We start from the raw sequence: 56834 nt of genomic DNA, 5'->3' as shown, positions 1-56834 counted from the left end.
TCATCGGTGCGGCTCTCGTCATCGTCTTCATGCTTTTGACCTATGGCCTTCTCGGGGTCATCGCCAACATCGCCCTCGTCGTCAATGTGATCCTCATATTGGCAGTGCTCACGCTTTTTGGCGCGCCGCTGACGCTCGCGGGTGTCGCCGGTATTGTGCTTACCATCGGAATGGCCGTCGATTCCAACGTGCTCATCTATGAACGCATTCGCGAGGACAGGCGCGCTGGCTTTTCCGTGATCCAGGCTATCGATTCCGGATTTTCACGGGCGCTCGCAACGATCGTCGATGCCAACGTCACGACGCTGATTGCAGCACTCGTGCTTTTCATTCTGGGTTCCGGTCCGGTGCACGGTTTCGCGCTGACCGTGACGATCGGTATCGTCACGACACTATTCACGACCTTCACGCTGACACGCTGGCTGGTATCCGTGTGGGTTCAATGGGCGCGTCCGAAGGAAGTACCCGGCGCACTCCTGAAGCTCGTTCCAAATGATACGAAAATCCCGTTCATGAAGCTGCGTTTTCTGACGCTTGGCTTTTCGGCGCTGTCGAGCATTGCAGCGATCGTGCTTTTCGCCATTGTCGGCATGAACTTCGGTATCGATTTCAAGGGCGGCACGATGGTCGAGATTCAATCGCATGAGGGTGCGATCGATCTCGACGATGTCTATAGCCGGCTGGAGGATCTGAACATTGGTGACATCAAGATCGAACCGTTCAAATCGGATGATCGCGCCCTGATTACCGTGGGCAGCCAGGGTGAGGGCGAGGATGCCGAACAAACCGTCGGTGTGAAGATCCGGGGTGAATTGCAGGATGATTTTGATTTCCGCCGTATCGACGTTATCGGGCCGTCCGTATCGAGCGAACTGTCCCACGCCGGAATGCTCGCAGTCGGGCTCTCATTGGCGGTGATCTTCGTCTATGTGTGGCTGCGCTTCGAATGGCATTTCGCACTTGGCGCCATTCTCGCAACAATCCACGACGTATTGCTGCTGCTCGGTATGTTCATCATCTTCCAGATGGAGTTCAACCTCTGGAGCATCGCCGCTTTGCTCGCGATAGTCGGGTACTCGCTCAACGATACGGTCGTTATCTACGACCGCGTGCGCGAAAATTTGCGACGATACGGCAACAGCATGTCGCTGTCGGCGCTTCTCGACGCGTCTATCAACCAGACCCTGTCGCGCACGATTCTGACATCACTTGCAACGTTTCTGGCGTTGGTCGTTCTCTATCTCTATGGTGGAGATGACGTGAAATCATTCTCCCTGGTCCTCGGTGTCGGCATCATCGTTGCAACATACTCGTCGATCTTCGTTGCCGGCCCCTTGCTGATGCTGTTTGGCCTCAAGGGGAGGGATGTTGCGGACAACCGACCGTCGGCGGTTTCCGGGCAGAGTGGAGCATAATTAATTGGTCAAGGGCATCGAAATTCGGGATGCGCACTTTCCTGGGCGTGCACCCATCGATGCCTATGGCAATGGCGGTTTTCGCTTCGCGGACATGTCGCATCGCGGCTCCATACTCTGTCTCCCGTCCGGCATTCATGGCTGGGAGCCGAAAGCCCTGCCACTCCTGACGATCGCCGACTTCTCGCTTGTGTTCGAGCAAGCCGACGATATCGAGATATTGCTGGTGGGTATGGGGACCGACTTGCGGCGGCTGCCGCAGGAACTGCGCGAGGAATTGCGCAAGCACCGCATATCATCCGATCCGATGAGCACGGGCGCGGCAGTGCGGACCTACAATGTCCTGTTGGCGGAAGATCGCGCAGTGGCCGCTGCATTGATTGCAGTGGATTAATCCAACGCGCGCCTATATCTCACGCCTATGAACGCCAATGAAACCCACTGCCTGCAATTGTTGCGCGCCGCCGATCCGGACCGCTACCTTTCCGTGCTCTATGCACCGGAAGACAAACGCGGGGCGTTGGCAGCGCTCTTTGCCTTCAACACTGAAATTGCCCGCATTCGTGATCTGATCCATGACCCATTGCCGGGTGAAATCCGGTTGCAATGGTGGCGCGATCTGATCAATGGAACGGAGCTTGGTGAAGCGTCGGGAAATCCCGTCGCCGCTGCGCTTTTAGGTACGATCAAAACCTATGATCTGCCGCGCGCTGCTTTTGACAATTATTGCGAGGCGCGCATATTCGACCTCTACAATGACCCGATGCCAAGCCGCAACGATCTGGAGGGGTATTGCGGAGAGACAGCTTCGGCGCTCATCCAACTCGCCTCCTTGATCCTCGATGCCGCCAAGGCCCCTGAACACGCCGACGTGGCTGGCCATGCCGGTGTCGCGCAGGCGATCACCGGTCTGCTGCGCCTGTTGCCGCTGCATCGCCGCCGCGGCCAGATCTATATCCCGGCCGATATTCTGGCGGCCGTCGGCTGCAGCGGGACGGTGTTGCTGGACGGCTCCGACCAATTAGCGGTCAAGCGTGCGATCGATGCGATGATCGCGCTCACCGGGGATCATTTCGCTAAATTCGAAAACGCTGTGAAGACGTTGCCGGCGACACTTCGCCCGGCCTATCTGCCAGCCGCGCTTACTCCGCTCTATCTGAAGAAGCTGAAAGCCAGCGGCTCGAATGCCGCCACGGAAATCGCCGATATCTCGCCGCTTCGCCGCCAATGGGCGATGTTCAGAGCCTCTACGCGCTAGACCTATTCCGCAGCTTCAGCGACAGCCGGAAGGCCGAGCCATGCCCGGCAATCAGCCAGCGCACGCGCGCTCATGGCACGCTTCTTGGCATTCGACTTCTCCTTGCCGCGCAGACGCTTGCCTTCAATCTTCGGCGCCTCCATTGGCGGAAACAGGCCATAATTGACATTCATCGGCTGGAATGAGCGCTTGCCCGGTTCTTCATCGGTCACCAGATGGCCGCCAGTGATATGGCCGAGGAGCGCGCCGAAAGCCGTCGTCAAGGGCGGAGGCGTATAGGCTTGGCCCAGCCTTTCCGCTGCGGCAAACCGGCCAGCGAGCAGACCGATGGCGGCGGATTCGACATAGCCCTCACACCCGGTGATCTGGCCGGCAAAACGCAAGCCCGGCCGGGTTTTAAGCTGCAGGGTCGGATCGAGCAGAAGTGGCGAATTCAGATATGTGTTGCGGTGCAGCCCGCCAAGCCGTGCGAATTCAGCGTTCTCCAGCCCCGGGATCATTCTGAAGATGTCGGTCTGGGCGCCATATTTCAACTTGGTCTGGAAACCGACCATGTTGTAAAGCGTCCCGAGTGCGTTGTCCTGGCGCAGTTGAACCACTGCATAGGCTTTGACGGTGGGATTGTGCGCATTGGTCAGGCCCATCGGCTTCATGGGGCCATGGCGCAGTGTTTCCGGCCCGCGCTCGGCCATTACCTCAATCGGCAGGCAGCCGTCGAAATATGGCGTGCCTTCCCATTCCTTGAACTCGGTCTTGTCGCCTGTGACAAGCGCTTGAATGAACGCTTCGTACTGCTCCTTGCTCATCGGGCAGTTGATGTAGTCCTTGCCATTGCCGCCCGGTCCAACCTTGTCATAGCGAGACTGGAACCAGCAGATATCCATATCGATGGAATCGAAATGCACGATCGGTGCAATAGCGTCGAAAAAGGCGAGGGCGTCGGCGCCGGTTTCGTCGCCGATCGCCTCGGCAAGCGATGGCGCTGTAAGCGGGCCGGTGGCGATGATGACCTTGTCCCAGTCGGCCGGCGGCAGGCCGGTGATTTCCTCGCGTTCGATCGTAATCAGCGGATGCGCTTCAATGCGGGCGGTGACGGCCTCGGCAAAGCCGTCACGATCGACAGCGAGCGCACTGCCGGCCGGCACCTGGTTCGCATCGGCAGAAGCCATGATCAGCGAATTGGCGAGACGCATCTCCGCATGCAATACACCGACGGCATTGGTTTCGGCGTCATCGGAGCGGAAAGAATTGGAACAGACGAGCTCGGCCAGATCTTGCGTCTTGTGCGCATCCGTGCCGCGGACCGGCCGCATCTCGTGCAGGATTACGGGAATACCCGCCTCGGCAAGCTGCCATGATGCTTCGGAACCGGCGAGACCGCCGCCAACGATATGAACTGGTTTGTGTGACATGCGCTTCCAATAGACTTTTTGGCGCCGCGCTTCAATGCAAAAGCCGCCGCAACTTAACTGAGCGGCGGCGCTCATAATCGGGATGGATCAGGCGCTGGCTTGGTCGAGTTCCGCCACGTCGCCGCTGTCGAGCTTCAGTGCTGCGGCCCGGATGAGGCTTTCCAGCTGTTCGAGGGAGGTGGCGCTGGCAATCGGTGCCGTGACGCCCTTGCGCTGGATGATCCACGCGATCGCAACTTCGGCCTGCTTGGCATTGTGCTTGGCCGATACCTTGTCCAGCGCAGCGAGAATGCGGTAACCGCGAGGGTTGAGATACTGCTTGATGCCGTCGCCTCGCTGGCTTTTACCCAAGTCCGCTTCGCTGCGGTATTTGCCAGAAAGGAAACCCTTGGCGAGCGCGAAATACGTGATGACGCCTATGTTCTCGGAAATGCAAAGGTCGCGCAGCTTGCCTTCGAACTCGCTACGATCGTAGAGGTTATAGCCGGGCTGCAGCACATTATAGCGCGGCAGGTCTTTTGTTTCCGAGACATCGATCGCGGCCCGAAGCTGGTCCGCATCAAGATTGGAAGCGCCGATTGATTTGATCTTTCCCTCTCTCAGCAGCTTCTGGTAGGCGCCGAGTGTTTCCTCGTAGGGTGTATCGGGATCTGGCCAGTGCGACAGGTAAAGATCGATTGCGTCGATCTGCAACCGCTTCAGCGATGCCTCCACTGCCTTGGCAATGTAAGCGGCGGAAAGATCTTTCTTGCCTTGACCCATGTCGGAGCCGACTTTGGTAATGATGACGACCTTGTCGCGGGCATCGCGGGATTTGATCCATTCCCCGATGATCGTTTCGGATTCGCCGCCTTCATGTCCGGGCACCCAGCGAGAATAGCCATCCGCCGTGTCGACCGCGTTGAAACCGGCATCGACAAAACGGTCAAGCAGATCGAAGGAGGTCTTTTTGTCGGCAGTCCAGCCGAAGACGTTGCCGCCCAAAACCAATGGCGCAATGGACAGGCCCTTGCGGCCAAGACGACGTTTTTCCATATTCTTACTCCGGGAGATCCAAGCTTGGATGGAGACTCTAGGCCTGATTGCGGCACTTTTCCACCCTGATGGAAATCACTATCGGGCGAGGAGCGCCGAACCACAAGTCAGGCCTTGCGGGTCTTTGACTTGTTCAACGCAATTGCTGCACGGATGAGCGTCTTGAATGCGTCTTCATCGATGTCTTCCGCCTCATGCAAATCAATGGCGCGTCTGGTGTTGCCTTCAAGGCTGGAGTTGAACAGCCCGGAAGAATCGTCAAGCGAAGCACCCTTGGCGAAAGTTAGCTTCACCACGCTCTTATAGGTCTCGCCGGTGCAGATTATGCCATCATGGGACCAGACTGGAACGCCTCGCCACTTCCATTCCTCGACAACCTCAGGGTCGGCTTGCTTGATCAGGGCGCGGACATGGGAGAGTGTCTTCCCCCGCCAATCGCTAAGCTCCTTGATTCTTGCATCGATCAGCTGAGACGGAGAGTGCCCGCCTTCTCCGTCCTTCAAGTCGTTCTTCTTCATCGGTATCGCCTCCCTTTGGTGGTATCTTGCATGTAGCAGCGGCTTTCTGCTCACATTTTTTCGCCGGGCAGTTTGCTGGCCTGCCTCACCCAAGTGACGAACTGGGCCTCATCGAGCTGGCCTTCATAAATATCGAGATACCGCACTTCCTTATGCTTGGACTCGCCGGGCGGGACAGGCGTGAGCGACGTGCCCCGAAAGAAGGTGACCTTGACGTACTTCGTGAAGCAGTGAAGGCTGAGGAACCAGGTGTTCTCGTCCAATCCATAGAACGGCGAGTTCCATTTGACCGCCTTGTGCACACCGGGCACTGTGCGCACGATGAGCGCGTCGAGGCGGCGACCGACGTCGCTTTTCCAGCCGGGCATGGCGGCGATATAGGCCTGCACCGGGGCATCGCCGTAGCCCTTTGCGATCTGGGGATTGCCGCCCGCGAGGAGGACCGGCTGCGTGGGAGCCGCGGGACGCTTGCTTTTGGCAAGCGAGGAAGAATTTTCGCTCTCTCTTGTTTTCATGTTGATTCCTCCGCTTTTATTACGGCAACCATAAACAGCGAATCCTGTAGGTTTCAACAATAAGTCCCGTTACAGTCGTCCCATGCGTATAATGGTCCCGTGTCTGAGCCTGTTTCTGTTCGCTGCGTTGTACGGGCATGCCGGGGCGCAAAGTTTCCGCGTCTGCAACGGTTATGGCTGTACCTTTCAAACGCCGGTGACATTGACGCCGGCAGATCGCTCACGAATAGCTTCCATCATGGCGGGAGGACGCGCTTCGCCTACGGCCGAACGCGCTGCGGTTCGCCGGGCGGTGCAAATATTTGAGCAGCGTAGCGTCGCCGTTATCGGTGTCGTCGACCGACCAAAGATGGACTTCGGCAAGGGTCGCGAGAGAGGTCAGATGGATTGTGTCGATGAGTCGACCAATACGGACCATTTTCTCCGCTACCTGCAGGGCGCCGGGCTATTGCACCATCACCGCGTTGCAAGGAGAGATTCGCGCGGGAGTTTCATCGACGGTCGCTACCCGCATTTTACCGCCGTTCTCAAAGATGATTCGGGAACGTCCTGGGCCGTCGACTCCTGGTATGAACCGGGAGGCGGACTGCCTGACGTGATGCTTTTGTCGGAATGGCACCGCCGGGGATATGGCGGGCAGAGATAGACAGCAGGGAGTTCCAGAAACAACAACACCCACCGCGGGAGGAGGTGCGGTGGGTGTCGTTTTGTAAAGACCAGCCGGGAGGAGGAGTGCCGGTCTTCGATCGCTGGAACTTTGGGAGGAGGATAAAGCCCGGCGATATGCTTGTATTCGATTAGCGTACTGCAGACTTCTTGGCGACGAACGGGATGTCCGAACGGGCAATGCCCAGATCGCTGAGTTCGCGGGTCGACAGACGGTTCAGCTCGGAAACCGTGTCACGATAACGGCGCCAGTTGCTGTAAGAGCGGATAAGGTTCATTTCATTTCACCACTTCGGTTTTTTTGTTTGGTTGATCACTCTTGATCGTTGAGTGGAAGATAGTGGATGACGTCCCGAAGTTGCAGAGCCAAGTTTGCAGATCAGCTATGCAATTGCTGCATTGCACCATTAACGGCCATTAATTGTTGCGGCGCACCAAAGGCGTTTTTGAGTTTAATTTGTGCAACGCCGTGCAATTGCGTTTTCGTAGTCAGTCGCGCTACCTTCACTTGAGAAGACTCAAGGGAGCATCCGTGGCACTCACCATTGGATTGAGGAAACATATTGCGCGCTGGCAGCGGGACGGGGTGATCGATGAGATCGTTGCCGAACGGCTTCGCAAAGACCTCGACGATCATCGCTCCGGCTTTGGCCTTGGAGGTATCCTGGCGGTGCTTGGTGCGGTCCTTCTCGGTGCGGCGATTATCTCGCTCGTCGCGGCCAATTGGGAGGCGATGCCCCGGTTGTTTCGCGTTGGCCTGATCATATCGGTGCTTTGGCTCGGTTATGTTGGCGGTGCGTGGCGGGATGGTCTCGGCGACAGGCGCTTCGGTCAGGCGCTGTATCTGATCGCCGCGATCACGTTTGGCGCCGGAATTGCGCTGATTGGCCAAATGTACCACCTGTCGGGCGATGTAGCGGATGCCGTGCTCCTCTGGATCGCCGGCACGATGGTTGCGGCATTGTTCCTGCGCTCGCCAGTGCTTGTCTCGGCGGGCGTCGCCATTACAGGTCTTTATCTGTTCTCTTCGCTCGATCGGACCGTTGGCGAGCCTTTCAGCTATGTCTGGCTGGTGCCGGTCCTGCTTTTTATCAGTGCAGGGCTAATCTGGTACACGAAGGGCAGGGCCGCAAAGCATCTCATCGCCCTGTTGCTTATCACCTACGTGCTTGTCGTCCGAATTGATCTCGGCGAAGTCGCGGTTTTGTGGGTCGCGGGCCTGATCGGCGCGATTTGCTTTACGATGGACGCCGTGCGTCCCGGCCTCCTGGACCGGATGACCGGTTGGACAGAGCCGTTGGGCGCCTATGGCTTCTTCATGGTGCTTGTAGCGCTGTTGTTCTTCCAGTTCGATATCGCCGGCAATGACTATGCCGATGAAGCGATTCCCAATCAGGTCCTGATCGGATTTGCGATCCTCGGCTGCTCGATTGCGGGTCTCGTGCTTTCGGGTCACCGTAATCTGGCGGTGCGGTGGATTGCCTACACGGTCTTCTCACTGGAAGTTCTCTATCTGGCTTTCGAGACTATCGGCACGATGATCGGCACCGCGAGCTTCTTCCTGAGCGCCGGTGTGCTGGTTCTGCTTCTCGCTGCCTTTGTTATCCGCATGGAGCGACGGCTCCAGAAAAGGAATTCAAAAAGGCAGACAACGCCATGACAATAAAGATCAATCGTCTCCTTTGGCTTGGTGCTGCAGTGGCGCTCCTGCAGTCCGGTGTGCTCTATGCCATGGTCCAGCAGCACGTTTCGATTCTGCGCGATGGCACCGACATCACATTGCAAAGCGAACCCGTCGATCCGCACGATTTTTTGCGCGGCGACTACGTCACGCTTCGCTATGCCATCTCCAATATCGAGGCGGGCAGGATCAGCGGGACAGTTCCCGCAACCGACGGACCTGCCGATGTCTATGTGACTGTGAAAGAAGGCGATGGCGGTGTGTGGACGTTCGCTGGCGCCTCATGGCAGGCGCGCAAGGACGTGCCGTCTGGCGAAGTGCAGCTGCGTGGCCGCACGTCCCGCTTTGCCAATGCGGCGGCTTATAGCCCTCTGCGCATCACCTATGGCATCGAGCGCTATTATGTGCCGGAAGGTCAGGGACGGGTGATCGAAGCTCAACAGCAGGAACGAAAGATCGAGGCGGTCATCGCCGTATCCAGCGCGGGGGACGCGCAGATCCGCGCATTGAAGGACAATGGCACAGTGCTGTACGAAGAGCCGATTTACTGAGTTCGGCAACTGGGCGTTGCCAAAATATATTCTGCCGGAAGCCGGGCTTTTTCCTTTGACCCTTGGAAAGAGGATGATATAGGGACCGGCGCTTGGGGCTCCTGCTTCATCTGCGGATATGGCGAAATTGGTAGACGCACCAGATTTAGGTTCTGGCGGGAGACCGTGGGGGTTCGAGTCCCTCTATCCGCACCACAATTTCCATAAGCTATTTTTTTACATAATTCGATCCGCCCCAGCGACGCCAGTCTTCTGGCGGGGAGAGCCGGCACGGTGCGTGCGCTCGCCTCTACAGTTGTGCATGAAATCGAGAAATCGACTTTGGCGCCGTTGCTCCATGACAGTGCAGACGAGCACAGGCAGAAAAGCATGTGTTTGAGAACAGTCCTGAGATTGCCCGCATCAGGCACGTGCTTAATACAACATTGGTACGACAGAGTGGTATGCACGGTGGATTGTCAGCAGATAAAAGATCAGCGCAAGATTGCAAATAACGGCTTGCCAGAACGGAATTCTTCAAAATTTGTGGTGTGCGTCGAAACAAACTTATGTTTCTCATTCAAAGGACGTGGCCGAACTGATGTGGGCGCTTGAATAGCCAGATCGTGGAAGGGGATGTGACGTGGATTCTGATCGGATAGACAAGCTGATCGCAGCGGTGCCCGCCGCCTTGGCGCTTCGCGCCGGGCTGGACCTTGGCATCTTTACTCGGCTCGGTGGCAGCGCCGCGACTGCTGGCACGCTTGGGGCCGCACTCAAAATCGAGCCCGACCGTCTGTCGCGGCTCCTATACGCGCTCGCCAGCATCGGCCTCCTCGAAGTCAAGGACGGTGAATTTCGCAACGGAGCCGAGGCCGCGACCTTCCTCGACGCGTCCAGGCCGACCTATCGTGGCGGCGACCACGCGCTCCTGCGCGAGCTCTGGGGGGCCGACCTACTTACCGCAGAGTCGCTGCGACAGAACCGGCCGGCTGCGTTGCACGACTTTGCCGAAGCGGGTCCAGAGGCCGCGGTGGCCTTCAGCCGCATGCTCGCACCGGGCGGGGTGATTTTCGGCCGACATCTGGCTCAAGAGATGGATCTTTCGGCGATCGGTTCGGTGATTGATATCGGCGGAGGCGCGGGTACCATTCTCGTCGGACTTCGCGAGGGGCGGCCGCAGATTGCGGCGACGCTGATGGAACTCCCAACGGTCGCAGCCGTCGCGCCGGCTATCCTGTCGGAATACGGTGCCGACGACGTGGTTGTCGAAGAGGGAGACATAACTGTCGCACCATCGATCGGTCGGCACGATCTGGCCATCCTGAAGGCTGTGGTCCAGGTCTTGCCGCCGGACCAAGCGCGTCGTTCGATCCTGAACGCCGCGCGTTGCCTTGCACCAGGGGGCGAGATCGCAATTGCGGGGTGGGGCGTCGTCGATGATGACCGCCTCGGCCCGCCTGAGGGTGTCTTTTTGAATCTGACATTCTTGAACCTCTATCGCCACGGCGAATCATATACTGAAGGTCAGTATCGCGCGTGGATGACGGAGGCTGGATTCCGGGACATCTCCAGGTCTCGCCTGATGGGCGGCTGTACGTTGTTTCGCGCGCGCCTCACGGGCTAAGCGTGGCCGAATCGCATAGGCTGACACGCTGACCGCAGGCTACCCATGCAGGCCTGCAGGTATTGCGACGAGACGCCACTAAACGGGTGCGCTGTCTGTTTATGTGATTGCTCCCACAATGGCATAATGTCTCGCTTAGAACCGCACGTTCACCAAACGCCCGCAGCAGCCGTGTGTAAAATTTGGATATGCATGCGCAGCCTGTACGTCGCTATTCGAACAGCTCACGATTGTCCGATTCGATCTGTGGCAGATCATTCAGAATGCCGTTCAGATGCGTTCTCATGGCGTCGGCCGCAGCATCGGCGTTTCGGGCATCGATGGCGGTGACGATCTTCTCGTGCTGCTCGATAAGGTTTTCCATAGACGCCGGGTTGCGAAGCTGCAGGTTGCAAACCCGATCCATATGCGACTTGATGTCTGAAATCGCGTTCCAGGCGAGACCGCAGCCCGCGCCTTCTGCGATAGCCATGTGAAACTGCTCGTCGTCCCGGCGAAAAGCGTTGTGATCGTGGTCGTTCACTGCTCCTCGCTGACGCTCGAGGATGCTGTCGATCTTTCGCCGCGTCCACGTATCGAAACTTTCGCTGGCCCGCCTGACAACGGCAACCTCGATCGCCTCGCGTACGAAGCGGGCCTCCATCATCTGGCGCCCCGAGATGCGGACCACGACGGTTCCGCGATTGGGGCGGATCTCGACGAGCTTGGATTTTCCCAGGGCGATCAGCGCCTCGCGGACCGGCTGGCGGGAAACGCCGAGACGAGACGCGATCTCCTGCTCGGACAGGCGTGAACCGGGCGCGAGATCGAGGCGAATGATCGCCTCGCGCAAATCCCGTTCGACCTGCGCGGCGGTCGTTTCCCCGGTCTCGAACTTCAATGTCTCAAGGTCCATGCTTTCGCCACCGTCATCTCGTTGACATCTGTTTTCGACCACCATACAGTACCATACAATTCGTTCGGTGTGAACAAGCAGAACCCGGCATGAGCCAACGCACCGAATATGTCGTCCTCACGTGACCCCTCTATCAAACGCCAAGAGGCCAATGCTGTGACAATTTCCATAAATGTGCGCCAAGCCGTTGGTCCGGAAGACGCTGCCAAACGCGACACCCAAGGCCTGCGCAAGGACTTTCTCATCGAGGGGCTTTTTGCGAAAGGTGAGATCAATCTCACCTACAGCCATCTCGACCGGATGATTGTCGGCGGTATCGTCCCGGTCGGAAAGGACCTCGTCATCGACCAGGTCAAGGAAACGGGAACCAGCCAGTTCCTTGAACGCCGCGAGGCCGCCATTCTGAACATCGGCGGTAAGGGTACTATCATTGTCGGCGGCGTCGACTATCCGCTCGACTTCCAGGATGCGCTCTATGTCGGTCTGGGTCAGGGGACATTGTGGTTCCGCAGCGACGACCCGGCAAATCCCGCCGAATTCTATCTGCTGAGCGCTCCGGCACACCGCGCCTGTCCAACCGTGCTGATCAAGCTCGACATGGCCAGGAAGGTGCGCATGGGCTCGGCTGAGGAAGCCAATGCCCGAACGATCAACCAATATGTGCATCCGGATGTCTGTGAAAGCTGCCAGCTTCTGGTCGGTCTGACGACATTCGAGCCCGGTTCCGTCTGGAACACCATGCCCGCTCATGTGCATGACCGACGCATGGAAGTCTATCTCTACTTCGGCATGGAAGCGGCGACTCGTGTCTTCCATTTTATGGGCGAACCGCATGAAACGCGCCATCTCGTGCTGAAAAACCATGATGCGGTGCTGTCGCCGGGGTGGTCCATTCACTCCGGTGCCGGCACCGGGCGATACTCGTTCATCTGGGCGATGGCCGGCGACAATATGAGCTTCACCGATATGGACAAGGTCCCGATGGAAAGCCTCAGATGAACCCGTTCGATCTTTCGGGCCGGTGCGCCATCGTCACCGGTGCCAACACGGGCATCGGCCAGGCGATTGCAGTGGGTCTCGCAGGTGCGGGCGCCGACATCATCGGCGTCGGACGCTCGCCGATGGAAGAAACCGCAGCCCTCGTTACAGCAGGCGGCCGGTCGTTTCATGCTCTTCTCGCCGATCTCTCCAGGATGGACGAGGTGCGCACTATCGTCGAGCGAGCAACAGCCATTCGAAAGCGCCCGGATATTCTGGTCAATAATGCCGGGATCATCCGCCGGGCCGATACGATCGATTTTACCGAGGAGGACTGGGATGCCGTGATGGACACCAATCTGAAATCGGTGTTCTTTCTCTGCCAGTCATTCGCCAGGGCGGCGATGGCGGAGAAGAGGCCTGCCAAGATCATCAACATCGCCTCGCTCCTGTCGTTCCAAGGCGGGATTCGTGTTGCATCCTACACGGCGGCAAAGAGCGGCCTTGCAGGCTTGACGCGGCTAATGGCAAACGAATGGGCAGTCCATGGTGTCAACGTCAACGCCATTGCCCCCGGCTATGTCGAGACCAACAACACCGCGGCGCTGCGGGCGGATGCCGCACGCAATGCCGATATCCTGAAACGCATTCCGGCCGGACGCTGGGCGCAGGCGGATGATATGGCTGGAGCTGCTGTCTTCCTTGCATCCCGCGCGTCGGACTATGTGCATGGTACGGTCCTTCCCGTCGACGGCGGATGGCTGGCGCGATAAGAAGGAGATATCGATGTCTGGTCACTACACATTGCCTAACGGCCTTTCCTGGACGGAAACCTCGCCCGGCACTCGCCGCGCCGTTCTTTCGCATCGCCCGGAAATGATGCTCGTCGCCTTCAGCTTCGACAAAGGCGCGATCGGCGCGCTCCATTCCCATCCACATACCCAGGTGAGCTATGTGGCCAAGGGTGCCTTCGAGGTGACCGTCGATGGCGTGACCACGACGCTGCCTACCGGCAGCAGCTTCATCGTCGCCCCTAATCTCATTCACGGCGTTGTGGCGCTTCAGGACGGTTTGCTGATCGATACGTTCACGCCGAGACGGGACGATTTTCTGTAGGCGTCCGAACGGCTTCTTGACTTACTGGTCCGCCGGCGCCCTCGGCGACGGATGTTAGTGGGCATGGTTCACATGGGACCAGTTTCCTGATGCGATCGGGCTTTTCCCGTCAAAAATGGCAACCGGGGTTGTGTCGGGCCCCAATTGCAATGTAGTTTGCCGCCTTGGTATAGCCTTGCTTTTCATGGGGAGCATTCAGAACAGATTTATGCCTGACTATGGTTACCAGGCAAATTAAATAGAGGATTCTCACAATGTCCAACGCAGTTTCAGATTCGTCCAATACTTCCAAAAGTCTCTCCAAGAGCCGGATTTTACTATTCGTTATTCCAATGGTATTCCTCGCTGCATGTGCGTCTTCCGAGAAGAAGTGGGTCCATAGCGAAGAGCCTGTCACACCCGCGAACAGGGATATGGCGGAATGCAAATACCAGGCTGCCGGTTCAACTGCGGCCCTTGCCACGGACAGTTCTGCCAGAAGCAAGGAACAGGCAAATCTTATCAGTGCATGCATGCAGGCAAAGGGTTACAAGCAATAGCACCCTAGGCTTTTGTGACCGTTGCCGGCCGATACTTCAGAAAAACGTCCCCGGCTTTTAGCGCCCTTGCTTCGACGAGGTTTAGCTTGAGCTTATCTGTCAGCTTTCTGAAAAGGGGTTTGCCATCGCCCAGTGCCTCCGGTTCTACAACGAGCTGATATTCGTCGATCAGATGGAGCCGCGCCAGATTTTGCGCTGTCCTCACGCCGCCATGGAACACAATGTTCTTGCCGGGCTGCCGCTTGAGCGCCGAAACGGTCTGCACCATGTCTTCATCATTCTTTACCAGCAGCACCTCGCTATGCTCCCAAGGCAGCCGCTCCTCGGTGTTCGAGATGACTGCCTTACGTGCGTCTGTTGCCCAGCGGGCATAGTTGCGGTAGCCGCTCGATAGATCGGGATATTTGGATTCCGCGGTCAGCCAATAGCCGAGCAGTTCGTCTGCCACGCGTCGCCCCAGCAGCAGTGTGTCGGAGCCGCCAGTCAGTTTGGGCACTACCGTATCCATAATGCCTTGATCATCGACCGTGCCATCATCCTCAGATGCACCATCGCTGCTGGCCGTGGGCTGCGAGTTCTTTTCAGCAGCAGCAATGTAGCCGTCCAGGGACATGTGCATGAACAAAATCAGCTCTCGCATTTTTCCTCCTACAGCGGGATCCATCCCCGCCTGTTGTCCCGCAAAGGACGCGTCGAGGCCTCCGATCCCGACATTCTTGAGAAAAAATTGATCAGTGGCCACCCAACACCAAGGTCTGGACGGGCAGCATCAGTGCCTGTATTCGAAGGATCATGGCATGCACGATCGCGACTGTGTCGACCATATGGAGGAACAACCATCTCCCCGTGCCGATATCCTTCGCGGCAAGCGCGTCGTGGTTATTGGTATAGGCGTTGGCGATGCAGCTGCTGCCCGGCGGAATTCCCGCCAGTTGCCCCGGATAAAGCGCCTCGAGAAAGACTGTGAGCGTGCCGGGCCGTGCAAGTTGCTGCACATCGATCAGCTGGTCCGTCGGCCGAAGCTGTCCCGCCGCGATCACATCCTGGACTTCGGTTACCACCATAGGAATGATTGTAAAGGGTTTGCCGATACATGTTGCCTCGGCAATCATGCCTTTTTTCATCACCTGCGCCTCGATCTGACCAAAGCCGGCGATCAGCGCGACGCGTCCAGCCTCCTGGGGAACGAGGATCCCGGCGGGGCGGATCATTGTGTTTACAACGTCGCCAGGCCGCAATGTAAACTGTTGGACCGTTCCGGCCACACCGGCCCGAACCACGGTTTTATCAAGCTCCACCTGTGCCTGCTTAAGCGCGGCTTCCGCACTTGCCTTCTGAGCGGGCAGGAGCGTTGAAAGTTTTGTCTCTATTGTCCGCTTGTTGGCGATAGCGGCGTCGAGCGCTCCCTTTCGGGTGTCGGCGGTGATTTGCAATCGCTCCACCTCCCGAACCGATACGTCGGCCCTGCGGCGCAAAAGCTCTTGCCTGGTGGCGAGTTCATCCAGAGCCTGCTGGTATGCACCTTGCGCCTGTTGAATGAGCCCATCGGCCCCCGCCAGTTCCGTTTGCGCCACCGCAGTTGCGGCAACAGCCTCATCGATTTGGCGTTGTGCCGTTTCGTGCGCGGCTTCCTGTTCCGAGCTGTCGAGCCGGAAGAGCGGCGCTCCGGCTTCGACCTTTGTATTGACCCCGACGAATACTTCGGCGACACGGCCCGTGGTTTCGGGAAGAATGGTGACTGTCCGGAATACCGCGGTGACGTTCGTCGTCGAAGGATGAAAATAAAAAATGACGGTAATCAACGCAACGGTCAGTAAAAGGCACGCGGTTATGCCCCAGCGCAGCTCATACCACACCGTATAGAGATTGATTTCCCGGCCGAGACGCTTTCCCTGTCCATAGCGGCGGAAGAGGTAGTCCGGAAAGACTGTGAGCAGTGAACACAGAAGGAGCTCAAACATGACTCAGATACCCCCGCCTGCGGTGTCTGATTTCGGCTCCGGTTCGGGCGGGGAGACCGGGGAGACTATTGCCTCATCCTCCCAGGTTTTAGCGCGCCCGGAGAGTTTCTCGAGCGACTGCGCAATTGAAACCATCGGCGAGGAGAAATCCGGAAAATCAATCAATGCCAGCAACAGGCCAGCGATCCAGAAGATATGGTTGTGGGTAAACAGGGAAATGAGCGCCAGGACGGCCACAATCTCCATTTGCACCTTTCTCCCCCGATGCGCCATTTGCTCCGGTAGGGCATGCAGTCGGAAATAAAAATTGCCGACAATGAGGATCATTGCCAACAGGAACACGACGACCCCATTGAACAGCCAGTCGGTTTGACCGGGAGCGGTGATAAAAATCGGCAGATGTTCGATCGCTGCCGGGTGTATTGTGTCGGCCATTTATCCCATTTCCCCAGTGCTTCATGGCACGCGGCCAATACTGTCCGTGCAAGCGCAGCATGCATGTTGATGAGTTTCGAAGAAAGTACGTAACAGTAACTAAGCGGGGAACAGCTGTTTCGCGGCGCGAGGCTCAAAGGGCCTCGCGCCTTTTTTGCTACTGGGCGGCGGGGGCTTCTTCCACTGCCACTTTACGTTTGCGGCCGAAAGACCGGAGTGCGACGTAGAACACCGGTGTCAAGAACAGGCCGAAGAACGTAACACCGAGCATGCCCGAAAACACCGCCGTACCGAGCGACTGGCGCATTTCGGCACCTGGTCCCTGCGCGATCATCAGCGGGACAACGCCGAAGATGAAGGCGAAGGCCGTCATCAGGATCGGACGCAGGCGCAGGCGGCTTGCCTCGATCGCAGCCTCGACCGGCGTAGCACCGTCCTCCTGGTGTTGTCGGGCGAATTCGACGATAAGAATTGCGTTCTTCGCCGCCAGACCAATCAGGACGACAAGCCCGATCTGCGTCAGGATATTGTTGTCCATACCTCGCAGGTGCACGCCGATGAGCGCCGCCAGCACGGCCAATGGAACGATCAGGATGATCGCCAGCGGCAGGACCCAGCTTTCATATTGGGCCGCGAGCGCAAGGAAGACGAAGACCACTGAAAGGCCGAATATCAGTATCGCCGTATTGCCTGTGCTTCTCTCCTGCAATGCAAGCTCGGTCCAGTTGAAGGTTGTGCCAGGCGGCAAGGTTTTCGCCGCAAGCTCTTCCATCTTGTCGAGCCCTGTGCCGGTAGAAACTCCGGGGGCAGAATTGCCCTGAAGCGGAACCGACACGTACATATTGTACCGCTGCACGAGCGACGGTCCGGTTGTATCTCTGATTTCGACAAGTGTACCCAACGGGACCAGCGCGCCGGTCGCCGAGCGAACTTTCAGCGCGAGAATGTCCGCCCGATCCACGCGGAATTGCTGATCGGCCTGCGCGCGCACCTGATAAACACGGCCGTAAGCGTTGAAATCGTTCACATAAGACGTACCCAGATTGATCGACAGCGCTTCAAAGATGTTCGGAATGGGCACGTTCAATGCCCGAGCCTTGTCACGGTCGATCTCAAGGAAATATTGCGGGCTTGAGGCAGAGAAGGTCGTATAGACGCCGGTAAGACCGGGTGTCTGGTTGGCTTCTCCCATCATCTGCTGGGCCAGACCGAGAACGCGGCGCATGTCGGAACTGTCGCGATCGAGGAGCTGCATCTTGAAACCACCGGCGTTGCCGACACCGCGGATGGATGGCGGCGGCACCGCGATGATGAAGGCTTCCTGAATGCTCTGCAGACTGCCATAGATCTGGCCAATGATCGACGTCGCCGACTGGCCATTCTTTATCCGCTCGTCAAACGGCTGGAACGGCGCGAAGACGACGCCGGCATTCGAAGCATTGGTGAAGGTCGCGCCACTGAAGCCGGCGAAGGCGACCGAGTTTCTGACGCCGGGAATGCCACGGATAATCTTCGAAGCCTCTTGGACAACCGCATCGGTGCGGGCGAGGGAGGCTCCGTCCGGCAGCTGGATAACGACGATGGCATAGCCCTGATCCATCTGGGGAATGAAGCCGCGCGGTACCAGGTTAGACATATACCATGTGGCTCCAAGCAGTCCGACGAACACGAGAAGCGAGGCGAGGAGGCCGATCGCCGATCCCACAAGGCGCCTTACGATCCAGGAATAGCCCGATGCCATTCTATCGAAGCCTCTGTTGAAGCCGTTGGCGAGGCCTCTCCCGAAACGCGCGAGCGGATTGTTGGAAACCGCGTGATCGTGTGGACGCAGGACAATTGCCGCCAGGGCGGGCGAAAGCGTCAGCGAGTTGAGAGCCGAGATCGCTGTCGCCGCAGAAATCGTCACGGCAAATTGCAGATAGAACTGGCCGGAAATGCCGGGGATGAAAGCTGTCGGCACGAATACTGCGATCAGCACCAGCGAGATGGCGACCACAGCGGTACCCACTTCATCCATGGTGGTATGGGCCGCCTGCTTTGGCGTCATGCCAGATGCCAGGTTACGCTCCACGTTTTCGACGACGACAATCGCATCATCGACGACGATACCGATGGCAAGAACGAGACCGAACAGGGTCAACATATTCAGCGAAAAGCCGAATGCCAGAAGAATGGCGAACGTGCCGATCAGCGATACCGGTATGGCAACGATAGGAATGATTGCGGTACGCCACGATTGCAGGAAGACGAGCACGACAAGCGCGACGAGAATCACGGCTTCGAAGATCGTAGTGTAAACATCGTTGATCGACTCAGCGATGAATTCAGTCGGATCATAGACGATGTCGTATTTGAGGCCTGGAGGAAAATCCTTGGCAAGCTCCTGCATCGTGGATTTGATGGTCGCCGCAGCTGCCAGCGCATTGGTGCCAGGCCGGCTGAAAATACCGAGCGCAACGGCGGGACTGCCATCAAGGTAGCTGTTGGTCACATAGTCTTTCGCACCAAGTTCAATGCGGGCTACGTCCTGCAACTGGACCAGGCGGCCATCCGCGCCAGTCTTGACGATCACATAGCGAAATTGCCGGGCATCCTCGAACCGGCCCTGCATCGTGACGGTGTATTGAAAGGCGTTCGTGCCAGCCGTTGGCGGGCCGCCGATTTCACCGCCATTGACCTGTACATTCTGGTCACGCAAGGCCTGCACCACATCGCCTGCCGTCATGCTATAGGCGGCCAGTTTCTGCGGATCGAGCCAGACGCGCATCGAATATTGACGCTCGCCGAAAATGGTGATGTCGCCGACGCCGTCGAGCCGCAACAGCACGTCACGGATGCGGGTGTTGGCATAGTTCGACGCGTAGAGCTGATCATAGCGGTTATCCGGCGAAAGCACATGCACGACCATCATCAGGTCGGGCGAGCTTTTCGTCGTGGTTATGCCGTTGCGCTGGACGTCTTCCGGCAGCTGAGGCACAGCAATGGCGACACGGTTCTGCACAAGAACCTGTGCCTTGTCGAGGTCGGTGCCGAGCTTGAAAGTGATGGTCAGCGACATCGAGCCGTCAGCTGTCGAATAGGATGACATGTAAAGCATGTCCTCGACGCCGTTGATCTGCTGCTCGATCGGGGTTGCCACGGTATTCGCGATGGTTTCCGCATCGGCTCCCGGGTAGGAGGTTCGCACCACGATAGTCGGCGGAGCTATTTCTGGATATTGGGCTACGGGGAGCTGTGTATAGGCAATGCTGCCGACAAGCAGCAGCACGATCGAAAGGACAGATGCAAAGATCGGCCGATCGATAAAGAAATGCGCAAATCTCATTGACTGGCCTCCGCCGTCTTCGCCTCTGGCGGAAGCTGGACGAGTTCGGGTTTAACCTTGCCGCCGGGGCGAACGCGCATCAACCCGTTTACGACGATTATTTCGTCGCCGGTCAGCCCCTCGCGAATGACGCGGTAGCCATAAAGCTTGGGACCCGGGCGAACCGGCTTGCTCGTGACAGTGCCGTCCTCGGCGACGACAAAGACGACGCGTTCGTTCTGGTCCGAGCCGACGGCTTCGTCAGGGACCAAAATCCCCTTATAGGTGTTCGAAGCGGCCACTTCGACGCGGCCGAAAAGCCCCGGCTGCAGGATGAAATTGGGATTGGCGAAGCGCGCGCGAACACGCATTGTTCCTGTCGCATCGTCCAGCCGGTTCTCAGCAAAGTCGAGTTTGCCTTTCACCGGCGGTTCATTGGAGTCTGTGAGTTTGACCGTGACGTCGAGGCCGCCGCCGCCTTCCTGTAAATTGCTTCCACGCTCGCGCGCCGTCCGTGCATAGTTGAGCAGGTTGCGCTCATCGACGTCGAAGTAGAAATCGATGGGATCAAGGGAGACGATGGTGGTCAGTATCGTGTCATTGGCGTTGACCAGATTGCCGACCGAAATCAGGCGGCGGTCGATGCGGCCGTCCTGTGGGGCGGTGATCTGCGTATAGTTGAGGTTGAGCTCAGCGCCGTCGACAGCCGCCTGCGCGCCAGCCACACTGGCTTGGCCGGCCAGGTAAGCGCGCCGCTGGTCGTCGAGCGTCGATACTGACAGCGTGCCGCTGCCGGTGAGCGATTCCGTGCGCTTGTACTGTGCCTCGGCGTAAGTCAGCGTTGTCTTGGCAACCTCTAGCGCCGATTTTGCCTGCGCGAGTGCGGTAACGTAAGGCCGCTGGTCAATTGTGAACAGCGGATCGCCTTTCTTTACCAATGCGCCATCGGTGAAGTGAACCGTATCGAGATATCCATCGATACGTGAACGGACCGCGACCTGATCGACGGCTTCAAATCGTCCGATAAACTCATCGCTGTCAACCACGTCGCGCACTACCGGCTTTGCAACCGTCACAGTCGGGGGAGGAGGTGGGGCCGCGGCTTCCTGGGCGAGGGCTACCGATGCCGACAAGGTAGCGGCGGTAAAACCAAATTTTAAGGCTGTAAACAACGCGCGTGACAAGGGATAGGCCTCCATGGCAATGAGACTTCCAGTGTGTGGTACGGGGAAAAATGCCAATCTGCTCAATCGATTGAAATGGCTCGAAGACAGGTTTCCGCGGACGATCAATCTAATATTGCAAGTCAGTTCACAGAGCTTCGATCTGATTTAAATACGACGACTTTCGGAAAAGGCGTGGTCATAATCCATCTGTTTCAAAACCCCGTGCGGGGAGATTTGCACAGTTCGATTTCGTTGTCACCCTGCAATCGCCGGTGGTAATGGACTGGTGACAAGCAATTTCATTCCCTGCAAAGGCTCTACCATTGATTTTTATACGTAAGGCAAGTAAAGGGAGCGACCAGTCGGTAAGGGTACTGTTTCTTCCGTAACTTTGTGCCGGATTGTGTGGTACAATCGATCCTACAAAACGAAGTTGAGTTAGAAATAAACCAATAGAATCAACGCGGATGGCAGAGCTTGGCTCACTCCATCCGAACCAGAAGCCACGACGGCATGAGTTTTTCTCCCGCAATTTGGCGAAAGAGCCGGTGACGGCGGGACGAATGTTAAAAAGTGAAGGTTTGGACATGCAGGTTACTGAAACGCTCAATGAAGGGCTGAAGCGCGAGATCAAGGTCGTTGTTCCGGCCAAGGATCTTGAAGCAAAGCTTTCCGAACGCCTACAAGGCGCCAGCGCAAAAGCGCGCATCAATGGTTTCCGTCCAGGCAAAGTGCCGATGGCGCACCTGCGCAAGATGTACGGCAAGTCATTCATGGCTGAAGTCGTCAATGAGATTTTGAGCGATTCTTCACGCACGATCCTTGCCGAACGCAATGAAAAGTCGGCTACCCAGCCTGAGGTCGTCATGACCGAAGACGAGAAGGAAGCGGATAAGGTATTGAGCGGCCAGGCCGATTTCGAATTCTCGTTGAACTATGAGGTTCTGCCGGCCATCGAGATCAAGGACACCTCCAAGATCAACGTCACGCGCGAAATCGTCGACGTCTCCGACGAGGAAGTCGAAGAGCAGGTCAAGCGCGTTGCGAGCTCTGCCCAGACGTTCGAAACGAAGAAGGGCAAAGCTGAAAGCGGCGACCGCATAACCATGGATTACCTCGGCAAGGTCGACGATGTCCCGTTCGATGGCGGTGCCGATAGCGATGCCACGCTTGTCCTCGGTTCCGGCCAGTTCATCCCGGGCTTCGAAGATCAGTTGATCGGCACCAAGGCCGGCGATGAAAAGCAGATCAAGGTCACGTTCCCGGCCGAATACCAGGCGGCCCATCTTGCAGGCAAGGATGCAACCTTCGACGTCACCGTCAAGGAAGTTGCCAAGCCGGGCGAGCTCGAAATCAATGACGAGACCGCCAAGAAGCTGGGCATCGAGAGTGCCGAGCGCCTGCGTCAGGTCATCCGGGAGCAGATCGAAAGCCAGTACGGCAAGTTCACTCGTCAAAAGGTGAAGCGCCAGATCCTTGACGCACTCGACAGCGAATATCAGTTCGAATCGCCAGAACGTCTGGTCAATGCCGAGTTCAACAACATCTGGGCGCAGATCGGCCATGACCTGCAGGAAGCCGGCAAGACCTTCGAAGACGAGGACACGACGGAAGAAGAGGCTCGCGACGAGTATCGCAAGCTGGCAGAACGCCGCGTTCGTCTCGGTCTCGTTCTTTCGGAAATCGGCAACAAGGCCGGTATCGAAGTGACCGAAGACGAGCTGCAGCGCGCGGTTTACGATCAGGTTCGCCAGTATCCCGGTCAGGAACAGCAGATCTACGAATTCTTCCGCAAGACCCCGGAAGCGGTCAACAATCTGCGCGCTCCGATCTTCGAGGAAAAGGTCGTCGATCACCTTTTGTCGAACATCAACGTCACCGACAAGAAGGTGACCAAGGAAGCGCTGATGGCCGATGACGAGGCTGACGCCAAGTCGGATGAAGCCAAGAAGCCCGCCAAGAAGGCGGCGCCGAAAAAGGCCGCGAAGAAGAAGACAGACGACGAGGCATAAGTCTCAACCAATGATCCAAAAAGGCCGCTTCAGCGGCCTTTTTCATATCCGGATAGCGCAGCGTTCATGCATGATACCCGCCTCTTCATTTGATTCCTGGATCGCACCATATGACCATTGACGCGTTTGCACCGTATCAAACTCTAGCCGATTGCCTGTTGCCCCACACCCTTGAAGCCTCAAGCGATGGCTCGCATGATTTTTCACACCTTTTGCGCGTGTGGAAAAACACCCAGGCCATTCAGGCTGCCGAAGGAGGCGACCAGGAAATATTGGTGGCAGCGACGCTCATGCACGACTGCGTTTCGGTCGAGAAAAACTCGCCACTGCGTGTGCAGGCTTCAAGACTTGCCGCGGAAAAAGCGTCCAGAGTGCTTGCTGATCTTGGCTGGTCCCCGTCGCAGGTGGCGGCTACAGCGCATGCGATTGAGGCGCATAGTTTTTCCGCCGGTATAAAGCCGACGACGCTGGAAGCGATGATCGTGCAGGACGCGGATAGACTGGATGCAATTGGGATGGTTGGCGTGGCGCGATGCTTTTATATTGCCGGCAGGATGAGTAGTGGTCTCTATGACCCGGATGATCCGCAGGCGCTTGATCGCGGTTTTGACGACAAGCGTTTCGCACTGGACCATTTCCAGACCAAGCTTTTCAAACTGGTGGCGGGCTTCAATACCGAAACCGGTGCAAAAATTGCGCAAGCGCGGCAGCAACGGCTCCGCCGGTTCTTTGACGAGTTTCTCGAAGAGATTTAAGCCTTCCATCCAAGCAAGAGCATCAAAGGCTCTAAGCCATCCTGCTCAGGCGGGATTTTGCATCATCATGGCCGCGTGCAACAGTTCGGCATTGTCCCTCGCCAAGACGCCCGAAGGCAGTAGCCTGCCGTCCTCAAGGCCAATGCGGCTGTCATAGCCGCGCGCCATTGCTTGCTTGAACATCGGCCATACACTTGCTTCATCGCCATGCAACAGAATTGGAAGCGTAAAATCGGCCCGCTGGAGAACGGATATAATGCCGGTTGCGGCAGAGAGACCTTCGTCAGCGTCCTGTTCATTGATCTCGATCAACACGCGCAGGCATTTTGCAGCGTCGGGCAGCTCGATAAAGCGTTCCGCGTCTTTCACGGACCACAGGCCGGCTTCGATGCCCATGCCTTTACCCAGGACGAGCGAGATCATTTCCGCTGCGTCCTCCTCAATGAGGTTGATGGAAACGTAATCCGGCAGTACGGTCCATTGCTCAATCGGCCTTTGCCGGGCCTTGCCGCCGGGCGGAATGCGCCAGTGGGTGGACAGTCCAACGGGAACACCGGGAACGCTGGTGCGGATTGCCAGAATTGCCTCTGCGACATCACCGGGCTCAAGGCTCTCGGCACCATTCGGACCGCGCGGGTGAATGTGAAGTTCTTGCGCGCCAGCAGCAACGCTTTGCGCCGCATCATGGGCGAGTTCTGCCGCGGTAAAGGGGACCGCAGCATGAAAGTCCCGGGTTCGTCCGCCGTTCAAACAGGCTTGCAGCATGATTTGCACTCCGATGAGATGTCAGCGGGACTTATCATAGCGGAATTCGCACTGACCGCACATTTTGATCGCGTTTGCGGTTGCATCAGAAAAGTTTGAGGCCTTTCAGGCTGGCATGGCCGTTCTTGCCGATAAATGATATGATCATGGACGACAATACCCATTTGTGCTCCGATATTGACGATCGTCCTCGTCATTTCGATATCGGCTTTTGAAGGGGTAGGGTCACCGGAAGGGTGGTTGTGCGCGAGGATGATGCCACTTGCAGCGAGTTGCAACGCCCGCGCAATGACCTCGCGCGGATAGACTGGCGTATGGTCCACCGTCCCGACCTGTTGCACTTCGTCGGCGATCAAAGCATTTTTCTTATCCAGAAACAGGATGCGAAATTGTTCCCGCGACTCATATGCCATCGCCGCAACGCAATAATCCATAACCTTGCTCCAGGAGCTCAACACCGTCTTTTCGCGAATGTCGCTGCGGATCACGCGATGGGTCAGTGCGGCAACGAGCTTGAGGTCGAAGGTTACCGCCGGACCGCACCCCTTCACTTCGCGCAAAAGATGTTCCGGGGCGCCAAGGACCTCTGCCAGTGATCCGAAGCGAGCCAGGAGCGCCTTGGCCAGAGGTTTCGTATCGCCTTGCTTGATCGAGCGGTACAGCAGTATTTCCAGCATCTCGTAGTCGGCAAATCCCGCATGCCCGACTTTTTGAAACCGCTGTCTTACCCGCTCGCGATGCCCATGATAATGTGGCAGTTCGCCTTCAGAATCGCTCTTCTGCTCCGCGTTGCGGACGACGCTATCAGTTGCAACGGCTGGTTGTTTGGGAGAGAGTTTTGCGGAGGGCTCGTTGAAGAAGAAAGTCTTTTCCGGCTTTTCTTCGCTCATTGAGCTATCATCCTATTCGAGTTTCAATCCCGGCGCGAACAGGCCGGCAGGAGACAGGGTGAAAACCTCGCAGCCACCCTTGGTGACACCGACCGTATGCTCATATTGCGCGGTGAGCGAACGATCGCGCGTAACAGCTGTCCAGCCATCGGCGAGCACTTTCACATGCGGACGGCCGAGATTGATCATCGGCTCGATGGTGAAGATCATGCCCTCGCGCAGTTCGACGCCTTCATTCGACGTGCCGTAATGCAGAATGTTCGGGGCGTCGTGGAAAAGCCGGCCAACACCATGGCCGCAGAAATCCCGAACAACCGAGCAACGTTCTGATTCCGCATAGGTCTGGATGGCTGCGCCAATAGCGCCCGTACGTGCGCCAGGACGCACGGCCGCAATGCCTCGCATCAGGCTCTCATGCGTGACTTCCAGCAGACGCTCCGCCGCGCGCTTGATTTCACCAACCGGGTACATGCGGCTGGAATCGCCATGCCAGCCATCAAGGATATAAGTCACGTCGATATTGACGATATCGCCTTCTCGCAGCGGCTTGTCGTCGGGGATACCGTGGCAGACCACGTGATTGATCGAGGTACAGCTCGACTTCGTATAACCGCGATAATTAAGTGTGGCAGGCAGAGCGCCGTGATCCGCACCGAACTCGAAGACAAAACGATCAATAGCATTGGTCGTCACGCCCGGCGCAACGATAGACGCGAGTTCATCCAGGCAGCGTGCGGTCAACAGGCAGGCCTTGCGCATTGCCTCAAACCCTTCCGGGCCGTGCAGCCTGATCTGCCCGGTATTTTTCAAGGGCGCGGTCTGTGCGTCGAGATAGGTGACCATGTTCTTTCCGGTTGGCGTCAATCGATAATTGGCATTGTGCTGATAGCAACGATACCCGTGGGTGTGATGTGGCATTTTACTGCGTAAGCTTCAACCCCGCGCCGCATCGCCCGTTCGAAAGCCGCTGCATAAACAGGATCGAGATCGCCGCAAATTTTCAAACGTTCGCAGTCTCCACGCTGGATGACATAGAGCATGATACCACGATGACCGTTTTCAACCACGTTGCCAAGCTCATCCAGATGTTTTGCGCCTCGTGCTGTTGGAGAATCCGGAAATTCTGCAAGTCCGGCAGACCTCGAAAAATGTACGTTCTTGACTTCGACATAAGCGTCGGGACGATCGGGGTCGCGCAACAATATATCGATGCGCGAATTCGAGCCGTATTTCTGCTCGCGTTTTAACTCCGCATAGCCGCTCAGCCAGGGCAGGAGACCCGACAGGATCGCTTCTTCGGCGATGCGGTTTGGCAAGCCGGTATTGATGCCAACCATGATGCCTTGCGCTTCAACCAGCTGCAAAGTGTGCGAATATTTGCGTTTCAAGCCGTCCGAAATCGACAGCCACACCCTGATGCCCGGGTCCGTCAGGCCCAGCATAGAGCCGGTATTGGGAACCGAGCTCGTGATCGGATTGCCGTCGTCCAAAACAATGTCAGCGAGAAAACGTTTGTAGCGCTGGACCAGCCGGCCGGTGACGAGAGGGGAAGCGAATATCATGGGGAGGATGTAACCGAGATGGCGGACTGCGACAACATCCGGTACCGCGTATAAAAAAACCTGCCTCTGAAGGCAGGTTGAGTTTGCTCTGGGGTGGGAGAATCGGGCCAGCTTGGAGGTCTAACTGACCCTGCTGCCGCATATCAATGTGGCAGTACCGAGATAATAGGTCAGCTGCCGATTCGGGTCTCATAACTTTGTCTAACAGGCCGTGACAAAGCTTGAAAGAACCGGGCTGTTCTAATCAGCAAGAGTGTCACATGCTACACGAAGGGACGAAACTCATCAGGAGGAGACGTGATGAAACTCAAGTTTTTCCTACCGTTTGCTGCGCTCGCTGCACTTGGTTTGGCAGCCTGCGACAACAAACCATCCGAAGGTAATACCACGCCGCCCGCGACGACATCTGAACCGGCAGCACCCGCTCCAGCACCAGCCACACCCGCCCCGGAACCCGCAAAACCAGCGCCCGCCAACTAGGCTGCAGCAACACGACACCAGACGGCCAGCTCACCCGGAGTTGGCCGTTTTCTGTTGCAAACAAGCACTCCCAGATGGGAGCTCGTACAGGCAAGCAATTGAATTTTCGAGAGAAAACCTGGTACGCCCAAGGGGAATCGAACCCCTGTTTGCGCCGTGAAAGGGCGCCGTCCTAACCGCTAGACGATGGGCGCCGCTCGGTTAAGCGGCTTATAGTGAAACAGTTTTTGCGCCGCAACCCCATAAAGCGTTCTTTTTTCGAAAAAGTGAAGTTTGTGCCGTTCATCAACCCAGCCTTGGTGCCACGCCACCCTGGCGGGGGCAGCACGTGTGCCGGCAACTCAGCCGGCCCTGCGTGAACAGCGCCAGTTCCAATCCCGCGTTGGTCCAATATCAACGTGAACTGATTCGGTGTGACAATAGGTACCGACACCCCCGCGTCCGGGCATGGAGCGGGCAAAATTGGCCAATTCCCACTTGGAAACCCCAGGAATTTGGATGTCCGCAGCAGCGCAGGACATGTGCAGCGATGCTTTCGCACCGTTGACAAGCCGGTTATAGGGCGGACTGCGATAGCCGGACGTGACAATGACGGACTTGCCGTATCTGCGTTCGATTGTCTTCAGCATACCAACGAGCTGCGGCTTAAGGCAGGCAACCTGGACGTTTTCGCGCTGCACCTTGAGACCGTTCGGCGCGAGACGTGCGAGGCCCGCGGCTGAGGCAAGAATCACTGGAGCCGCCGCGGCTTCAACATCGTCATCGTCATAAAGACTGTCGCGCTGCATGATCTGGATGCCGGCATTGGGCCGCACGCCGGGTAGCGATGATACATATTGGGTCTGGCCGGCAAAGGAGCTGGCGGCGGGTAGCGGCGATGTTGCGTGGGACGACGTATCGACTGAACGCAGTTTGGCCTGCGATTTCGGTTCGATAACGGCGACCAGACGCTTTCCGGCCGGCTTCGACAGATTATTGGAGAACAGCCGCATAAGCGCGCCATTGTTCTTTGCTGCCGTCGCTGGACGCGTCGGTTCAGGCGCAATGCCTTGCTCCGGGGATGCAGGAGCGTCATCGGCCTTGGCTGCAGACTTGCCTGTTGGGTCAGTTGCCGGAGCCTCCGCAGTTGGCTGCGGTGCTTTTTTAGGCTGGATGTCGCCTTCGCCCCGCATCGGATTGCCAAACAGCGATGTCTTGACGGGCGCTGCAACGGTTGCTGCGCTTGCAACCTGTGTCTCTTCCGTGCTGGCGGGAGGGCTCGAACCGAAAAGTGATGTTTTGACGGGGGGCTGTGCGGGAGCGGCCGCGGTTTGCTGTTCTGGGCCCTTCTGGGCTTCTGCAGCAGGCGTTGCCGGCAACGCCTTGCCATTGGCAGGTTTGACGGTTTGGTTTATGGCCTGAAGGGCACTTGGCTCAGTGCTGCCGGCCAGGGCCAGCGCTTCGGGGGTTAGCGCCTGGGTGCCACTCGACGGCATCGCGCTTTCAGTCGTGTGTGTCGTGGCATCGCTGGAGGGAGCCAGGGCAGCAGTTGCTCCAGGGCTTGAGACCGTCGAGGTGCACGATGTAGCGGCCATGGCGGAAAGCACAATGACGCATGCAACCGTACTCGCCCGAAGGGCATAAACTGAAGCTGGCAGTAATTTCAACGATTCCCCCGTCTCGTCTTTTCCGGCCGTGTAGTGTTCAGTCCGGTCCGCTTTTATAAGAGCAGAAAGCTCGCGAAGTTCTATTGAAGTGCAAATAACACCGGCAGAGAGTCGCCAGAGTTAATGAAGTTTTGTCATCTGCACAAGGCTTCAAGTATAGGCAGAATGAGGCGAAAACGTGATCGGCCACTTTCTCGCCATTGTCGTTACGTGTTCTTTCCGGTTTTCCACCGTTACAAATCGACTATTTTAAACACGCACGCGTACATATGTTCCGGGCGCATCGGCAAGAATTTCCACATGATTTTCGCCCGGTTTGCGTGCGGGAACGCGTGCTCCGTCCTGTTTTTCGATCCATTTTTCCCAGTGATTCCACCAGGAACCGGGATGTTCTTCCGCCTTGGCCAGCCATTCCTCGAATGCACCGATTGGCTTGCCGCCCGTCCAATATTGATACTTGTTCTTCGCGGGGGGATTGACGACGCCCGCTATATGACCTGAGCCCGACATGACATAGGTGATATCCCCGCCGAAATAACGGCAGCCCGTGAAGACGGAAAGCGCGGGGGCAATATGATCCTCCTTGGCCGCGAGATTATAGATCGGGATTTTGACATCGGCGAGCGAGAGGCTCTCTCCGGCAAGCTTCATCATGCCGCGCACCAGATTGTTGTCGAGATAACAATTGCGCAAATAGTAGGAGTGGTTTGCCGCGCTCATCCTTGTGGCATCGGCGTTCCAGTAAAGCAGGTCGAACGGCACGGGATCACGACCGCGCATGTAGTTGTTGACGACATAGGGCCAAATCAGATCGCCGGAGCGGAGCATGTTGAACGCCGTCGCCATTCGCGTTCCGTCCAGATAGCCTTCCGCCGACATTGCCTTTTCCAGCGCCCGGATTTGATCTTCGTCAACGAAGACCTTGAGATCGCCCGCATGGGTGAAATCCACCTGCGTCGTAAAGAGCGTTGCGCTCTTGATTCGCTCTTCACCTTCTTTGGCGAAGAGAGCGAGGGCCGCACTCAACAGCGTTCCGCCAACGCAGTAGCCGATGGCGTTCACGGCTTTTTCGCCCGTGGCTTTCTCGACCGTATCGAGCCCAAAACGGAGGCCCTCGTTGATGTAAGCCGTCCAGTCCTTCATGGCGTGGCGATGGTCGGGGTTGACCCATGAAATCACGAACACCGTGTGGCCGTGTTCCACCGCCCATTTGATGAAGGATTTCTCGGGGTTGAGGTCAAGGATGTAGAATTTGTTGATCCATGGCGGGCAAATCAGGAGAGGGCGCTTGAACACCTCCTTTGTGGCGGGCTCGTACTGGATGATTTCCGCGACTTCACTGCGGGCAATAACCTTGCCCGGAGTGGTGGCAACATTGTCGCCAAGGGCAAATTTCGTAAGGTCTGACTGACGCAGGCGAAGGTCGCCGCCTCCGGCCGCAATATCTTCCGCCAGCATCTTCATGCCGCGAACCAGATTTTCGCCGTTGCTGGCGACAGTTTCCTTGTAGAGCTCCGGATTGGTCAGCAGAAAGTTGCTCGGTGATGCCGCCGTGGTGATCTGCTTGACGTAAAATGCAGCCTTGTGCCGCGTATGATCGTCAAGTCCTTCGGCGTTTTCGACGAGATCGCCCGCCCAACGCGCTGTAACGAGATAGGCCTGCTTGAGGAAATCGAAAAAGGCGTTCTTGCCCCAGTCCTCATCGGCGAAACGCTTGTCACCCTTATCGGGCGTTACAATGTCCTCCACGTCTTCACCGCTCATGCGGCGAATGGAATTCGACCAGATCACCATATAGCTGGAAAAAAGCTTGGTCTGCGCTTCAAGGGCCCGGGCTGGCTCGGAAAGCCAATATTCGGAAACTTTGGAAAGTGTCTTCACCACGTCCGTGACGGGGTCGGCGAGCGTGTCGCGCTTCAGCCCTTTCTCGCGCGGTTCGACCCAGGCGGAAGCCGCTTTCCCGGCCTGCTCGATCATATGGGCGACATTGCGCGCAAAGGCTTCCGGATCCTTGACGACATAGTTGTCAAGGTTCGGGGTCTTGCCGCTCTTATCGCCTTGATTATCCATGCAGTCGCTTCCTCCGTCGATGCGCGATATTGACATCATATCATAAATCGGTGCTATCCCTCTAACGTGCAATTGTTACGGCAATGATGAAATCGTTTTTCGCAGTCAGGACACATAATGAACATTTCAGTCAAAAACATTATGCGCTTCTCTGTTGGCGCCATGCTCATTGCCGGCCTCGGTGCCTGCGCCAGTCCGCCCCCGGCGCCTGTGTCGAATTCGCCTCTGACCGGGCCGGTGAATACCGGTACCTATCCCCATTTCACACCTGATCCAAAAGGCGAGACCACACAGTTCACGCCGGAGGAAAAGGATGCGCTGCGATCAAGGCTTTCCGTCGCCAAGTCGGGACAAGCCGGGCCCTCCTCGGATCCTGCCGTCGCCGCCCGGAGGCAGGCCGAGATGCAACTGCTGAAGAAACAGCAGGAAGCCGATCTGAAGGCGATCGAGGGGAAGTCGACTTCGACACCACAGTGATCTCGTTTCACTTGCAGGCTGGATGCTGCTGTGCGTGGTTCGACAAGCTGACCATGAGAGAAATGAGTGGGCTGCAGGATAACGCACAGCAGCATTGCCGTTCGGCAAATCAGCAGCCTTGAAGGCACCCCGATCAAACCCTCCATGCGACCAGATACCCGCAATGATTGCTCGACCCCCGTGCCGTTTCGGTGTATAGCGCACGCCCATAACGAACCCTTTTAACCGGACCCAACCCTATGGAAGAATTTCATAAAGTTCGCCGCCTGCCACCGTACGTTTTCGAACAGGTCAATCGCCTGAAGGCGAGCGCGCGAGCGGCGGGTGCGGACATTATCGATCTCGGCATGGGCAATCCGGATTTGCCGACACCGCAGAGTATCGTCGACAAGCTGTGCGAAGCTGTTCAGGATCCGCGTACGCATCGTTATTCGTCGTCAAAGGGCATCCCGGGCTTGCGCCGCGCGCAGGCTGCCTATTACGACCGCCGGTTCGGCGTTAAGCTCAATCCCGACACCCAGGTTGTGGCGACTTTAGGCTCCAAGGAGGGCTTCGCCAATATGGCGCAGGCCATCACCGCTCCCGGCGATGTGGTGCTTTGCCCGGACCCCACCTATCCCATTCATGCTTTCGGCTTCATCATGTCGGGCGGCGTCGTTCGCTCGATCCCGGCACTCCCGGATGATCAATTCATTCCGGCCTTGGAACGCGGTGTCCGCCATTCCATTCCGAAGCCCTTGGCGCTGATTCTCAACTATCCGTCCAATCCGACCGCGCATGTTGCATCGCTGGATTTCTACAAGGATGTGGTGGCGTTTGCCCGCAAGAATGAAATCATCATTCTGTCGGATCTGGCCTATTCGGAAATCTATTTCGACGGTGCGCCACCGCCTTCCATCCTGCAGGTACCCGGCGCCATCGACGTTGCTGTTGAGTTCACCTCCATGTCCAAGACTTTCTCCATGCCGGGATGGCGCATGGGATTTGCAGTCGGCAACGAGCGGCTGATTTCGGCGCTGACCCGTGTCAAATCCTATCTCGACTATGGCGCGTTTACGCCTATCCAGGTTGCTGCTGCCTCGGCATTGAATGGGGACGGCTCGGACATTGCGGAGGTGCGCAATGTTTACAAGCATCGCCGTGACGTGCTGGTGGAGAGCTTCGGCCGTGCTGGCTGGGACATACCTGCGCCGGCTGCGACCATGTTCGCCTGGGCACCCATCCCGGAGAAGTTCCGCAGCCTCGGTTCGCTGGAGTTCTCCAAGCTGCTGATCGAGCACGCGGACGTCGCCGTCGCGCCCGGTATCGGCTTCGGTGAGCATGGCGATGATTATATCCGCGTCGCGCTTGTCGAGAACGAACATCGTATTCGTCAGGCCGCCCGCAATCTCAAGCGGTTTCTTTCAACCGCGGAAGAGAAATTGCATAACGTCATTTCGTTGAATGCGCATCGTTAAGAACGACCCATAAGCGGTGGTGCCGGCACGGAATCGCGGCGCCTTTGGGCGCCGTCACAATGAAAATTCAGGGATTTTGAATAATGAGTGAAGCGCTGCGCGTGGGAATCGCCGGACTGGGTACCGTTGGTGCCTCGGTTCTGAAAATATTGCGTGACAAGGGTGAAATGCTCACGCGTCAGTGCGGCAAGGAAATCATCGTCACCGCCGTATCGGCTCGGGACGCCAAGCGCGATCGCGGCGTGGATTACTCGTCCGCTACGTGGTTCGACGATCCGGTTGCGTTGGCCAAGTCCAACAATATAGATGTCTTTATTGAACTGATTGGCGGAGATGAAGGGCCAGCGCGTGCCTCGGTCGAAGCCGCATTGCGGTCGGGTCGGCACGTGGTCACCGCCAACAAAGCCCTTCTCGCCAAGCACGGCGTTTCGCTTGCGAAAATCGCGGAAGACAAGGGCGTTCTCCTGAATTTCGAAGCGGCGGTTGCTGGCGGTATTCCGGTGATCAAGGCCTTGCGCGAATCCCTGACCGGCAACACGGTTTCGCGCGTTTACGGCATCATGAACGGCACCTGCAATTATATCCTCACGAGAATGTGGGACGAGGGAATTTCCTTCGAGGATTGCCTGGCAGATGCGCAGCGTCTCGGTTATGCAGAAGCTGATCCGACCTTCGACATCGAAGGCAACGACACGGCGCACAAGCTTGCGATCCTGACCAGTCTTGCTTTCGGTACGCAAATTGCCGCGGACGATATTTATCTCGAAGGTATCAGCAATATCTCGCTGGCTGATATCAAGGCGGCCGACGAGCTCGGCTATCGCATCAAGCTTTTGGGCGTGGCGCTCAAGACCGAGAGCGGTATCGAACAACGCGTGCACCCAACGATGGTGCCGGTCGAATCTGTCATCGCGCAGGTGCAAGGCGTCACCAATGCGGTCGCGATTGAGACCGATCTCTTGGGTGAATTGCTTCTATCGGGTCCTGGGGCAGGCGGTGCGGCAACCGCGTCCGCCGTCATTGGCGATCTCGCCGATATTGCGAAAAGCCGGCCGGGCTTCCAGCATGGGCCTGTGTTTGGAACGCCAGCCAAAGCGCTCGCGCCGTATAAACGCGCCAAGATGCGTGCGCATGAGGGCGGTTACTTTATCCGCCTGACGGTGCACGACCGGGCCGGTGTGTTCGCTGCCATCGCCAAACGCATGGCCGACAATGACATTTCGCTCGAATCGATCGTTCAGCGGCAGAGCGCCACCGACCAGCCGGAAGCGACGAAGACAGTTATTCTCGTGACCCATGAGACGACTGAGGCGGCGGTGAAGAAGGCGCTCGAAGGTATCGTCAAAGACGGGCATGCGACCGACAAACCGCAGATGATCCGCATAGAGCGGGCGGGCTGAAGCTGGTAAAAACTTTGGCTACAGCGTTTAATCGATTAGCTTTTTCGGCAATGCCGTTTTCTTGCCGTGCAGGTCTTGCCGCTGCGTTTCGACTTTGACAAAAGGTTTGCATAGCAATGCTAGGGAGGGCCGTATTCATCCGGAATGCGGCATGTCCACACCAACGCAGGGATTACTATGCTGAAAACCACCGACCAGAATGAAGCGGGTCTCGACCGCATTTTGACGCTCGAACTCGTGCGCGTTACCGAGCGGGCGGCTGTTGCTGCCGCACGTCTGCGCGGACGTGGCGACGAGATGGCGGCGGATCAGGCGGCCGTTGACGCGATGCGCCAGGAACTTAATCGCCTGCCCATCGCAGGTACAGTTGTAATCGGCGAGGGTGAACGTGACGAAGCGCCGATGCTCTACATTGGCGAGGAAGTCGGTACACGCAATGGACCGGAAGTTGATATCGCGCTCGATCCACTGGAAGGCACGACCATCTGCGCCAAGAACCTGCCCAACTCGCTCGCCGTTATTGCCATCGCCGAAAAGGGTAATCTTCTCTACGCACCCGATGTTTACATGGAAAAGATCGCCGTCGGACCCGGCTATCCCGCCGGTATCATCAATCTGGACGCGCCCGCCATCGAGAACATCATGGCTGTGGCCAAGGCCAAGGGCGTGCCGGTCAATGAAATCACAGCATGCATCATGGATCGCCCGCGTCATGCACGGCTGATTGAAGAGGTGCGCGCCACGGGTGCCGCCATCCGGCTGATCGGCGATGGGGACGTCGCGGGCGTCATCCACACGACCGATCCCGATGAAACCGGTATCGACATCTATATCGGCATCGGTGGTGCGCCGGAGGGGGTTCTGGCGGCTGCTGCCCTGCGTTGCATCGGTGGTCAGATGCAGGGGCGCCTGCAATTGAATAGCGACGACAAGATCGCCCGTGCCGCCAAGATGGGCATCAGCGATCCCAAGAAGATCTACACAATGGAAGAGATGGCCAAGGGTGACGTGCTGTTTGCCGCAACGGGTGTTACCGATGGCAATATGTTGTCCGGCGTAAAATTCGCACGGAACTACATCGAAACCCACACCGTAGTCATGCGTTCCCACTCGCAGACAGTCCGCGAAATCAAGGCGAAGCATCAGGATATGGCGAAGTTCCAGTAAGAACACCGCTCCGACGACCCGAGCTGCCGGTCCGAATGGGCCGGCAGTTTTAATTTTAAGCCTGTTTACTCACAAATGTCTCTGTACCCTATTGGAACGACAGGATTTTTGCTATTTTGCTCTGAGAGGGATTCATTCGGGCGGGACAACCATGAATATCCAGCACAGAATAGCCGGTTGCGCGTTGTTGATCGCCGTGGGCTCGACACAGTACTCTATACTCCATGCACAGGAAGCAGATCCTGATCTTATTCAAGGTTATCGTTCCGGGGATATTCTGATCAGTCTGCCTGACACATCCGGCCCGTTCACCGTAATCAGCCGCACCAGCGATCCGCAGAATTTCAGTGCGACAATAGAATATGGCGGGCTGGATGCGCGTGCCATTGTCTCGATCAATGGTGTAAGAGCCAGCAATGTGCCTGGTATCTATCCGGTGAGGGACGGACCGGACGACCCCGTCGTGCGCAGCCTCCTTGATCAGGCTTTTCAATACCATAGCACCCAGCCCGGCCAGATCGCGCAGCGGACGAATGTTAGCTATGGCAACCGGGCGATGGCCTGTGTCAGTTCCGACGATCCGCAGAAGAAAGATGATTTTTTGGTTTGCGCTACCGGCGTTCTTGGTCGTTATCTGCTTATCCAACCCGTAATAAACTACAGGCTGAGTTCCAAGGAACTCGTTGACCGCCAGCTTACAGACTTCGCGTCGTCTGTCGCCTCCGCCGTGAGCGCCCTCGCGCTGCCACCTGGGAACTGAGCAGGACCAGCAAAAGCCGTTGGATAGGTCTTTCGAAGCATTGCATTCAATGCCGCCGGGTGATTAACCGGAGCGATGGTTCCAGAACGGCTTTTCCTCGGCGTTGAACAATCGGCAACTGGTCTGAAATGGATCGACCGGCTCGGGCAACGCGAAGCCAATATCGCGCTGGCGATGGCGCAAAACCACGGCTTTCCGGACCTGGTAACGCGGGTTTTGGCAGGCCGGGGCGTCGGGCTGGAGGAGGCGATTGCCTTCATGGACCCGACGATCAGGAGCCTTATGCCTGATCCCGCTTCGCTGACTGACATGAACAGGGCGGCCGAGCGCCTCGCCAGAGCGATCGCAGCCCGCGAGAAGGTCGCAATTTTCGGCGATTATGACGTTGATGGCGCCTGTTCTTCGGCGATCCTGTCGCGTTTTCTCACCCATTATGGCATTGCCAACCGGATTTACATCCCGGACCGGATATTCGAAGGTTACGGCCCTAATCCCGCCGCCATGCAGGAACTGGCGCAGCAGGCGTCGCTTATCGTCACCGTGGATTGCGGCACCAACAGCGCGGCCGCGATCGCGGCGGCAAAGGACGCCGGTGCCGATGTGGTGGTGCTCGATCACCATCAGGTTGGCGGCGAACTACCCGCGGCGGCCCACGCGGTGGTCAATCCCAATCGCGAGGACGATTTGTCGGGACAGGGCCATCTTTGCGCCGCCGGGGTCGTCTTCCTGACACTGGTGCAGACGTCGCGTGTGCTGCGCGAGCAGCACGTCAATCTCGGCATTCTTAGCCCGGACCTTCTGTCACTGCTTGATCTCGTGGCGCTTGCCACGGTTTGCGATGTCGTGCCGCTGAGGGGACTCAACCGGGCTTTCGTGGTCAAAGGGATACTCGTTGCGCGCGCCCAGCAGAATGCCGGCCTCTCGGCGCTGGCACGGGTGTCGCGCATCGGCGAGCCGCTAAATGCCTTTCATTTCGCATACTTAGTGGGTCCCCGGATAAATGCAGGCGGTAGGATCGGCGATGCCGGGCTGGGTGCAAGGCTGCTGACGCTCGACGATCCGAACGAAGCGATGCGTATTGCCGAGGAACTCGATCGCCTGAACCAGGAGCGCCAGGCGATGGAAACCATCATGCTGGAACAGGCAGAGGCCGAGGCGATGGTCGAGCTCTCCGCCGGGTCCGGACCGGCGGTTCTGGTCACCGCCAGCGATGATTGGCACCCTGGCATCGTCGGGTTGATCGCGGCACGGCTGAAGGAGCGGACGCGGCGACCGGCCTTCGCGATAGCATTCAACGCCAATGGTACGGGGAGCGGTTCGGGCCGTTCGATCAACGGTTTCGACCTTGGAAAACTGGTGCGAAACGCCGTCGAACAGGGGTTTCTCGTCAAAGGCGGTGGTCACGCGATGGCGGCCGGAATCACCGTGGAACGCAACAAAATGGCGGCTTTACGCGCGTTTTTCGAGGAAAGCGCCGGCGAAATGGTCGGCCAGTTGCGTGGCAACGCCTCGCTTGCCATCGATGGCGCGCTAAGCGCTGCCGGGGCGACTGTGCCGCTCTACGAGACGATGGAAAGGGCGGGTCCCTTTGGTTCCGGCCACCCTCAACCGGTGCTGGTTTTGCCGCATCACAGGCTGGTTGATGCAAGGAGGGTCGGGACGAGCCACGTCAAGGCAACGCTGGAGGGCGCGGACGGCAAACGCATCAATGCGATAGCGTTTCGGGCGATTGGAAGTGCGCTCGGAGACTTCCTTTTCAAGGAGCTAGGGCAGTCGCTCCACGTGGCGGGGAACCTTGCGCTCAACCATTGGAACGGCTCGACCACGACGCAGTTCCGCATCCTCGACGCCGCAAAAGCCGTGTGAGCTTCCGAAATTCTTGCGTGAGTTCCAATTATTTTTGCGCAAGAATCGCCGATTCTTGCATAAGAATTGGCGAAACTTATCCTCACTTTTCGCAGATTCCTGTTCCAATTTCTTGCGATCCGTGTTCTAGTTTTGTTCTCAGTTGAGAACTTGAACCCATGCGTAAACCGACCCACACCGAAAAGCTTTATCTGGATTTCGACAGCTTCTTTGCCAGCGCCGAGCAACAGCTCAATCCGGCCCTGCAAGGACGCCCGGTTGCAGTCGTGCCACTGGACTCGCCTCATACGAGTGTCATCGCCGCCAGCCGCCAGGCAAAGCCCTTCGGCATCAAGACCGGGACGAGTGTTGCCGAGGCGAAGCAGAAATGTCCCGACATCGTCTTCATAGAGGCACGACCGGACATATACGTAAAGTTGCATAATCGCATCCTCGAGACGATCGAGCGCTGCGTGCCGATTGCTGCCGTCCGCTCCATCGACGAGGTCGCTTGCAACCTGTTGCAATCCGAAGCGCGTGACGCGCCGGGCCTGGCGGCGCGGATCAAGCGCGCCTTGCACGATGAAATCGGCCCGATCCTCACCTGTTCGATCGGCATTTCCGTCAATGAGCTTCTGGCCAAGATCGCGGCGGAAATGGACAAGCCGGATGGCTTCGTGCTGCTCGAGCATGACGATCTGCCCGGGCGCCTGTTCGATCTGGAACTGCGCGACCTGCCGGGCATCTCCAAAGGCATGACGGCGCGCCTCGGCGAGGCGGGCGTCAGCGACATCCGCGGCCTGTGGAACCTTGCGCCGAAGCACGCCCGCGCCATCTGGAACAGCGTCGAAGGCGAGCGCTTCGTTGCCGCGCTGCATGGCTACGCGGTGGAAAAGCCGGAGACGATCAAGCGCATGTTCGGCCATGGCCGCAACCTGCCGCCGGACTGGCGCGCGCCGGAAAAGGTGCTGCAATGCGCGAGGCTGCTCAGCCTGAGCGCTGCTCGCCGCCTGCGCCGCTCGCATTACCGCGCCGGGGCGATGAGCTATACGGTCGGGGTCAGGCGCGACAGCCGCGTGACACTGGAAGGCCAGTTCCGCCCGGCGCGCGACGATCATACTTTCCTGAGTTGTCTCAATGATCTGCACGCGAAAATGATTGCAGCGGGTGAGATGCGCAACATCAGCTCGGTCACGGTGGTTCTGCATGATCTGTCGGCGGAAGAGGAGGCCAGCCGTGACCTGTTCGACACCGGGACAAGTGTGAGGCAGCGCGGACAGTGGGAACGCGTCTCGGACGTGCTCGACACGATTCGGGTGCGGCATGGGTCGAAGGCACTCAACCTTGGTCCGAACCACGGCCCGGGCAATTATATCGGCTCCAAGATCGCATTCGGGCGGATACCGGAAGCGGAGGATTTTTGAGGGGTGCGGTTGCTTCGCGTGCAACGCGCCATGCTCCTACTTCCCTCATGGTGAGCTTGTCGAACCACGCACAGCCGTTTTGCGTGGTTCGACAAGCTCACCATGAGGGAGCCGCGTCGTTCTATTTTCAGGCCCGTCGATGACCTTTTCCGCAAAGCTTGCGCAGAGCGACAATCGCCGCGAAGCTCCGGCAAGGCAGGTGTTGCAACTGGATCTAGCCGGGCGCATCGTCATCGCCGCTGCCTTGGGCATCCAAAACGCGCGCCGGCAATCGAGGAGTTGAAGAGATCGGGCCATGGCTGATCGCGCGATGAATGACGTCCCTGTCAAGTGGAGGGGCGTCAAAGTCTTTTTGGAAGAACCGGCTAGGCGGCTTTTGCCACGTTGGCGCTAAGCCAATTCGTACCGGGTACTTGAGCGCCGTAAGTTGCCCGTCCAGCGCCGGGGGCTAACGGGAGCACGATCACACCGTCGTCACTGTCAATGACCGTACGAAGGTGATCGCGTATTGCTCCAGACTGATATGGGGAATCCAGATGTTCGATCTGGCGCAACTTGCGCGGGAACTAGGGAATTTCCTCCCTGCTGATCGACTAGCGGCGGGATCGGGGGCAGCGCCAGAGACCGCTGCTAGTGCCAATCAAGAAGGTAATAGATCAGCGCCACGATAGGAAACAGCACGAAGGGTGTCGCTATGAACACCACCTTGGCGAACACGGGCCGGGCCATGACAACCTGATAAAGGAACGGCGTCATGGCCAACATGAGGAGCAAGGTAATAATTGCCACCTCACCTTTTGTTGTCACGACCGCAGGGCCGACAAATTTCCCCAAGGTGAAGCCCACCATCGGGGAAGCAGCTTTGAGCGTATCGATAAGGTTTCTTGTCCTGTCCATTTACCGCAAAAGACCCGCAACTACCGTCGGCACTGGGATGAAGAAGAAAAAGCAGGCAACTACCCACGTGATTGCAGTGAAGTGATGATCCGCACTGATAATTTCGCGATAATAGATTTGGCCAGCAGTCATGCAGAGAACCGCCACCACGAGGATTTGCCAAAGCTGGGTAAACAGCATCCAGCCAATGGCTGCCCCGATCATGATGCCCCACATCGGAGCGAGGACTTTGAGTACGTCGATGAATGTCTTCTTTGTTTCCATGCCGGAAGCACTACCAGCCCCGGATTTAAACCAGCGTCAAAATCTTCCGTAAGGTTTTACCCATCCGTAAATCAGTGCTAGAGCCCGCCGCTATTTGGGTTCCTGTTCTTCCTCGGCTGCATCTAGGCGTTTTAGGAGGTCCTCGAACGTTTCGTCAGTTGCCGGGGCCTCGGCTGCGCTCCAGCGCGATCCGCGTCTGGATGAGAATGCAGACCGCCTTGCCCGGACGGTGATGAAGCTGTTTGACCAAAGGGGTGCGTGATGCAAAGCTCATCGCCGTTAAGGCCGCCGACGAAGAGATTGAGGTCTCGGAGATCGCAGCGAACCGCCACAGCGCCCTCCGTTGAGGGCTCTTTTACACGTTTACGAACCAGCCTTCCTTTAACAGCGACGGAATGGCCTTCACGTTGGGCTTTGAAAGATATCTCGGGGTGTTATCCGCTGCGTAGACCTGTCTCGTTGCGTAGGACGCAATTCGGGAGTTCATTTGCCAAACGAGGTCGGGGGGCATTTCTAGTGTAGTCTCGTCGCCATCCTCGAATTCTCCCCAAAGCAGCAAACGCCGGGTGACCGGAAAGATGAGCACCGTTTCGCGCGTTCCATATCCAATCGGGCTATATGCGGTCGGTTGCCGTTTGTCGAACAGACATACCGGATGATCAGAGGTTATGAAGTCGCCCGCTTCTGGAGCGGCTTTGAAAAGCGTCCATCTTCGATTACCAAACACGTGAATAAGCTTTGTATAGCTTCGGATTTCCATGCTCGCGTGGCCGGTGGTAGTGGTCAATATATCGTACTCTCCACGATCCACGAATTCACGCAGCTGCTCGTAAGTGACGTTTCCTTTCGTTGCGTATCCTTCGCGCTCCATTCGGCGTGTCACCGCTTCCCATCGATCCTTGGAAGAAAGAGAAATGTCCATAATCCGCTTGTAGAGGCCACTTAGCGAGGACGCCATGTTTCCTCGTAATCGAGGGTTTCGAATAGCCAAGATCATGATCATCGTTACGACGGTTTCGAGGTCTTGGGTATTGGGCCGGGTTAGCGATTCCTCTGCCGCGATGCGCTTGATTGCCAGCGCGACTTCGCCCTCAATCTTTGCATAGAAATGCTCAACGTCATTCGGCCCAACACCCTCGATTTCAACGCGATTGAAATCACGCTGTCCGGCAACGTTACGCACCGCCGACGTGTACGCCTTCCTTTTGATCCGATCCACAACGAACAATTGAGCTTGACGCTTCACACCGTGGGAAAAACCACGAAGGTAGCCTTGCGGGACAAAGTGATGGTTTCGAGCTTCGGACATCCCTCAAGGTACAATGCTTATGTGGCGTATGTGAAGGTCGCAGAGCCGTCATCCTCAGCAACGTTTAGCCTCTCCCGACGCCCGGCCTTGGCCCGATCTCTATTTTGACCTCGCCCTTGCGCGTGCACGCGGAGCAACGGAGCTTCGCTTCTACGTCCTTTACGCTCATCGAGGCCGGGCTATTTGCAGCGCGATAGAGGGCCTTGGGGTCGAGCAGGACAGCGTGATTGCAGCGCGTACAGGTGACGCGGAGGACTTGCCAAGGGGAGAAATCGTGAAGGCGCATTGCGAACGTAGTCTCCAGAAAAATGTGGTTCGCAACACGAGGTCAAATTTACCGCCGTTCACGGGCTTGAGCAATCGCTCGAAACAGGTTTTCGTTTTCGTTCCTGGGAGAGAAAAAGAGGCCGGAATGCCAAATGCCTCTAATTGCGTCGCCTGCTGCAATGTTACATATCGGTAAAATGCTTGGCATTTTCGCAACGCCTTTTGGAAACAAACCGCTTTAAGCTGGCTGCGCCCAACGGAGTTTGAAGAATGGTTCGCTATCTATTGATGTCTTTCACATATATCGCTTTGCAACTAAGCCCGGCCCACGCCGGCGACATACCATTCGAAGGCAAGTGGCAACAGATTGCTTCTACCGGCGGTGAATGCCGAACGTGCGCGGTTGAATTCAAATTCGCGGGCGCATTGCTCAGCGTCAATGCGAATAATGGATGGAACGCCACCGCCCAACATGTTTCGGACTCTTCCACGTCGGCATCTGCGAACGGCCGTTGGAGCAAGGACGCTGGCTATCTCGCAGGTTCGCCGTTCAGGGCATTCTTCGAGATAGTGGATTCACGCTTGTTCATGAAAATGTTCGTTCGAAAGAAGGACGGATCGATGATGGCGATCAAAGCCGTCTTTGAGCGACCGTCTCGACCAACCGCATAAGCCGATGATGGTTTTCATGCACCTAACATCTCGCAATGCCATGGAGGAACGCGATTCGCGGTTTGGGCGAATTCGAGACCGGGAAAACGGTCACTAGGAAAGATACCGGAAACGAAATGCGTATAATATAATTGTCTTGTTATTTCAACATGTTACGGCACAATGAAGCGCCCCATGATGGAGGTCGGTGGATGGCCGATACAGGGCGAATGCAGCTGTCAAAGTGCGGCCAGCATGCTAAAGCGGATGCTGGTCCGAATTCGCACAAGAGGAGACAGATATGGGTATTGTGAAACTGGCTGCCGCCCTTGTGGCCTTATCCATGCTTGCCGGCTGCAATAGCACGAGCTCGCGCAACAGCTGGCAGAGGCGGGTGGAGGACTATTTCATGAACCCGGCCCGGTCCTGTGCATCCGGCTATTATGATTGCACGCTTCGCAGCAGCAACAGGGCTCGCGACCAGAGCCACAGCATCCGGCACTGAAGTCATGCGCGATGCGGCGCAGGCTCAACCCGCCGGCGGCGGCAAGGCCGCGATCTGTTCCTGCAGCCGCAGGAACGGACCGGGGCTGAGTTCCGCCGGCTGCATGTAGGGATTGGAGAAGGCATAGATGAGAAAACAGGATAACGCCTGTATAGGCGCCGAAAAGTGAGATCAGGATGACATTGCGGCGCGTCGGCGGATAGGAGTAATAGGCCAGCGCAATGAAGATCATCCCGGAAATGGCGGCGAACCAGAATATGCCGCTGAGGGCATCGGCAACGGTGCTCTCGCGCTTGGTGCGGCTTTCCGAGACAAGGTAAATCCGGTCTAGCATGTGGTTGCGCAGGCTTTGCTGGCGCGGATTTGTCGGCACCAGATCGAGGATCGCGCGATAGGCTTCATCCCACTGCGTCCAGGCCTCCGGCGAGAGCCGGTTATTCCGGCCAAGCTCGGGCCATTCCTTGACGATGACGACACGGATATAGTCGGAGAGTTCCTTCTGGATCTTCACCTTCTGCGTGTCGCCATAGCGCCCGGCATCGAAATAGACATCGGCGATGGCATTGGCCTCGGTAGCGGTCTGAAGCCGGAGTTGCTGGTAGCTGAACATTTCCTGCGCAAAAACCAGCGCCAGGATCAGCCCATGCAAGGCCGAGACGCGGAAGACGACCGAACTTGCGAGATCCCTTTCATGGGTCTCGTGCTCATTGCCGCTCATCCAACGCATCAGGAAATAGCAGGCGAGGGTCAGCGCAATAGTGCCGCCAACGAATAAGGCACCGATGAAAATCCCCAACACCATGCATGTCTCCCGCCAGACGGCTGTTCGAGGGCTGGCCGCCTGCGTAGAGCGGCGCGACAACAGCGAAACCGATACAACCTATGGTATTCGCCGGGCAGCAATCTACGTGGTTTTGGCCGAAACGCTACTGGGATCAGCCTTTTGTGCCCATGCCAGCCGCTTCGAGGATGAGTGCTGCCACGGCGTCTGGTTGCGAGATCATGGAAACGTGGCTCGCTTCGAGCTCGATTGTTTTTGCGCCCATGCGTTTTGCCATGAAGCGTTCGAGATCGGGATTGATCGTGCGATCATTTCTGGAGACTGCGTAAAAGCTCGGCTTGGATCGCCAGGCGGCCTGTGTCGTCTTGCCGGCCAGAAGGGCCTTGTTGAAAGGTGCCTGGACGGCAAAGAGGACTTTTGCCTGCTTCTCGGGTACGTCGCCCGCGAAGTCGTGGAGGAAGGCCTGCTCGCTCAGCCGGCCCTCATCGCCATCGAAAACGATGCCGGCGGTGGCCGGGGGTGTCGGATAGGTCTTGGCCAGCGCGGTATAGTCTTCGCCGGCATCCGGAGCGCGGGCGGCGATATAGACCAGCGCGGAGACATTCGGATGCACACCGGCTTCCGTGACGATCATTCCGGAAAATGAATGCCCGACAAGAACGGTCGGCCCGTCCTGGCGGTCGAGAACCCGCTTGGCGGCGGCAACAGCCTCCGGAAGCGTCGTCAACGGGTTTTGCACCGAGGTCACGTTCAACCCTGCTTCCTGAAGGCGGCCTATGACGTCAACCCAGCAGGAACCGTCAGCAAACAGCCCATGGACAAGCACAACGTTCTTTGCCTTGACGATGTCTTGGGCGAAAACCCGTTTTTGAAGGAGGCCAAGGGCGGCACTGGATGCGAGTGTCGCGGTAAACATACGGCGGGTCATAAGCGTCATAACGATTCCTATCCTGTCGGCTGCCGGGGAGAAATTCGGTCATTACGGTTGCATTCGGTGGATGGATTGTAGCAGGGATAGTCCACCGGCGAAAATGGCATCGGCAGAAAGCTCCATCTGTCTCCGGCAGCCGGTTTGTCCGCTGGCTGGTCGCGCGGGGGAACGGCACGAAGACAGCGAATGTTCTTCTGCAGGCGTCGGAACCAATCAATCTCAATCTCGTTTAACACAGCTGGCAGGCTTCCGTCTGTCGTTTTGGAAATGGGGAAATCTTCAAAATTCGTATCGTTTTTCCAACTCATTGTCCGATAGTCCTAATGGAGCAAACACATGCAGCCTATTCCCAGATCGAAAAAAGCTCGAACTGGTGTCTCAGGATTAGATGAAATCCTTGCGGGAGGACTGAGCGAAGGCCGCGTGTTTTTGCTTGAGGGAAATCCCGGCACAGGTAAGACAACGATCGCTTTGAGTTTTTTGATGGAAGGGGCGGCGATAGGCGAGCAAGGCCTGTATGTCACGCTATCCGAGACCGAAGATGAACTTCGTGACGGCGCGGCTTCGCACGGCCTAACAATCGACGGAAACATCGCGATTTTCGAACTCGTGCCGCCGGAGAGTCTTCTTGATGCCGAGCAACAGCAAAGTCTTCTGTACTCGTCAGATCTCGAACTGGGCGAAACGACCAAAGCCATCTTTGAGGAGTTTGAACGCATCCGGCCAAAACGAGTGGTTTTGGACAGCTTGTCCGAAATCAGGCTTCTGGCGCAAGGTTCACTGCGATATCGCCGGCAGATTCTGGCGCTCAAGCATTATTTCGCGCGAAAGAACGCGACGGTCCTGCTCCTCGATGATTTGACGTCCGATAGTCTCGACAAGACCGTTCATAGTGTCGTTCACGGGGTCATCAAGCTTGAAGAACTCGCGCCAAACTATGGTTCGGAAAGAAGGCGCCTGCGGGTCATCAAGTACAGAGGTCAGGCATTTCGCGGTGGTTTCCATGATTTCATCATCAGAACCGGCGGCGTCGTTGCTTTCCCGCGCCTTGTCGCGCTGGAGCACCGCAAGGAATTCTCCCGCGAAGTGCTTCCCAGTGGCATAAGCGAACTGGACGACCTTCTTGGAGGTGGTCTGGAAAGAGGCTCGAGCTGCCTCGTACTTGGTCCCGCCGGCACCGGCAAAAGCACCTTCGCGCTGCAGTTTGTGATGGCCGCAATCAAACGCGGCGAGAAGGCCGCGGTGTTCGTTTTCGATGAGGAACTGGGTTTATTGTTCGCGCGTGCCAAGACAATCGGCATCGACCTCGAAAAAATGCGCGGCGAGGGCAGTCTTCATATAGAACAACTCGACGCTGCGGAACTCTCCCCGGGAGAGTTTGCGCATCGGGTCAGGGAACGTGTCGACAGCGCGAATGCCAAAACCGTCGTGATCGACAGCCTGAATGGTTACCAGGCGTCGATGCCGGAGGAAAACGCCCTTGTCCTCCACATGCATGAACTGCTGCAATACCTCAATCGTCAGGGAGCGACGACAGTCCTGACCGTCGCGCAGCATGGTCTGGTCGGGGACATGAAAGCTCCGGTCGATGTTACCTACCTCGCCGATAGTGTGGTCCTGCTTCGCTATTTCGAGGCGCGCGGGAGAGTGAGGAGAGCCGTCTCTGTCATCAAGAAGAGAACGGGCCACCACGAGGACACGATCAGGGAATTTCGAATCTCCAACAAAGGGCTATCACTCGGTGAACCCCTCGACGAGTTCCAGGGAGTTTTGCGCGGAGTACCCAATTTCGTCGGCAAGATCGAACCCCTGCTAACCCCAAACCAAATGGATGTCGATCATTCTTGAAACTAGCAGCAAATCGGCTCTCATATACGCACCAGGTGGTCGCGACGCGATGGTCGCGGCCTCCATTCTTACCGAAGCCGGTATCGTCTCCAGGATATTTTCGGACCTTGAAAGTCTCTGCCACGCCCTCGGAGAGCACGTTACGTTCGTTGTGATCACCGAGGAGGCAATTCTTGGCGCCGATCTGAAACTGCTTTCGTCTTGGGTGGAAAGTCAGCCCAGCTGGTCCGATTTGCCATTCGTCGTTCTGACACATCGTGGCGGCGGGCCGGAGCGTAACCCTGCGGCAGCACGCTTGTCGGAAATTCTCCGCAACGTCACCTTCTTTGAGCGTCCTTTTCACGCGACGAGTTTCATAAGCGTTGCAAAAACCGCGCTTAGGGCAAGGTCTCGCCAATACGAAGCGTTGAACAGAATGGAAGAATTGAGCGAGGGAGAGCGCAGGCTGCAAACAGCACTTCGCGCCGGAAGGCTTGGTTCCTGGGAATATGATGTCGCAACCGGCGCGCTCCTCACATCGGATGTATGCAAGGCCGTCTTCGGGAGAAGTCCGGGCGATAGTTTTCTATTTGATAACCTGGTCGATAGTATCCACGCGGATGATCGTGGGCGGATGCAAACAGCGATACAAAACGCCATTTCGACTGGCCTGGACTTTGAAATCGAGTATCGAACGATTTGGCCGGACTCGAGCGCGCATTGGGCGGAGTTCCGAGGAAGGGTTGTAAAAGACCGCGACGGCAATGTTTCACGCCTGGTCGGTGTCTCATCAGACATAACCGCGCGCAAGACCGCTGAAAAAGAGCTGATTGAATTGAATGGGACGCTTGAGGAGCGCGTTGTTGAACGCACATTGGAACTCAACAACGCGCACCAGTCGCTTATTGACGAGGTAAAGCAACGGGAGGTCGCCGAAGAGCACCTCAGGCAGGCCCAGAAAATGGAAGCCATAGGCCATCTTACCGGCGGCGTGGCGCACGACTTCAACAATTTGCTGATGGCAGTCCTTGGAAATCTCGATCTGCTGCGCAAGCATTTTGCCGACGACCCCAAGGCAGTGCGGTTGATAGACGGGGCTTTGCAGGGGGCGCAACGGGGGGCGGCATTGACCCAAAGATTGCTCGCCTTTGCCCGACGCCAGGATCTTAAGGTTGAACCGGTCGATCTTGTAGAACTGGTAAAAGGGATGACTGATCTTTTATGGAGGTCGGTCGGATCCAAGATCCAGATCAACTACGACCTGCCTGCCGGTCTGCCCCCTGTGCTGGCGGATGCGAATCAAATTGAGTTGGCCCTGCTCAATCTGGTGGTCAATTCACGCGATGCTATGGCCAATGGCGGAGAAATCGCAATCGGCGTCAAGAAGACGGAGATCGCTTCGGCTACGGGCGATCTGACCGCGGGAATATATGTCGTGCTCTCCGTTCGCGACACTGGTCAAGGAATGTCGCCCGAGACACTGAAAAGGGCGATTGACCCATTCTTCTCCACGAAGGAACTCGGAAAGGGCACTGGACTTGGACTTTCCATGATCCATGGTCTGGCAGTGCAGCTGCGCGGTGCACTTCGACTATCGAGTTCCACTGGGGCAGGAACAACAGCGGAGTTGTGGCTTCCCATGAGCACAAAGATGAAAAATGATGTTGTTGCGGCCGATGCCGCCGTTCCCGCGATCGATGAGGCGAAGTTCCGGATATTGGTGGTGGATGACGATGCGTTGATCGCGATGAGCACCGTGGATATGCTCGAAGACCTGGGGCACGAGGTGATTGAAGCGCATTCCGGTTTGGAGGCACTGGAAATCCTCAAAGGCGGGCAAGAGGTCGACTTTCTCATCACCGACTATTCGATGCCAAAAATGACCGGTGCGGAACTTGCCAAAGCTGCCCGAGCGCTGAAGCCCGACCTGCCTATCCTTATTGCCACCGGCTATGCCGATTTGCCGCCGGGAGCGGATATCGACGTGCCTCGACTTGGCAAACCATACAATCAAGCTGACTTGGCCGCCCACATCGCAAAAGCATTGGTGCTCTGAAATTTACAAACATCTTGGTTGATGTGGCGCGGCGGCCATTTCTGGCACAAGCGGGCATAGCCGTACCAGACGCAACTTAACCGTTACGTACTTGCTGTTTACACCGTAGCCGCGTTCATTGTTTCAAGCATTCTTATGCGTTGCAGCTACAAGAAATGGTCATGGCCAACATCACAAAGGACCTCCATCATGCCGGACAAGCCTAAAGAAGGCCTCGATCGCCGCGACTTCATGATCGCATCCCTTGCCACGGTCGGCGTGTCGGCTGCCCTTGCCGCCAGCGCTGGCACTGCGAATGCGCAAGACACAGCTGCCCCGGCTGCGCCGCAGGCAACCGTCTATACGGGGGATATTGTACAGGGGAAGAAGGTCGTCAGTACGCTCGACGTCAACGACCTCGAGCCTGGCAAGAAGCATTTCCTGTATTTTCAGGGTGTTCGGATGCCCACCGGCCAGCAGCGGTATGCGTCTGTGATTGTCGCCAAAGGGGCAAAGCCGGGCAAGCGCGTCGTTCTGGTCAGCGGCGTTCATGGCGACGAGATGAGTTCAGTGCATACGGTCCAGACCGTATTGAACCAACTCGACCCGACACAGATGTCCGGTACTGTGATGGCGGTAACGGACGTGTCTGGCCCGGCCATCGAGGCCATGCAGCGCAGATGGCCCGATTCGGGCAGGGGCCTCGATCTGGTCGACATGAACCGGGTGTGGCCGGGAAACGAGAACGGTGCCACCGCGGCCAGCCGGCACGCCGGGCTGCTGTTCAACCGGCTTCTCCGCCCCAACGCCGACGTCGCGATCGACTTCCACACCGGGACAACCGGTTTCGAGGTCTCCGCCTTCAACATTGCCAGCATGGATGTGCCCGAGATCAAAGCGATCGTGGATCTTTACCCCGTCAGCCAGATTTTCGACAATCACACCTATCCCGGCGTCCTGCACAATGCGTTTGTCGATGCGGGCATCCCGTCCTTTTGCCCGGAGGTCGGCGCTGCGCGTGTCCTCGACCTCGAATTGATCGCCCAGTTTGTGGAAGGTACGATGAACGTTCTCAAGCATCATGGCATTCTTGGCGGACCGATGGGACGCACCGGCAAGGATGCGGGTGTTTTTGTCGGCAACAGCGCATTTCCGATTCTGGCAACGGAGGGCGGGTTCGTCGAGCATCTGGTCAAGCTCAACGACAAGGTCGAAGCCGGACAGAAGGTGGCCATCCAGCGCAATAGCTTCGGCGAGGTGGTTGCGGAGTATACCACCGGCGTGGCGGGACAGGTGGCTGGCCTGCGCAGCGATGTATCGTCCGAGCCCGGCAACCCGCTGGCATTTATCCTTTATCACAAAGCCCCGCCGGAGGGTGTCGAGACTTATCCCGAATAATTCACCGATAAAAAGGGGGGAATGCAGATGACAAGCCTTATCAAGACGCTTGCGCTGGTCGCGCTTTGGTCTTTTGTTATCTGCATTGGCGGTGCGCCGCTGCACATGCTCGCGGCAAATGCGCAGGCAGCCGAAGATACATCGATAAAGCCGTTCACTATCCACGTGCCCGAGGAGGAGCTTAGCCAGCTCAAACGCCGGATACAGGAGACACGCTGGCCCGACCCGGAGACGGTGACCGATCAATCCCAGGGCATACAGCTTGCGAAGCTCAAGCCGCTGGTCGAGTATTGGGGCAGCGACTACGACTGGCGCAAGGTGGAAGCCAGAGTGAATGCCCTGCCGCAATTCACCACCAAAATCGACGGGATCGATATCTACTTCATCCACGTTCGCTCAAAGCATGCGAACGCCCTGCCTGTGATTATCACGCATGGCTGGCCGGGATCCGTGTTCGAACAACTCAAGATCATCGATCCACTGACGAATCCGACCGCTCATGGCGGGCAGCCGGAAGACGCGTTCGACGTGATCATTCCGGCGATGCCCGGCTATGGCTTTTCCGGCAAGCCGACGGACACCGGTTGGGGTCCCGACCGCACCGCCAAGATCTGGGCGGAACTGATGAAGCGCCTGGGCTATACGCGCTATGTCGCCCAGGGCGGCGACTGGGGCTCGCCTGTCTCGAGCGCGATGGCGCGCCAGGCGCCGGAGGGTCTGCTCGGCATCCACATCAACTTGCCGGCGATCGTACCGCCCGAGATTGCGGCGGTGCTTGCCGTCGGCGGACCTGCGCCTGCGGGATTGACCGAGAAGGAGCGCGAGACATTCGACGCGCTTGCTGCTGCTGGTAAAATGGGGAACAGGTCCTATGCGACGATGATGGGTACGCGGCCGCAGACGGTAGGCTATGCCATAACTGACTCACCAGCCGGCCTCGCCGCATGGATGCTCGGGCATCCGGGCTTTTCCAGATGGACATACAGCAACGACGATCCCGAAAAATCTGTCGACGAAGTTCTGGACGACGTCACGCTGTATTGGCTGACGAACAGCGCGACCTCTTCGGGGCGGCTCTACTGGGAATATGGCGGTGGCCGCAGTCCCGCGCTATCGGCCGGCGAGATGACCTCCGAAATCGCGCTGCCGGTGGCGATCACGGTGTTTCCTTTCGAAAACTATCGCGCCCCGGAGACATGGGCCCGGCGCGCCTATCGCAACCTGATCTACTTCCACGAGGTCGACAAGGGCGGTCACTTCGCCGCGTGGGAACAGCCGGAGCTTTTCAGCGCAGAGCTGCGAGCTGCGTTCAGATCGCTGCGTCAGTAAGACTTCATACCACCAGCCCGCACCAATTCGGCCATGGCCCGCGCTTCCGTCGTGTGCTGATCGGCTTCGAGACCATCCGCTACGCCGGTGCGGTCGTTCTCGGGGCGGTTCTGGCTGATCTTCCACTTGCCCTCGATCTCGGCGATCTCGATCTCGATGCCGACAATCCCTTTCAGCTGCGAGTCGATATAGGTTTCCGGAGCGTCAGCCACCGCCCATGGCGCGGCGCGCGGCGCTTCGTTGCGGGCGGTGAGGGCGGAGACGTGGGTCCGCAGCCAGTCGCGGTCCTCGATGATTTTGGCCGTGCCGCGTACCTGAACGATGGCATAGTTCCATGTGGGCACGACCTTGCCGGTTTCCTGTTTGGTCGCATACCAGGAGGGCGTCACATAGGTCTGGGGACCCTGAAAGACGATGAGCACGCGGCCATCGCTCGCGAGCTGGCGCCATTGCGGATTGGCGCGGGCGACGTGTGCGAAGAGCGTGCCCTTCGGCGCGGCCTCTGCATCCAGCAGGAAGGGAATGGCATTGGCATTGGGTCCATCTTCGCCACTGTTGATCAACAGGCCGAGCGGATGCGCCTTGATGAGCGCGTGCTGGATTTCAAGCCTCTCCTCGCGGAAATGCGGCGGCTGGTACATGGGATGCTCCTTGGTGTTCTAGCGCCGGAGTGTGCATCAGGACCAGGCTTGATACAAGGCGGGGTGAGGCGCCTTGTACAGGGTTTCACGCCGCCTGCCTGCCATAGGCGAGGATGAAGGCGATAAGCGCGCCGATATTGGCGAAGGTGCGGACATGGTTCCACGGCAGCCACTCGGCGAGATAGCGGGTCCACAGGGCAGCGCCTTCCGGGCTCGCCCCCGGCGAAACGGCGGCGAGCGCATCATTGAGCGGGACGTTGAATACCATGGTGACGACGATCACACCGGCAAGATAGAGCAGGCTGCCGGCAAGCAGCCAGGCCGAGCCCGGCTCCGCCCAGCGCAGGACGCTGGCGATGCCGAGCCCAAGGCAGAGCACGGCCGTGCCGAAGAAGGCGAGGCTGAACGTGGCATTGAGGATCGTCACATTGATCGAATTCATGGCGGCGATGCCCTGTTCGGGCGGCAGTTTTGCCAGCGCCGTCATGATGAAACTGGAGAAGGCGAAGAACAGGCCGGCCATCAGGCCAGTGCCAAGCGCGGCAATGAGGGTGAGAAACGGCATGAGGGCGATCATTGCACGCCCTCCCAGATGCCGGTCGCAGCGGCTTCGCTGGCGAAGGTGGTGAAATCGCGGGGTGGTCGGCCGAGTGCCTGGTGGACGCCATCGGTCAAGTATTCATTGCGCCCGTCGAGCACCACGGTGAAGAGTTCGTTGACGAGCGCGGCGATATCGGCGGGCACCTGTTCCCGTTCGAGACCTTGCATGAATTCCTCCGGGCTGATGGTGGTGTAGCTTATGGGGCGCCCGGTGGCCTTGGCAATCTCGGCCGTGGCTTCGGCGAAGGTCAAGGCGCGCGGGCCGGTGACCTCATAGACCTGGCCTATGTGGCGACCATCGGTGAGCGCGGCCGTGACAATATCGGCGATGTCATCGGCATGGATGAAGGGTTCGCGCACCGTGCTGACTGGCAGGGCCATCTCGCCGGCGAGAATCGGGCCAAGCAGCATGCTTTCGCTGAAGTTCTGCATGAACCAGCTGGCACGGACGATGGTCCAATCGGCGCCGGAGGCTTGCAGCAGTTGTTCGGCGCGCTGGGCTTCGGGCTCGCCGCGTCCGGAGAGGAGGACGAGACGCTTGACGCCCTTGCGGACGGCGAGGCGGGCGATATCGCCGATGGCTTCGGCAGCGCCCGGGATGGCGAGGTCGGGATAGTAGGTGATGTAGGCCGCCGACACGCATTCGAGCGCGGGTGCCCAGGTTTCGGGATTCTCCCAATCGAAGGCGGGGCTGGCGTTGCGCGAGCCGATACGCACGGGAACCCCCTTCGCGGTCAGACGTTCGGCGACGCGGCGGCCGGTCTTGCCGGTGCCGCCGATGATCAGAACGGGGAATTTCGAGGTGCGGAAGGTCGTCATTTTCATCTCCTCTTAAACATGAGCAAGCCTCATATTTGCAAATGTGATAAATCCTCATATTATAGAAGTCAAGAAAAATGTGAGGAATACTCATGAATGATATTTGGCCAATCGAGGGCGTACGGCGCGAGCCGACACAAAAACGCAGCCGCGAGCGGGTGGAGCGGATATTAAGCTGCGCCTCGACGTTGATCGAGCAGAGCGGCAGCGACGCCATGCGCATGAGCGACGTGGCGGAGATGGCGGGGATTTCGATCGGTTCGCTCTACCAGTATTTTCCCGATAAGGGCGCGATTATCCGCACGCTGGCGGAGCGCTACAATGTGCTTGGCCAGCGATGTATCGCGGAAGGGCTGCAAGATGTGCGGGACCGGGAAGGCTTGCGGCTGGCGTTCGGCGAATTGATCGATGTCTATTACGCAATGTTCCTCGCCGAGCCGGTGATGCGTGACATCTGGTCGGGGACGCAGGCGGACAAGGCGCTACGCGATATCAGCCTTGCCGACAGCCGTATCAATGGCGCGGTGCTGGCGGCGGCGCGGGCGCGGGTCGATCCCTATGCGAGCCGCGACGAACTGGAGACGTCGAGCTTTCTCATCATGCAGCTCGGCGAGGCGACGATGCGCATAGCGATCTCGGTTGAGCGCCAGGACGGCGATGCGCTGGTCGAGCATTTCAAGCGCATGGTGCTGCGAGAGATGATGGAGGGGTGAGATGGCAAGAACCCTTGCCGCCGCAATGGTATCGCCACCTGACCTGCTATAAGATATGGCTGGAGCCGTCGTGCTCCTTTGTTTCTACGCAATTCCGGACGGAAAACCGCTTCACTTTTCCTGGAATTGCACTCGGGGGCCAGGCATGGAGCGCCGTCTTGCAGCCGTACTGATCGCTGATGTCGTCGGTTACAGCCGTTTGAGCCAGATCGACGAGGAGGGAACGCGCGCCCGTTTTCAGGATGACCTCAGCAAAGTCTTCGAGCCAAGGATCGCCGAGTATAATGGACGGCTGGTCAAGACGATGGGGGACGGTCTTCTGGTCGAGTTCCAAAGCGTGGTCGCCGCATTGCGTTGTGCCGTCGAGGTGCAGCGCGAAAAGGCTGAACGCAATGCTGCCGCTCCCCAGGAAAAGCGTCTGGTTTTTCGCATTGGTGTCAATCTCGGGGACATCATGGTCGAGGGCGAGGATATTCACGGCGACGGCGTCAATATTGCCGACCGGATACAGGCGCTCGCGGAACCGGGTGGCATTGCGATTTCCGGAACGACCTATGACCAGGTGAAATCGAAACTTCCGGTCGGCTACGTCTCGCTCGGCGAGCAAAGAGTCAAGAGCATCGCCGAGCCGATCCGGGTCTATCGCGTTGTGCTCGACCCTGCCGGAGCGGGCAAGACAGTCGGCGCGCGCAGACGCTTGCGTGGGTGGCGCGTGCCGGCTGTCGCAGTCCTTGTTTTGACGCTGCTCGGCGCAGGATTGCTGTGGTGGAGACCTGCGCAGCTCTTCCAGCCTGCGTCACTCGTCGAGCGATTTGCCTACCCACTGCCGGACAAGCCGTCGGTGGCGGTCCTGCCTTTCATCAATGTGAGCGGTGACACGGATCATGACCACCTTGCGGCGGGACTGACAGACGATCTCATCACCGAGCTCTCGAAGGTCTCTGGCCTGTTCGTGATCGCACGTCATTCGGTGTTCGCTATCCAGGATACGGTTGGAAAGATTCAGGATGTGGCTGCCGAACTCGGCGTTCATTATGTTCTTGAGGGAACTCTGCAGCGCGCGGATTCCCGGCTGCGGATCAATGTCAAGCTGATCGATGCGCTGACCGGTCTCTCGTTGTGGGCCGAGCGCTATGATCGCCAATATGCCGACCTTTTTGCGGTTCAGGACGACGTCATCGGCAAGATCATTTCTGCGCTTGAAGTCAAGCTGAGCGAAGGCGAGCGTGACCAGCTGGCGCGAATACCCACCGAGAATCTCGAGGCCTATGATTACTATCTTCGAGCCGAGCAGGAGGGTTTCTATTACAGTGACGTCGAGACCTACCGGCGAACTTTGTCCTATTACCAGAAGGCACTCGATCTCGATCCGAATTTTGCCAATGCCCATGCCGGGATCGCCCGCGTGGCCGTGGATGTCTGGCGCAACGATTACAATTATCTCTGGTCTGCCGCAGTGGCGCGAAAGATTGCCTACGACGCAGCGGGTCAGGCTCTGAAGCTCGACCCGAACAACGCTCGTGCGCATACGGTGCTCGCGCTTCTGCAGCTGGTCGACGGGCGGGAGGTGGAGGCGAGGGATTCGGCCAGCCGGGCGGTGGCTGCACAGCCGAACGACGCGGAGATCGTCGGTAATCTGGCGCTTATCCTGGCACAAACCGGCAGCCGCGCCCAGGCGGTGACCGAGATTGGAAAGGCGCTGCGGCTCGATCCCACGCCACCGCCCAGCCTTCAGTTGCTTGCCGGCATTGTATTTTACATCGCGCGCGACAGCGGACGGGCGGTTCCTTTGATGGAGACTGCGCGCGATGCCCTTCCCAAAGCGGAGCCCGCTCGTGAATATCTCGCCGCTGCCTATGTGGATCGCGGCGACCAGTCGCTTGCATCCCGGGAAACGGGTAAATTGCTGGAACTGTTTCCAGACAGCAATCTGACATATTACGGCTATCTCTATGATTATTGGCGCGAAGACGATCTGCGTCATCATCTGAACGGGCTGCGCGCCGCCGGGGTGCCTGAATGGCCATTCGGCTTTGAAGCCAATCCGGCCGACCAGGTCGGCGAGGCGGAATTGAGCGCGATGGTCAATAACAAAACCTGGATAGG

General features: G+C 57.8%; 51 protein-coding genes, 2 tRNA genes and 1 pseudogene (2 of these 54 only partly in view). 27 read left to right on the top strand and 27 right to left on the bottom strand.

Features of this window, described 5'->3' with window-relative positions:
- The 3 genes in view from secD to J2X72_RS06260 are tightly spaced (at most 27 nt apart) and all read left to right on the top strand, a layout consistent with a single transcriptional unit that may run on beyond the window.
- Positions 1-1415, top strand: partial view of a protein translocase subunit SecD gene (secD, locus tag J2X72_RS06270; RefSeq protein ID WP_310069770.1) — the 3' portion only. The gene continues 853 nt to the left of window position 1, outside the view; the window shows 1415 of its 2268 coding nt (coding positions 854-2268); its start codon lies beyond the left edge, outside the window; its stop codon occupies positions 1413-1415.
- Between the two features lie 4 nt (positions 1416-1419).
- Positions 1420-1809 carry an Mth938-like domain-containing protein gene (locus J2X72_RS06265; RefSeq protein WP_210001498.1) on the top strand — a complete coding sequence of 130 codons (390 nt, stop codon included), beginning with the start codon at positions 1420-1422 and terminating at the stop codon, positions 1807-1809.
- 27 nt (positions 1810-1836) lie between these two features.
- Positions 1837-2673 (top strand): phytoene/squalene synthase family protein, encoded by an 837-nt coding sequence (locus J2X72_RS06260; protein ID WP_310069767.1) that lies wholly within the window; start codon positions 1837-1839, stop codon positions 2671-2673.
- Positions 2674-2675: 2 nt separating this feature from the next.
- Here the strand turns inward: J2X72_RS06260 and trmFO are convergent, their stop codons facing one another.
- From trmFO to J2X72_RS06240, 4 genes are all read right to left on the bottom strand, one after another.
- Positions 2676-4085: a methylenetetrahydrofolate--tRNA-(uracil(54)-C(5))-methyltransferase (FADH(2)-oxidizing) TrmFO gene (gene trmFO, locus J2X72_RS06255; protein WP_310069765.1), complete on the bottom strand. Its 1410-nt coding sequence runs from the start codon at positions 4083-4085 to the stop codon at positions 2676-2678.
- Between the two features lie 87 nt (positions 4086-4172).
- Positions 4173-5120 (bottom strand): aldo/keto reductase, encoded by a 948-nt coding sequence (locus J2X72_RS06250; protein ID WP_310069763.1) that lies wholly within the window; start codon positions 5118-5120, stop codon positions 4173-4175.
- Between the two features lie 107 nt (positions 5121-5227).
- Entirely contained in the window at positions 5228-5638 is a 411-nt protein-coding gene (locus J2X72_RS06245) for a DUF1801 domain-containing protein (protein WP_210001507.1), read from the bottom strand.
- Positions 5639-5688: 50 nt separating this feature from the next.
- Positions 5689-6153: a DUF1801 domain-containing protein gene (locus tag J2X72_RS06240; protein ID WP_310069760.1), complete on the bottom strand. Its 465-nt coding sequence runs from the start codon at positions 6151-6153 to the stop codon at positions 5689-5691.
- An 82-nt stretch (positions 6154-6235) separates the two neighbouring features.
- Between J2X72_RS06240 and J2X72_RS06235 the strand changes: the two genes are divergently transcribed.
- The gene (locus J2X72_RS06235) at positions 6236-6799 is read left to right on the top strand and encodes a hypothetical protein (protein WP_210001511.1); all 564 of its coding nucleotides are present in this window, start codon (positions 6236-6238) and stop codon (positions 6797-6799) included.
- Positions 6800-6950: 151 nt separating this feature from the next.
- On the opposite strand, the gene J2X72_RS06230 is transcribed toward J2X72_RS06235, so the two are convergent.
- Positions 6951-7097 (bottom strand): DUF1127 domain-containing protein, encoded by a 147-nt coding sequence (locus tag J2X72_RS06230; protein ID WP_100001090.1) that lies wholly within the window; start codon positions 7095-7097, stop codon positions 6951-6953.
- Positions 7098-7351: 254 nt separating this feature from the next.
- Here J2X72_RS06230 and J2X72_RS06225 point away from each other — a divergent pair, with 254 nt between their 5' ends.
- The 4 genes from J2X72_RS06225 (at position 7352) to J2X72_RS06210 (ending at position 10657) form a co-directional block, all read left to right on the top strand.
- Positions 7352-8479 carry a DUF2157 domain-containing protein gene (locus tag J2X72_RS06225; protein WP_310069746.1) on the top strand — a complete coding sequence of 376 codons (1128 nt, stop codon included), beginning with the start codon at positions 7352-7354 and terminating at the stop codon, positions 8477-8479.
- Positions 8476-9051: a GDYXXLXY domain-containing protein gene (locus tag J2X72_RS06220; protein WP_310069743.1), complete on the top strand. Its 576-nt coding sequence runs from the start codon at positions 8476-8478 to the stop codon at positions 9049-9051. Before J2X72_RS06225 ends, J2X72_RS06220 begins: the two co-directional genes overlap by 4 nt.
- Positions 9052-9163: 112 nt before the next feature.
- Positions 9164-9246: transfer RNA gene (locus J2X72_RS06215), tRNA-Leu, on the top strand.
- Positions 9247-9673: 427 nt separating this feature from the next.
- Positions 9674-10657: a methyltransferase gene (locus J2X72_RS06210; RefSeq protein WP_310069740.1), complete on the top strand. Its 984-nt coding sequence runs from the start codon at positions 9674-9676 to the stop codon at positions 10655-10657.
- Positions 10658-10868: 211 nt separating this feature from the next.
- On the opposite strand, the gene J2X72_RS06205 is transcribed toward J2X72_RS06210, so the two are convergent.
- The gene (locus tag J2X72_RS06205) at positions 10869-11552 is read right to left on the bottom strand and encodes a GntR family transcriptional regulator (RefSeq protein ID WP_310069737.1); all 684 of its coding nucleotides are present in this window, start codon (positions 11550-11552) and stop codon (positions 10869-10871) included.
- 162 nt (positions 11553-11714) lie between these two features.
- Here J2X72_RS06205 and kduI point away from each other — a divergent pair, with 162 nt between their 5' ends.
- From kduI to J2X72_RS06190, 3 genes are read left to right on the top strand one after another with little or no spacing between them, the layout of a single operon-like run.
- Entirely contained in the window at positions 11715-12551 is an 837-nt protein-coding gene (kduI, locus tag J2X72_RS06200; protein WP_310070981.1) for a 5-dehydro-4-deoxy-D-glucuronate isomerase, read from the top strand.
- A complete protein-coding gene (kduD, locus tag J2X72_RS06195; RefSeq protein WP_310069735.1) occupies positions 12548-13303 on the top strand; it encodes a 2-dehydro-3-deoxy-D-gluconate 5-dehydrogenase KduD in 756 nt (251 codons plus the stop codon). The genes kduI and kduD overlap by 4 nt, the downstream gene beginning before the upstream one ends.
- Positions 13304-13316: 13 nt before the next feature.
- A complete protein-coding gene (locus J2X72_RS06190; protein WP_310069733.1) occupies positions 13317-13646 on the top strand; it encodes a cupin domain-containing protein in 330 nt (109 codons plus the stop codon).
- Between the two features lie 543 nt (positions 13647-14189).
- On the opposite strand, the gene J2X72_RS06185 is transcribed toward J2X72_RS06190, so the two are convergent.
- The 6 genes from J2X72_RS06185 to J2X72_RS06160 form a co-directional block, all read right to left on the bottom strand.
- A complete protein-coding gene (locus J2X72_RS06185; protein ID WP_310069730.1) occupies positions 14190-14825 on the bottom strand; it encodes a dihydrofolate reductase family protein in 636 nt (211 codons plus the stop codon).
- A 91-nt stretch (positions 14826-14916) separates the two neighbouring features.
- Positions 14917-16146 (bottom strand): biotin/lipoyl-binding protein, encoded by a 1230-nt coding sequence (locus tag J2X72_RS06180; protein WP_210004410.1) that lies wholly within the window; start codon positions 16144-16146, stop codon positions 14917-14919.
- Between the two features lie 3 nt (positions 16147-16149).
- Positions 16150-16581, bottom strand: coding sequence for a hypothetical protein (locus tag J2X72_RS06175; RefSeq protein ID WP_210004413.1), 432 nt, complete (start codon positions 16579-16581; stop codon positions 16150-16152).
- A 157-nt stretch (positions 16582-16738) separates the two neighbouring features.
- On the bottom strand, positions 16739-19906 hold the full coding sequence (locus tag J2X72_RS06170) for a multidrug efflux RND transporter permease subunit (protein ID WP_310069727.1): 3168 nt from the start codon (positions 19904-19906) through the stop codon (positions 16739-16741).
- Positions 19903-21084, bottom strand: coding sequence for an efflux RND transporter periplasmic adaptor subunit (locus J2X72_RS06165; RefSeq protein ID WP_310069724.1), 1182 nt, complete (start codon positions 21082-21084; stop codon positions 19903-19905). Before J2X72_RS06165 ends, J2X72_RS06170 begins: the two co-directional genes overlap by 4 nt.
- 163 nt (positions 21085-21247) lie before the next feature.
- Positions 21248-21640: a hypothetical protein gene (locus tag J2X72_RS06160; protein WP_210004419.1), complete on the bottom strand. Its 393-nt coding sequence runs from the start codon at positions 21638-21640 to the stop codon at positions 21248-21250.
- Here J2X72_RS06160 and tig point away from each other — a divergent pair.
- Positions 21639-23063 (top strand): trigger factor, encoded by a 1425-nt coding sequence (tig, locus tag J2X72_RS06155; protein WP_310069721.1) that lies wholly within the window; start codon positions 21639-21641, stop codon positions 23061-23063. The genes J2X72_RS06160 and tig overlap by 2 nt on opposite strands.
- 110 nt (positions 23064-23173) lie before the next feature.
- The gene (locus tag J2X72_RS06150; RefSeq protein WP_310069718.1) at positions 23174-23818 is read left to right on the top strand and encodes an HD domain-containing protein; all 645 of its coding nucleotides are present in this window, start codon (positions 23174-23176) and stop codon (positions 23816-23818) included.
- Positions 23819-23863: 45 nt separating this feature from the next.
- Here J2X72_RS06150 and J2X72_RS06145 read toward each other — a convergent pair whose 3' ends face one another.
- The 4 genes and pseudogenes from J2X72_RS06145 to sfsA form a co-directional block, all read right to left on the bottom strand.
- A complete protein-coding gene (locus J2X72_RS06145; RefSeq protein ID WP_310069713.1) occupies positions 23864-24583 on the bottom strand; it encodes a 3-keto-5-aminohexanoate cleavage protein in 720 nt (239 codons plus the stop codon).
- An 85-nt stretch (positions 24584-24668) separates the two neighbouring features.
- Positions 24669-25473: pseudogene (gene radC / locus J2X72_RS06140) on the bottom strand (DNA repair protein RadC).
- Positions 25474-25485: 12 nt separating this feature from the next.
- The gene (gene map, locus J2X72_RS06135; RefSeq protein ID WP_310069709.1) at positions 25486-26316 is read right to left on the bottom strand and encodes a type I methionyl aminopeptidase; all 831 of its coding nucleotides are present in this window, start codon (positions 26314-26316) and stop codon (positions 25486-25488) included.
- 17 nt (positions 26317-26333) lie between these two features.
- On the bottom strand, positions 26334-27035 hold the full coding sequence (gene sfsA, locus J2X72_RS06130; RefSeq protein WP_210004447.1) for a DNA/RNA nuclease SfsA: 702 nt from the start codon (positions 27033-27035) through the stop codon (positions 26334-26336).
- A gap of 300 nt (positions 27036-27335) precedes the next feature.
- Between sfsA and J2X72_RS06125 the strand changes: the two genes are divergently transcribed.
- Positions 27336-27515: a hypothetical protein gene (locus J2X72_RS06125; protein ID WP_210004449.1), complete on the top strand. Its 180-nt coding sequence runs from the start codon at positions 27336-27338 to the stop codon at positions 27513-27515.
- Between the two features lie 119 nt (positions 27516-27634).
- Here the strand turns inward: J2X72_RS06125 and J2X72_RS06120 are convergent.
- The 3 genes from J2X72_RS06120 to phaC all read right to left on the bottom strand — a co-directional run bounded on the left by J2X72_RS06120 (position 27635) and on the right by phaC (position 31231).
- A tRNA-Glu gene (locus J2X72_RS06120) sits at positions 27635-27709 on the bottom strand.
- 147 nt (positions 27710-27856) lie between these two features.
- On the bottom strand, positions 27857-29161 hold the full coding sequence (locus tag J2X72_RS06115) for a D-Ala-D-Ala carboxypeptidase family metallohydrolase (protein ID WP_310069704.1): 1305 nt from the start codon (positions 29159-29161) through the stop codon (positions 27857-27859).
- 249 nt (positions 29162-29410) lie between these two features.
- Positions 29411-31231, bottom strand: coding sequence for a class I poly(R)-hydroxyalkanoic acid synthase (gene phaC / locus J2X72_RS06110; protein ID WP_310069702.1), 1821 nt, complete (start codon positions 31229-31231; stop codon positions 29411-29413).
- Positions 31232-31348: 117 nt separating this feature from the next.
- Between phaC and J2X72_RS06105 the strand changes: the two genes are divergently transcribed.
- From J2X72_RS06105 to J2X72_RS06075, 7 genes are all read left to right on the top strand, one after another.
- The gene (locus J2X72_RS06105; RefSeq protein WP_210004462.1) at positions 31349-31708 is read left to right on the top strand and encodes a hypothetical protein; all 360 of its coding nucleotides are present in this window, start codon (positions 31349-31351) and stop codon (positions 31706-31708) included.
- A gap of 239 nt (positions 31709-31947) precedes the next feature.
- On the top strand, positions 31948-33165 hold the full coding sequence (locus tag J2X72_RS06100; RefSeq protein ID WP_210004464.1) for an LL-diaminopimelate aminotransferase: 1218 nt from the start codon (positions 31948-31950) through the stop codon (positions 33163-33165).
- 83 nt (positions 33166-33248) lie between these two features.
- The gene (locus J2X72_RS06095; protein WP_310069699.1) at positions 33249-34565 is read left to right on the top strand and encodes a homoserine dehydrogenase; all 1317 of its coding nucleotides are present in this window, start codon (positions 33249-33251) and stop codon (positions 34563-34565) included.
- Positions 34566-34742: 177 nt separating this feature from the next.
- Complete coding sequence (glpX, locus tag J2X72_RS06090) at positions 34743-35732, top strand: class II fructose-bisphosphatase (protein ID WP_310069697.1); 990 nt, start codon at positions 34743-34745, stop codon at positions 35730-35732.
- Between the two features lie 151 nt (positions 35733-35883).
- The gene (locus J2X72_RS06085) at positions 35884-36492 is read left to right on the top strand and encodes a hypothetical protein (RefSeq protein ID WP_210004475.1); all 609 of its coding nucleotides are present in this window, start codon (positions 35884-35886) and stop codon (positions 36490-36492) included.
- Positions 36493-36567: 75 nt separating this feature from the next.
- The gene (recJ, locus tag J2X72_RS06080; RefSeq protein ID WP_310069695.1) at positions 36568-38358 is read left to right on the top strand and encodes a single-stranded-DNA-specific exonuclease RecJ; all 1791 of its coding nucleotides are present in this window, start codon (positions 36568-36570) and stop codon (positions 38356-38358) included.
- Between the two features lie 158 nt (positions 38359-38516).
- On the top strand, positions 38517-39761 hold the full coding sequence (locus tag J2X72_RS06075; protein ID WP_310069692.1) for a type VI secretion protein ImpB: 1245 nt from the start codon (positions 38517-38519) through the stop codon (positions 39759-39761).
- 630 nt (positions 39762-40391) lie between these two features.
- Here the strand turns inward: J2X72_RS06075 and J2X72_RS06070 are convergent.
- The 5 genes from J2X72_RS06070 to J2X72_RS06050 form a co-directional block, all read right to left on the bottom strand.
- Positions 40392-40658, bottom strand: coding sequence for a hypothetical protein (locus J2X72_RS06070; RefSeq protein WP_310069689.1), 267 nt, complete (start codon positions 40656-40658; stop codon positions 40392-40394).
- Positions 40659-40922, bottom strand: a complete 264-nt coding sequence (locus tag J2X72_RS06065; protein WP_310069687.1) for a hypothetical protein — start codon at positions 40920-40922, stop codon at positions 40659-40661.
- Between the two features lie 355 nt (positions 40923-41277).
- Positions 41278-42231: a DUF4238 domain-containing protein gene (locus J2X72_RS06060; RefSeq protein WP_310069685.1), complete on the bottom strand. Its 954-nt coding sequence runs from the start codon at positions 42229-42231 to the stop codon at positions 41278-41280.
- 1325 nt (positions 42232-43556) lie between these two features.
- Positions 43557-44456, bottom strand: a complete 900-nt coding sequence (locus tag J2X72_RS06055; RefSeq protein ID WP_310069682.1) for a hypothetical protein — start codon at positions 44454-44456, stop codon at positions 43557-43559.
- A 133-nt stretch (positions 44457-44589) separates the two neighbouring features.
- The gene (locus J2X72_RS06050) at positions 44590-45372 is read right to left on the bottom strand and encodes an alpha/beta hydrolase (protein WP_310069680.1); all 783 of its coding nucleotides are present in this window, start codon (positions 45370-45372) and stop codon (positions 44590-44592) included.
- 330 nt (positions 45373-45702) lie between these two features.
- On the opposite strand from J2X72_RS06050, the gene J2X72_RS06045 reads away from it, so the two are divergent.
- The 4 genes from J2X72_RS06045 (at position 45703) to J2X72_RS06030 (ending at position 51955) form a co-directional block, all read left to right on the top strand.
- Positions 45703-47214 (top strand): ATPase domain-containing protein, encoded by a 1512-nt coding sequence (locus J2X72_RS06045; protein WP_210004489.1) that lies wholly within the window; start codon positions 45703-45705, stop codon positions 47212-47214.
- Complete coding sequence (locus J2X72_RS06040) at positions 47198-49249, top strand: PAS domain-containing hybrid sensor histidine kinase/response regulator (RefSeq protein WP_210004490.1); 2052 nt, start codon at positions 47198-47200, stop codon at positions 49247-49249. Before J2X72_RS06045 ends, J2X72_RS06040 begins: the two co-directional genes overlap by 17 nt.
- Positions 49250-49438: 189 nt before the next feature.
- Positions 49439-50626 carry a succinylglutamate desuccinylase/aspartoacylase family protein gene (locus J2X72_RS06035; protein WP_310069675.1) on the top strand — a complete coding sequence of 396 codons (1188 nt, stop codon included), beginning with the start codon at positions 49439-49441 and terminating at the stop codon, positions 50624-50626.
- 105 nt (positions 50627-50731) lie between these two features.
- Positions 50732-51955: an epoxide hydrolase gene (locus J2X72_RS06030; RefSeq protein ID WP_310070979.1), complete on the top strand. Its 1224-nt coding sequence runs from the start codon at positions 50732-50734 to the stop codon at positions 51953-51955.
- Here the strand turns inward: J2X72_RS06030 and J2X72_RS06025 are convergent.
- The 3 genes from J2X72_RS06025 to J2X72_RS06015 form a co-directional block, all read right to left on the bottom strand.
- Positions 51949-52596, bottom strand: coding sequence for an FMN-binding negative transcriptional regulator (locus J2X72_RS06025; RefSeq protein WP_310069671.1), 648 nt, complete (start codon positions 52594-52596; stop codon positions 51949-51951). The genes J2X72_RS06030 and J2X72_RS06025 overlap by 7 nt on opposite strands.
- Before the next feature lie 85 nt (positions 52597-52681).
- Positions 52682-53173 carry an anthrone oxygenase family protein gene (locus J2X72_RS06020; RefSeq protein ID WP_310069668.1) on the bottom strand — a complete coding sequence of 164 codons (492 nt, stop codon included), beginning with the start codon at positions 53171-53173 and terminating at the stop codon, positions 52682-52684.
- Positions 53170-54015, bottom strand: a complete 846-nt coding sequence (locus tag J2X72_RS06015; RefSeq protein WP_310069665.1) for an NAD(P)H-binding protein — start codon at positions 54013-54015, stop codon at positions 53170-53172. Before J2X72_RS06015 ends, J2X72_RS06020 begins: the two co-directional genes overlap by 4 nt.
- Before the next feature lie 92 nt (positions 54016-54107).
- Between J2X72_RS06015 and J2X72_RS06010 the strand changes: the two genes are divergently transcribed.
- A complete protein-coding gene (locus J2X72_RS06010; protein WP_310069663.1) occupies positions 54108-54728 on the top strand; it encodes a TetR/AcrR family transcriptional regulator in 621 nt (206 codons plus the stop codon).
- Positions 54729-54873: 145 nt separating this feature from the next.
- Positions 54874-56834, top strand: partial view of an adenylate/guanylate cyclase domain-containing protein gene (locus J2X72_RS06005; protein ID WP_310069659.1) — the 5' portion only. It continues 253 nt past the right edge of the window; only the first 1961 of its 2214 coding nucleotides appear in the window; it begins with the start codon at positions 54874-54876; its stop codon lies beyond the right edge, outside the window.

Origin of the sequence: Phyllobacterium sp. 1468 (genome assembly GCF_031455525.1) — a bacterium.
GTDB lineage: Bacteria > Pseudomonadota > Alphaproteobacteria > Rhizobiales > Rhizobiaceae > Phyllobacterium.
This window is presented reverse-complemented; position numbering and strand designations above follow the sequence as displayed.

Excerpts from the sequence above, each read along its gene's own strand:
- J2X72_RS06260 (WP_310069767.1), top strand. The coding sequence starts at position 1,837 with ATGAACGCCAATGAAACCCACTGCCTGCAATTGTTGCGCGCCGCCGAT.
- trmFO (WP_310069765.1), bottom strand. The coding sequence starts at position 4,085 with ATGTCACACAAACCAGTTCATATCGTTGGCGGCGGTCTCGCCGGTTCC.
- J2X72_RS06250 (WP_310069763.1), bottom strand. The coding sequence starts at position 5,120 with ATGGAAAAACGTCGTCTTGGCCGCAAGGGCCTGTCCATTGCGCCATTG.
- J2X72_RS06245 (WP_210001507.1), bottom strand. The coding sequence starts at position 5,638 with ATGAAGAAGAACGACTTGAAGGACGGAGAAGGCGGGCACTCTCCGTCT.
- J2X72_RS06240 (WP_310069760.1), bottom strand. The coding sequence starts at position 6,153 with ATGAAAACAAGAGAGAGCGAAAATTCTTCCTCGCTTGCCAAAAGCAAG.
- J2X72_RS06235 (WP_210001511.1), top strand. The coding sequence starts at position 6,236 with ATGCGTATAATGGTCCCGTGTCTGAGCCTGTTTCTGTTCGCTGCGTTG.
- J2X72_RS06230 (WP_100001090.1), bottom strand. The coding sequence starts at position 7,097 with ATGAACCTTATCCGCTCTTACAGCAACTGGCGCCGTTATCGTGACACG.
- J2X72_RS06220 (WP_310069743.1), top strand. The coding sequence starts at position 8,476 with ATGACAATAAAGATCAATCGTCTCCTTTGGCTTGGTGCTGCAGTGGCG.
- J2X72_RS06205 (WP_310069737.1), bottom strand. The coding sequence starts at position 11,552 with ATGGACCTTGAGACATTGAAGTTCGAGACCGGGGAAACGACCGCCGCG.
- kduD (WP_310069735.1), top strand. The coding sequence starts at position 12,548 with ATGAACCCGTTCGATCTTTCGGGCCGGTGCGCCATCGTCACCGGTGCC.
- J2X72_RS06190 (WP_310069733.1), top strand. The coding sequence starts at position 13,317 with ATGTCTGGTCACTACACATTGCCTAACGGCCTTTCCTGGACGGAAACC.
- J2X72_RS06185 (WP_310069730.1), bottom strand. The coding sequence starts at position 14,825 with ATGCGAGAGCTGATTTTGTTCATGCACATGTCCCTGGACGGCTACATT.
- J2X72_RS06180 (WP_210004410.1), bottom strand. The coding sequence starts at position 16,146 with ATGTTTGAGCTCCTTCTGTGTTCACTGCTCACAGTCTTTCCGGACTAC.
- J2X72_RS06175 (WP_210004413.1), bottom strand. The coding sequence starts at position 16,581 with ATGGCCGACACAATACACCCGGCAGCGATCGAACATCTGCCGATTTTT.
- J2X72_RS06170 (WP_310069727.1), bottom strand. The coding sequence starts at position 19,906 with ATGAGATTTGCGCATTTCTTTATCGATCGGCCGATCTTTGCATCTGTC.
- J2X72_RS06165 (WP_310069724.1), bottom strand. The coding sequence starts at position 21,084 with ATGGAGGCCTATCCCTTGTCACGCGCGTTGTTTACAGCCTTAAAATTT.
- tig (WP_310069721.1), top strand. The coding sequence starts at position 21,639 with ATGCAGGTTACTGAAACGCTCAATGAAGGGCTGAAGCGCGAGATCAAG.
- J2X72_RS06160 (WP_210004419.1), bottom strand. The coding sequence starts at position 21,640 with ATGTCCAAACCTTCACTTTTTAACATTCGTCCCGCCGTCACCGGCTCT.
- J2X72_RS06150 (WP_310069718.1), top strand. The coding sequence starts at position 23,174 with ATGACCATTGACGCGTTTGCACCGTATCAAACTCTAGCCGATTGCCTG.
- J2X72_RS06145 (WP_310069713.1), bottom strand. The coding sequence starts at position 24,583 with ATGCTGCAAGCCTGTTTGAACGGCGGACGAACCCGGGACTTTCATGCT.
- map (WP_310069709.1), bottom strand. The coding sequence starts at position 26,316 with ATGGTCACCTATCTCGACGCACAGACCGCGCCCTTGAAAAATACCGGG.
- sfsA (WP_210004447.1), bottom strand. The coding sequence starts at position 27,035 with ATGATATTCGCTTCCCCTCTCGTCACCGGCCGGCTGGTCCAGCGCTAC.
- J2X72_RS06125 (WP_210004449.1), top strand. The coding sequence starts at position 27,336 with ATGAAACTCAAGTTTTTCCTACCGTTTGCTGCGCTCGCTGCACTTGGT.
- phaC (WP_310069702.1), bottom strand. The coding sequence starts at position 31,231 with ATGGATAATCAAGGCGATAAGAGCGGCAAGACCCCGAACCTTGACAAC.
- J2X72_RS06105 (WP_210004462.1), top strand. The coding sequence starts at position 31,349 with ATGAACATTTCAGTCAAAAACATTATGCGCTTCTCTGTTGGCGCCATG.
- J2X72_RS06100 (WP_210004464.1), top strand. The coding sequence starts at position 31,948 with ATGGAAGAATTTCATAAAGTTCGCCGCCTGCCACCGTACGTTTTCGAA.
- J2X72_RS06095 (WP_310069699.1), top strand. The coding sequence starts at position 33,249 with ATGAGTGAAGCGCTGCGCGTGGGAATCGCCGGACTGGGTACCGTTGGT.
- glpX (WP_310069697.1), top strand. The coding sequence starts at position 34,743 with ATGCTGAAAACCACCGACCAGAATGAAGCGGGTCTCGACCGCATTTTG.
- J2X72_RS06085 (WP_210004475.1), top strand. The coding sequence starts at position 35,884 with ATGAATATCCAGCACAGAATAGCCGGTTGCGCGTTGTTGATCGCCGTG.
- recJ (WP_310069695.1), top strand. The coding sequence starts at position 36,568 with ATGGTTCCAGAACGGCTTTTCCTCGGCGTTGAACAATCGGCAACTGGT.
- J2X72_RS06075 (WP_310069692.1), top strand. The coding sequence starts at position 38,517 with ATGCGTAAACCGACCCACACCGAAAAGCTTTATCTGGATTTCGACAGC.
- J2X72_RS06070 (WP_310069689.1), bottom strand. The coding sequence starts at position 40,658 with ATGGACAGGACAAGAAACCTTATCGATACGCTCAAAGCTGCTTCCCCG.
- J2X72_RS06065 (WP_310069687.1), bottom strand. The coding sequence starts at position 40,922 with ATGGAAACAAAGAAGACATTCATCGACGTACTCAAAGTCCTCGCTCCG.
- J2X72_RS06060 (WP_310069685.1), bottom strand. The coding sequence starts at position 42,231 with ATGTCCGAAGCTCGAAACCATCACTTTGTCCCGCAAGGCTACCTTCGT.
- J2X72_RS06055 (WP_310069682.1), bottom strand. The coding sequence starts at position 44,456 with ATGGTGTTGGGGATTTTCATCGGTGCCTTATTCGTTGGCGGCACTATT.
- J2X72_RS06050 (WP_310069680.1), bottom strand. The coding sequence starts at position 45,372 with ATGACGCTTATGACCCGCCGTATGTTTACCGCGACACTCGCATCCAGT.
- J2X72_RS06045 (WP_210004489.1), top strand. The coding sequence starts at position 45,703 with ATGCAGCCTATTCCCAGATCGAAAAAAGCTCGAACTGGTGTCTCAGGA.
- J2X72_RS06040 (WP_210004490.1), top strand. The coding sequence starts at position 47,198 with ATGTCGATCATTCTTGAAACTAGCAGCAAATCGGCTCTCATATACGCA.
- J2X72_RS06035 (WP_310069675.1), top strand. The coding sequence starts at position 49,439 with ATGCCGGACAAGCCTAAAGAAGGCCTCGATCGCCGCGACTTCATGATC.
- J2X72_RS06030 (WP_310070979.1), top strand. The coding sequence starts at position 50,732 with ATGCTCGCGGCAAATGCGCAGGCAGCCGAAGATACATCGATAAAGCCG.
- J2X72_RS06025 (WP_310069671.1), bottom strand. The coding sequence starts at position 52,596 with ATGTACCAGCCGCCGCATTTCCGCGAGGAGAGGCTTGAAATCCAGCAC.
- J2X72_RS06020 (WP_310069668.1), bottom strand. The coding sequence starts at position 53,173 with ATGATCGCCCTCATGCCGTTTCTCACCCTCATTGCCGCGCTTGGCACT.
- J2X72_RS06015 (WP_310069665.1), bottom strand. The coding sequence starts at position 54,015 with ATGACGACCTTCCGCACCTCGAAATTCCCCGTTCTGATCATCGGCGGC.
- J2X72_RS06010 (WP_310069663.1), top strand. The coding sequence starts at position 54,108 with ATGAATGATATTTGGCCAATCGAGGGCGTACGGCGCGAGCCGACACAA.